This is a genomic window from Mariniradius saccharolyticus AK6 (assembly GCF_000330725.2).
GTDB classification, from domain to species: Bacteria; Bacteroidota; Bacteroidia; order Cytophagales; family Cyclobacteriaceae; genus Mariniradius; species Mariniradius saccharolyticus.
In genome coordinates this window covers 287466-331933 of the sequence record NZ_AMZY02000009.1, presented here as the reverse complement: position 1 = coordinate 331933, position 44468 = coordinate 287466, and the positions used below count along the sequence as shown (strand labels likewise).

General features: G+C 46.3%; 45 protein-coding genes (1 of these 45 only partly in view). 32 read left to right on the top strand and 13 right to left on the bottom strand.

The genetic code is table 11. From position 1 onward, the window contains the following. The first annotated feature begins 246 nt into the window (after positions 1–246). Together C943_RS09265 and C943_RS09260 are read left to right on the top strand one after the other, a co-directional pair. The gene (locus C943_RS09265) at positions 247–843 is read left to right on the top strand and encodes a hypothetical protein (RefSeq protein ID WP_040479811.1); all 597 of its coding nucleotides are present in this window, start codon (positions 247–249) and stop codon (positions 841–843) included. A gap of 98 nt (positions 844–941) precedes the next feature. Beyond that, positions 942–1478 (top strand): GNAT family N-acetyltransferase, encoded by a 537-nt coding sequence (locus tag C943_RS09260; RefSeq protein ID WP_040479904.1) that lies wholly within the window; start codon positions 942–944, stop codon positions 1476–1478. A gap of 140 nt (positions 1479–1618) precedes the next feature. Here the strand turns inward: C943_RS09260 and C943_RS22025 are convergent, their stop codons facing one another. Continuing rightward, the gene (locus C943_RS22025; protein WP_157198496.1) at positions 1619–1819 is read right to left on the bottom strand and encodes a hypothetical protein; all 201 of its coding nucleotides are present in this window, start codon (positions 1817–1819) and stop codon (positions 1619–1621) included. Positions 1820–2150: 331 nt separating this feature from the next. On the opposite strand from C943_RS22025, the gene C943_RS09255 reads away from it, so the two are divergent. The 4 genes from C943_RS09255 (at position 2151) to C943_RS09235 (ending at position 4620) form a co-directional block, all read left to right on the top strand. Continuing rightward, positions 2151–2606 carry a GNAT family N-acetyltransferase gene (locus tag C943_RS09255; RefSeq protein ID WP_051069557.1) on the top strand — a complete coding sequence of 152 codons (456 nt, stop codon included), beginning with the start codon at positions 2151–2153 and terminating at the stop codon, positions 2604–2606. A gap of 66 nt (positions 2607–2672) precedes the next feature. Beyond that, positions 2673–3527 carry a DinB family protein gene (locus C943_RS22350; protein ID WP_008626959.1) on the top strand — a complete coding sequence of 285 codons (855 nt, stop codon included), beginning with the start codon at positions 2673–2675 and terminating at the stop codon, positions 3525–3527. Between the two features lie 203 nt (positions 3528–3730). Next, positions 3731–4177, top strand: a complete 447-nt coding sequence (gene arr / locus C943_RS09240) for an NAD(+)--rifampin ADP-ribosyltransferase (protein ID WP_008626958.1) — start codon at positions 3731–3733, stop codon at positions 4175–4177. Positions 4178–4206: 29 nt separating this feature from the next. Next, complete coding sequence (locus C943_RS09235; RefSeq protein WP_040479809.1) at positions 4207–4620, top strand: ester cyclase; 414 nt, start codon at positions 4207–4209, stop codon at positions 4618–4620. Between the two features lie 145 nt (positions 4621–4765). On the opposite strand, the gene C943_RS09230 is transcribed toward C943_RS09235, so the two are convergent. Then, positions 4766–5767, bottom strand: coding sequence for an IS110 family RNA-guided transposase (locus C943_RS09230; RefSeq protein ID WP_008626957.1), 1002 nt, complete (start codon positions 5765–5767; stop codon positions 4766–4768). Between the two features lie 289 nt (positions 5768–6056). On the opposite strand from C943_RS09230, the gene C943_RS09225 reads away from it, so the two are divergent. The 3 genes from C943_RS09225 to C943_RS09215 all read left to right on the top strand — a co-directional run bounded on the left by C943_RS09225 (position 6057) and on the right by C943_RS09215 (position 8259). Then, positions 6057–6599 (top strand): acyl-CoA thioesterase, encoded by a 543-nt coding sequence (locus C943_RS09225; RefSeq protein ID WP_040479807.1) that lies wholly within the window; start codon positions 6057–6059, stop codon positions 6597–6599. A gap of 391 nt (positions 6600–6990) precedes the next feature. Beyond that, positions 6991–7278: a hypothetical protein gene (locus tag C943_RS09220; RefSeq protein WP_157198495.1), complete on the top strand. Its 288-nt coding sequence runs from the start codon at positions 6991–6993 to the stop codon at positions 7276–7278. Between the two features lie 279 nt (positions 7279–7557). Further along, positions 7558–8259, top strand: a complete 702-nt coding sequence (locus C943_RS09215) for a DUF6843 domain-containing protein (protein ID WP_008626955.1) — start codon at positions 7558–7560, stop codon at positions 8257–8259. Between the two features lie 171 nt (positions 8260–8430). Here C943_RS09215 and C943_RS09210 read toward each other — a convergent pair whose 3' ends face one another. The 3 genes from C943_RS09210 to C943_RS09200 all read right to left on the bottom strand — a co-directional run bounded on the left by C943_RS09210 (position 8431) and on the right by C943_RS09200 (position 11591). Beyond that, positions 8431–9024, bottom strand: coding sequence for a gluconate 2-dehydrogenase subunit 3 family protein (locus tag C943_RS09210; RefSeq protein ID WP_008626954.1), 594 nt, complete (start codon positions 9022–9024; stop codon positions 8431–8433). Positions 9025–9027: 3 nt separating this feature from the next. Next, the gene (locus tag C943_RS09205) at positions 9028–10734 is read right to left on the bottom strand and encodes a GMC oxidoreductase (protein WP_008626953.1); all 1707 of its coding nucleotides are present in this window, start codon (positions 10732–10734) and stop codon (positions 9028–9030) included. Positions 10735–10805: 71 nt separating this feature from the next. Next, positions 10806–11591 (bottom strand): polysaccharide deacetylase family protein, encoded by a 786-nt coding sequence (locus C943_RS09200; RefSeq protein ID WP_040479805.1) that lies wholly within the window; start codon positions 11589–11591, stop codon positions 10806–10808. 163 nt (positions 11592–11754) lie between these two features. Between C943_RS09200 and C943_RS09195 the strand changes: the two genes are divergently transcribed. From C943_RS09195 to C943_RS09145, 10 genes are all read left to right on the top strand, one after another. Next, on the top strand, positions 11755–12879 hold the full coding sequence (locus C943_RS09195) for an NAD(P) transhydrogenase subunit alpha (RefSeq protein ID WP_008626944.1): 1125 nt from the start codon (positions 11755–11757) through the stop codon (positions 12877–12879). 2 nt (positions 12880–12881) lie between these two features. Then, positions 12882–13199, top strand: coding sequence for an NAD(P) transhydrogenase subunit alpha part 2 (locus tag C943_RS09190; RefSeq protein ID WP_008626943.1), 318 nt, complete (start codon positions 12882–12884; stop codon positions 13197–13199). Further along, on the top strand, positions 13196–14596 hold the full coding sequence (locus C943_RS09185) for an NAD(P)(+) transhydrogenase (Re/Si-specific) subunit beta (protein ID WP_008626942.1): 1401 nt from the start codon (positions 13196–13198) through the stop codon (positions 14594–14596). Before C943_RS09190 ends, C943_RS09185 begins: the two co-directional genes overlap by 4 nt. A gap of 182 nt (positions 14597–14778) precedes the next feature. Next, on the top strand, positions 14779–15672 hold the full coding sequence (locus tag C943_RS09180; RefSeq protein ID WP_008626941.1) for a bile acid:sodium symporter family protein: 894 nt from the start codon (positions 14779–14781) through the stop codon (positions 15670–15672). A gap of 32 nt (positions 15673–15704) precedes the next feature. Continuing rightward, positions 15705–16715, top strand: coding sequence for a lysophospholipid acyltransferase family protein (locus C943_RS09175; RefSeq protein ID WP_008626939.1), 1011 nt, complete (start codon positions 15705–15707; stop codon positions 16713–16715). Positions 16716–16877: 162 nt separating this feature from the next. Continuing rightward, positions 16878–17972: a 4-hydroxyphenylpyruvate dioxygenase gene (gene hppD / locus C943_RS09170; RefSeq protein ID WP_008626937.1), complete on the top strand. Its 1095-nt coding sequence runs from the start codon at positions 16878–16880 to the stop codon at positions 17970–17972. A gap of 65 nt (positions 17973–18037) precedes the next feature. After that, positions 18038–18775: a hypothetical protein gene (locus C943_RS09165; RefSeq protein WP_157198494.1), complete on the top strand. Its 738-nt coding sequence runs from the start codon at positions 18038–18040 to the stop codon at positions 18773–18775. Positions 18776–18887: 112 nt separating this feature from the next. Beyond that, positions 18888–20621 carry a phospho-sugar mutase gene (locus C943_RS09160; protein WP_008626929.1) on the top strand — a complete coding sequence of 578 codons (1734 nt, stop codon included), beginning with the start codon at positions 18888–18890 and terminating at the stop codon, positions 20619–20621. Positions 20622–20884: 263 nt separating this feature from the next. Further along, a complete protein-coding gene (locus tag C943_RS09150; protein WP_008626910.1) occupies positions 20885–21457 on the top strand; it encodes a hypothetical protein in 573 nt (190 codons plus the stop codon). Between the two features lie 419 nt (positions 21458–21876). Then, on the top strand, positions 21877–22662 hold the full coding sequence (locus tag C943_RS09145; RefSeq protein ID WP_008626908.1) for a sterol desaturase family protein: 786 nt from the start codon (positions 21877–21879) through the stop codon (positions 22660–22662). A 50-nt stretch (positions 22663–22712) separates the two neighbouring features. On the opposite strand, the gene C943_RS09140 is transcribed toward C943_RS09145, so the two are convergent. Beyond that, complete coding sequence (locus C943_RS09140; protein ID WP_008626888.1) at positions 22713–23654, bottom strand: succinylglutamate desuccinylase/aspartoacylase family protein; 942 nt, start codon at positions 23652–23654, stop codon at positions 22713–22715. Positions 23655–23698: 44 nt separating this feature from the next. Here C943_RS09140 and murB point away from each other — a divergent pair, with 44 nt between their 5' ends. After that, on the top strand, positions 23699–24748 hold the full coding sequence (murB, locus tag C943_RS09135; RefSeq protein ID WP_281166944.1) for a UDP-N-acetylmuramate dehydrogenase: 1050 nt from the start codon (positions 23699–23701) through the stop codon (positions 24746–24748). Here murB and C943_RS09130 read toward each other — a convergent pair. Then, a complete protein-coding gene (locus C943_RS09130; protein ID WP_051069563.1) occupies positions 24745–25236 on the bottom strand; it encodes a deoxycytidylate deaminase in 492 nt (163 codons plus the stop codon). The two genes, murB and C943_RS09130, sit on opposite strands and share 4 nt — an antisense overlap. A 221-nt stretch (positions 25237–25457) precedes the next feature. Here C943_RS09130 and C943_RS09125 point away from each other — a divergent pair, with 221 nt between their 5' ends. Both C943_RS09125 and C943_RS09120 read left to right on the top strand, forming a co-directional pair. Continuing rightward, entirely contained in the window at positions 25458–25997 is a 540-nt protein-coding gene (locus C943_RS09125) for a Crp/Fnr family transcriptional regulator (RefSeq protein WP_234862231.1), read from the top strand. Between the two features lie 73 nt (positions 25998–26070). Then, a complete protein-coding gene (locus C943_RS09120; RefSeq protein WP_008626881.1) occupies positions 26071–26634 on the top strand; it encodes an SRPBCC domain-containing protein in 564 nt (187 codons plus the stop codon). 28 nt (positions 26635–26662) lie between these two features. On the opposite strand, the gene C943_RS09115 is transcribed toward C943_RS09120, so the two are convergent. Both C943_RS09115 and C943_RS09110 read right to left on the bottom strand, forming a co-directional pair. After that, positions 26663–27868 carry a succinylglutamate desuccinylase/aspartoacylase family protein gene (locus tag C943_RS09115; RefSeq protein ID WP_008626880.1) on the bottom strand — a complete coding sequence of 402 codons (1206 nt, stop codon included), beginning with the start codon at positions 27866–27868 and terminating at the stop codon, positions 26663–26665. Then, the gene (locus C943_RS09110; RefSeq protein WP_008626879.1) at positions 27865–29709 is read right to left on the bottom strand and encodes a glutamate-cysteine ligase family protein; all 1845 of its coding nucleotides are present in this window, start codon (positions 29707–29709) and stop codon (positions 27865–27867) included. The genes C943_RS09115 and C943_RS09110 overlap by 4 nt, the downstream gene beginning before the upstream one ends. A 329-nt stretch (positions 29710–30038) precedes the next feature. Here C943_RS09110 and C943_RS09105 point away from each other — a divergent pair, with 329 nt between their 5' ends. Further along, positions 30039–30410: a hypothetical protein gene (locus C943_RS09105; RefSeq protein WP_008626878.1), complete on the top strand. Its 372-nt coding sequence runs from the start codon at positions 30039–30041 to the stop codon at positions 30408–30410. 7 nt (positions 30411–30417) lie between these two features. Here the strand turns inward: C943_RS09105 and C943_RS09100 are convergent, their stop codons facing one another. Beyond that, the gene (locus tag C943_RS09100; protein ID WP_008626877.1) at positions 30418–31104 is read right to left on the bottom strand and encodes a dioxygenase family protein; all 687 of its coding nucleotides are present in this window, start codon (positions 31102–31104) and stop codon (positions 30418–30420) included. Between the two features lie 80 nt (positions 31105–31184). After that, complete coding sequence (locus tag C943_RS09095; protein ID WP_008626876.1) at positions 31185–32312, bottom strand: aldose epimerase family protein; 1128 nt, start codon at positions 32310–32312, stop codon at positions 31185–31187. 129 nt (positions 32313–32441) lie between these two features. Here C943_RS09095 and C943_RS09090 point away from each other — a divergent pair, with 129 nt between their 5' ends. After that, positions 32442–33290, top strand: a complete 849-nt coding sequence (locus C943_RS09090; protein WP_040479799.1) for an OmpA/MotB family protein — start codon at positions 32442–32444, stop codon at positions 33288–33290. A 100-nt stretch (positions 33291–33390) separates the two neighbouring features. Here the strand turns inward: C943_RS09090 and C943_RS09085 are convergent, their stop codons facing one another. Next, positions 33391–34845 (bottom strand): PhoPQ-activated pathogenicity-related family protein, encoded by a 1455-nt coding sequence (locus tag C943_RS09085; RefSeq protein WP_008626874.1) that lies wholly within the window; start codon positions 34843–34845, stop codon positions 33391–33393. Positions 34846–35067: 222 nt separating this feature from the next. Here C943_RS09085 and C943_RS09080 point away from each other — a divergent pair, with 222 nt between their 5' ends. After that, positions 35068–35481 carry a GxxExxY protein gene (locus C943_RS09080; protein WP_040479797.1) on the top strand — a complete coding sequence of 138 codons (414 nt, stop codon included), beginning with the start codon at positions 35068–35070 and terminating at the stop codon, positions 35479–35481. 775 nt (positions 35482–36256) lie between these two features. Here the strand turns inward: C943_RS09080 and C943_RS09070 are convergent. Then, entirely contained in the window at positions 36257–38971 is a 2715-nt protein-coding gene (locus tag C943_RS09070) for a M14 family metallopeptidase (protein WP_008626861.1), read from the bottom strand. A 199-nt stretch (positions 38972–39170) separates the two neighbouring features. Between C943_RS09070 and C943_RS09065 the strand changes: the two genes are divergently transcribed. The 7 genes from C943_RS09065 to C943_RS21405 all read left to right on the top strand — a co-directional run. Continuing rightward, the gene (locus C943_RS09065) at positions 39171–40034 is read left to right on the top strand and encodes a dienelactone hydrolase family protein (RefSeq protein WP_008626847.1); all 864 of its coding nucleotides are present in this window, start codon (positions 39171–39173) and stop codon (positions 40032–40034) included. 245 nt (positions 40035–40279) lie between these two features. Continuing rightward, entirely contained in the window at positions 40280–40555 is a 276-nt protein-coding gene (locus C943_RS09060; RefSeq protein WP_008626843.1) for a type II toxin-antitoxin system RelE/ParE family toxin, read from the top strand. 15 nt (positions 40556–40570) lie between these two features. Continuing rightward, the gene (locus C943_RS09055) at positions 40571–40870 is read left to right on the top strand and encodes a HigA family addiction module antitoxin (RefSeq protein WP_008626842.1); all 300 of its coding nucleotides are present in this window, start codon (positions 40571–40573) and stop codon (positions 40868–40870) included. Between the two features lie 261 nt (positions 40871–41131). Continuing rightward, a complete protein-coding gene (locus C943_RS09050; RefSeq protein WP_040479787.1) occupies positions 41132–41572 on the top strand; it encodes a hypothetical protein in 441 nt (146 codons plus the stop codon). Between the two features lie 224 nt (positions 41573–41796). Continuing rightward, the gene (locus tag C943_RS09045; protein ID WP_040479784.1) at positions 41797–42294 is read left to right on the top strand and encodes a hypothetical protein; all 498 of its coding nucleotides are present in this window, start codon (positions 41797–41799) and stop codon (positions 42292–42294) included. A 298-nt stretch (positions 42295–42592) separates the two neighbouring features. Further along, positions 42593–43690: a DUF6544 family protein gene (locus tag C943_RS09040; protein ID WP_008626839.1), complete on the top strand. Its 1098-nt coding sequence runs from the start codon at positions 42593–42595 to the stop codon at positions 43688–43690. Positions 43691–43820: 130 nt separating this feature from the next. Continuing rightward, on the top strand, positions 43821–44468 hold the 5' portion of the coding sequence (locus C943_RS21405; RefSeq protein WP_081610467.1) for an NAD-dependent epimerase/dehydratase family protein. Its footprint extends 336 nt past the window's final position; only the first 648 of its 984 coding nucleotides appear in the window; the start codon lies at positions 43821–43823; its stop codon lies off the right edge, out of view.

The window sequence follows — 44468 nt, the reverse complement described above, 5'->3', positions numbered from 1 at the left end:
AAACCGTCAACCTATTTTAGGCACACACATCAGTAGTTGATTTATGTCCCGACAGGTCGGGATATACACTTGTGGCTCACGCCAACATAACAAAAAAACAAAGTAACCATTTGACGATTTGTAATAATTCTATAGTTTTAATAAACCATGATAAATACAGGCAGGAAATCAGGCTTAGCAGCCTGAATTCGGTGTGCTAAGCCTGAAAGTCGTCAGGGGTATATACAAGTTAGTTGCAATTGTAATATGACAGTAAACGAAATATCAGACATACAAAAAGAGCAGCTTCTCAAGGTGATGCCATCAAAAGACTGGACGATGGAATATCGACCTTGCCAAGTGACCTTAAAAAATGGCGACACGCTTGACAACGTTTACGTTCAGGAACAACAAAGCTATTTAAAGACTTGGGGTGTTATGCCAGACGTAGATGCAGGAAAAAGATATGTTTTAATTGAAGACGTGACCGAAATTAAAGAAAGTCCAAATCGACTACGACCAGACTTGGCAAACAAAATTTATGAAGTTGGAGAATCTGGAATGGGGTATTGTCTTTACAAGTTAGTTCTAGACAACGGACAGACAGTAGACGTTTGCACAGGAAACGCTGTTGATTTTGTTCCATTACCGAACGGACTGACAACTAAAGATATTAAAGACGTTTTACCGCATCAAGCATCGAGAGAGAATTTTGTTAAAGGGCCTGAATACTATTGGTGTTTATTCAAGGGAGATATTCCGAAAACTTATAAAGACAACAAGGACGAAAAATCAAATGCAACTAACAGCAGCTTGCCAAAAGCGGGGCGGACGTGGTTACAGAAACTTTTCGGCTCCGAATAAACATTAGTGGTAGCTTGACAGGTTGGTGCTCCGAAAGCCCCGCCTTCGGCAAGCTACAAAACGTTAGCGATCAGGCAAAAACAACGAGCAACCAAATTATGTACAAAAGAATTTACATAGAAACACAAAGAACTATTCTACGAAATTTGGAAACGGACGATGCAGAACGTTTTTATGCTCTTAATCTTGATAAAGAAGTATTGAAATTTACAGGAGACAAACCATTTGAAAACATTCAAACCGCAAAAGACTTTATAACGAACTACGACCAGTATGAAAAATATGGAGTTGGACGACTTGCTGTTATGGAAAAAATCACTTCAAAATTTATTGGCTGGTGCGGACTTAAATACAGCCATGATAAAGATGAATACGATATTGGATTTAGGTTTTTTAGACAGTATTGGAATAAAGGTTTTGCAACGGAGACAGCTAAAGTATGTCTTGAATTCGGTTTTAATGAATTAGGACTCTGCAGAATTGTTGGACGAGCAATGAAAGAAAACATTGCATCAATCAAAGTTCTTGAGAAGATTGGAATGACATTTAAAGAGTCGTTTGATTTTGACGGACAGGAAGGCGAAATTTTCGAAATAACAAACAAGGAATATGAAGAAAGAAGCCCGAACCGCTAATCGAGTAGACGGCCTCGCCAGATTTCTCTGACGAGGTGCGCCCCCGCCTTCGGACGGGCAGGCCTCACACCACTGCCCCCGAAAATTATCGGGGCTATCTGCATACGGGTCTCGTACCTACTCCGCATCCCGTCTCCTCGCTAAAAATTTCCTGAGGGACATTTTCTCCACGCTCGGCCCCAGTTACACTGGATTGTAGGTCCGATCGCTATCGGACGCGATTGTAAGTAATCGGAAAGCATGGATTCGTAGCCTTTCCGTTGCAGTCTTGACAGGGTGATCTCGGTACTTAGAATAGGACGCAGTTCCGGCCCTACCCTTTTTCCTTCGTCTTGGCTCATACTATCCTCGATTCGGAAAAGTGACACTCTCTTGGCTTCGGGACGTTATCCCCGCGCCTTGTTCACGCAGTGTTTGTATGCTTTGGTGTTTATGAATGCTGCGCATTTCACCCGTTGGAACGGCAAACTTTTTGACCTATATTCACCATTCAAGGCACACAAACGTTTGGTGCAATGTAGGGTGAAGTGCAAAATTGGAGTTTTGTACTTCTATCAAGCATAGTGCTATGTTGACAGTTCAGTTTTTCTAATTCTCCCACTGCGCCAAGGGTGGGAAGGTTTAGCGCTCAGGCTAAGACGACAGCTACTCTATAAAAAATATAGCAACTTTATGCAAATAGACAATTTTGAAATAAGTCCATATACCGACTCATATCGAAAACAGGTTTTGATAATTTGGGAGAAATCAGTTCTTGCCACACACGACTTTTTGAGCCCAGGCGACTTTGTAAAAATTAAGAATTTAGTAAAAGACATAGATTTTAATGAATTTCAAGTTTTTTGTCTGACAAAGGAAAACTTAGTAATGGGTTTTATTGGAGTTGCAGACAAAAAGATTGAAATGCTGTTTTTAGACCCCCAATATTTTGGACAAGGACTTGGACAGAAATTGTTAAATTTTGCAGTAAAAGAATTGAAAGCAGACAAACTTGACGTGAATGAGCAGAACACAAAAGCTCTTAAATTCTATCAAAATTTTGGATTTGAAACGTTCGAGAGAACTGAAAAAGACGACCAAGGAAGAAACTATCCTCTTTTGAGAATGAAATTGAAATATCCTAAATAAGCAAAGCCCGAATCCGTCAGCGGACAGCATATAGAGGACAGAATCAAAAAGAATTCAAATCAAAATATGGACAACAAACTAATCAAAAATATTGTCGGTCAATTCAGGGACATACAAGAGCAAGAATTGTGGCTTGACGAAAATTTCAAAAAAAAGATTGGTAATCTTCCGGAGAAACTTGCTTTTGAGAGACCATTACCAGAATTACACAGTGTTGCCGAGTTAATTTCACACATTTTAGTTTGGAGAAAAGAAAGCATATTAAAACTTAAAGGACTTAGTTCAATGTTGACGATGGAAAGTCCGGAAAACTGGCTTACAAATGAGGTGCTACAAAAAAAAGGTTGGGAAAAACTAAAATCTGAATTCTATCAAAGCCAGGAAGACATAATTGAACTTATTGAAAATGAAACAGACGAGTATCTTGAAAGAGAATATACAGACGGTTTTAAGTTCAAGTATCTTCTTGAAGGACTAATCCACCACGACCTATACCACCTGGGACAAATTGGAATAGTGATAAAGTTTCTAAACAAGAACGTGATGAAAAAAAGGGAACTAGCCATTCAGAACTATGTTGACGGCTACAATACTTTTGATGTTTCTAGGATGATTAGAGACTTTTCAGAGAATGTAATTTTTGAAAATCTACAAGATGGAAAGGTTACAATGACACTAAGTGGAATACAAGAATTTAAAAACCAAGCCGAAAAAGCAAAACAGTTTTTTTCACAGAGAAGACAAAAAATATTAAGCTTTAAACACTCAACGGATAAAACTGAAATTGATATAGATTATCAAGGAATTTTAGCATCAGATTTTGCGAACGGAATGAAAAAGGGGCAAGAGATAAAGTTAAGAGGGACGTCACTTTTTGAATTCAAAGAAGACAAAATCATAAAACTGACTGATGAGAGCTGAAATAGAACACGGAACCGCTAACAGCAGCTACCCAGAAGTGGCGGTTTAGTTATTTATTCAAGCTTTGTGCTTCTATCAACATTTGTGCTTGGTTGACAGTAAAGTGCTTCGAAATCGCCGGATTCGGGTAGCTGCAAATCGTTAGCGGGCATTGTAAAGACCGAAACCCGAAGAGAAACAAATAGTAAAAAATAAATTTGACAATGGAGCAAAACAACAACAGACAGAAATCAAACAGACAAGGAGCAACAGCATTCGCTCAGACATACTTTCACGGAACAAAGGCAGACCTGAAAGTTGGAGACTTAATTGAAGTTGGTTTCAACTCTAACTACGGGCAACAAAAAAACGCAAAATACATTTTTTTGACAGGGACATTGGACGCTGCAATTTGGGGAGCGGAACTTGCATTTGGTGACGGACGAGAAAGAATTTATTTGGTAGAACCAACAGGAGAAATCGAAAACGACCCCGACTTGACCGACAAAAAATTTCCTGGAAATCCAACGCAGTCTTTCCGCTCAACTCAACCTTTCAAAGTTGTTGGAGAAGTAACCGTTTGGCAAGGTCACCCAGCCGAACAAGTAAAGACAATGAAAGAACACCTAGAAAAGCTAAATGAACAAGGCATTAATTCACTCAATGACTAATAGCAAAAGATTAATAATGTTCTCTGAAAATGAAAAGTAACAAAGAAATAGTTTCGGACTTTATCAGCGCTACAAATCAAAAAGACTGGGATACGGTTTTGAAACTTGTCGACAACGATTTCATTAGACACAGTTCCTCTGAACCCAAGGAGATAAAAACAAATACTGGATTAGTTAAATTTCATCAGGAAGAATTAGAAACTTTCCCCGATTTACAAGAAACAATAATTTTTGCAATTGAAGAAGGTGACTTGGTTGCTGCCAGAATAAATTTTTCGGGAACACAATTAGGACAACTCATAAGCTTTCCACCAACTGGTAAAAAACTAACTGCAGACTTCAATTGCTTCTTTCGTGTGACAGATGGAAAAATTAAAGAAAGCTGGGTTGAGTATGACAACTTAAATGGACTAATTCAACTTGGACACTACAAGATAAATTGAGGTGAATGACGAGAAAAAAGAACAACAACCCGCCAACTCGGGTTTTGCGTCAGGCGGGGTGACGTGCAAACTTGGAGCTTTGTGCTTCTATTCAAGTTCAGTGCTGGTTGACAGTTTTATGCTCCGATTCCGATATTCTTATGGATTAAACAACGGGTTTGATATAGGATTTTTCATATTTTCGGTCTTCCCTTATCAGAGCGAATATCCGGTTGATTATTTTGGCTCTGACTGCATTTAGGACCGTCATTTTGTTCTTGCCCTCCGCTACTTTCCTTTCAAAATAGTCCCTGAGTTCCCCCTTCATCCTGATCGCGGATAGTGCCGCCATATGGAAGAGTGTCTTTAGGTCCTTGTTGGCCCGGTTCGAGACCTTGCGCCTGGATCTTTGGCTGGTTCCCGATTCGAAGGAAAACGGGGCAACGCCCACATGGCATGAAAACTGTCTACCCGATCCGAACTTGGTAAAGCCCTGTGTCGCTATGATGGTCTCCGTGGCCACTTTGTCTCCAACGCCGCCAACTGAAACCAATATCTCCTTTTGCCTTGCGAGCTTCTCGCTGCCCATGAGCTGTTCCTCTATCTGCTGGTCCAGAAGGTCAATGAGTTTGGTCAGGGACTCCACCTGCCTTTTAAGCCTCTTTGCTTTGGCCTTGTAGACATCCGAATCAATGTATCCCTCAAAATCATTGATCTGGGACTTGTACTTAGCCCTGTCCCTGATATACATATCCCGCTCACTGCCAAGCAGTTTTACGGTTTCGATCACCTTGTCGTCCAGGGTCTGCAGCCTTGCCTTGTCGACATACTGCATCGCATAGTCGGCAATCCGTTCTGAATCGATCTTGTCGTCCTTCCTCCTCTGTACCCCCGACCTCAGCCTGATCTCGGCTCCGCTCTCCAGCCACAAAGCGATCCCGTTGCCCATGCAGAACACCTTCAAAGGATTGGAATAATGGCCGGTATGCTCTGCACAGACCAGCACTTCCCCCCAGGCACGGCTCTTCTCCAACCTCCTGAAAAATCTCCCAATGGAGAGATCCTTGTTCTCGATCTTGAAGTTCTCGATTTCCCCATAAAGGGTAACCAGGCAAATGTCAAGTGTCAATTTACTCACATCGATTCCGATAAATGTCTTGAATTTCATACTTTAGCATTTAGATAAATTGATTGAAAAGAACCGTTACCTAATAACCTTAACAGATGTAAGACTAATATCTTATACAGGTCTTGGTTCTTTAAACCTGTCAGCTCCAAATATCGGGATAGTGCTCTACTAAGGCTATCGATGGATCGCTGGCAGGTTTTCAATTATACCACCCTTCTTGGTTAAATACAATCGATCAAATCTAAGGTAGCTATCGGAACCGCCCGAACGCAAAGCCCGAAAACGTTGTGCGTCATACTATTTCGACAGTTCTAAACCATAACAATACATGTTCTACTATTGGTATCGAATCATCAGGATTTTAATTGCAAAAAATTTTCAGAAACAAATAGACATTGAGGCGGAACTAAGCAGAAAATTTACAGTTCGCCTGTTTGACTGTGATGGTTTGCGTGTGATGACTGCATTCAAATATGCGGCGTATATGGACTTTATTCGTTGGGAGATGATTGCTCGTTCAAAACTTTACAGTGAAATTGTGTTAAAGGGTTTAGCCCCGACACTTGGCTCGCAAAAAATCATTTACCGAAAACCACTTAAACGTTGGACGCAATTTACTCTTAAAGTAAATACTGCGGGTTGGGATGAAAAATGGGTTTACCACATCCACACATTTGAACAGAAGGGAGAAATAAAAGCTGTGGGAATTACAAGAGCTCTAATATGGAAAAAAGACAAACCTCAAATTTTGCAACAAATACTAGAAAATGCCGGCGTAAAAGATATAAATAAAAAACCACCAGATTGGGTTATTAACTTATTTCAAAGTGATACCGATATTATAGCGGGCAACTTTGAACCAATAAAATAGTAATCATTTGACCTAAGAAGTACGAACGCACAACAGGTGTAACCGTTGCACAACCTCCCCTTGAATCAAAGAAATTGAAGGCTTTTAAAGGACGTAGTAGATTTCTGGGATTTTTGATTGGCTGGCGAAAATGGGATCTTTTTTTGGTAAGACGGGGCTGGGCGCCGGAATAGCACATTCTATCCTCGATTCGGAAAAGTGCTACTTGCATGGCTTTGGGGCCTTACCCCCGCACTACAACTAGCTTTATTACCTTTTAGTGCATACATTTCAGAATGGTAGATCAGAGGCTTTCGGAACTGTAATTTTGAGAGAAGATTAAGCTAAAGAAATAAGAGAACTATTGGATGAATTGATTTTGATGACCATTTTAAACAAGCAACACATCACTATGAAAGATACACAGAAGCTTATCTATATTTTACTTGGGTTACCAATGATCATTTATCCGTTTGTCTTGTTAGCCAATATGATGAGTGCCTCAGGCTTTGCGAGTAAAGCCTCTGACCTGAAGTTATTTGTGGTTAATGGATTTCTGTGGTCTAGTTTATTATATCCGATTTCCTATTTATTGGCTTTGATTCCTTCTATCAAAAAGAGAAAATATGGCTTTACAGTGCCATTGATTCACCTGGTAATTGTACTTGTGTTTTTTGGGCTATGGGCGTATTTAGACTAGAAACTGCACTGGAGCAATTCGCCATACCCCTCCTTAGTGTAGATTGACCTTTTAATCAATGAAGTTCGGATTAGGACTGGGTGGGATTTGTAATTCCACCCTACTATTCTACAGCATTTGCAAAGCTGCCTCATCTTATGCACAACAGTCGGTTCAGAGGAAGTAAGAAAATTTAGTATCTTCAAGTAGGCTGGAAGAGAACCGCTACGAAAGGCCGCCGTCTCCAAGCTGAATCACGTGATGGCTCATTTTAAATTACCGTAAAAAGGAAATACTTAATTGAAAGATATAAAATACATCGTTGGACTTACGATAATTGTCCTCACCTTTTTGGTATCAATTATTCCGTTTTTGATAACACAGGTTTTTCCTTTCTTTTTTATGGGTGTTGGGTTTGTCTGGTTTAGTAGGGTAAAGGTTTTAACCAAGGTGATTTGCACAGTTTTACCAGTTATACTTTGGGTTCCTTTTTTTAATTTGTTTATTTTTAGTACAGGCTTATTTTATAGAGAAACTGCTCAAAAAGTTGACTTTAATTTTCCAGAGAATTTTGAGGGTAAAGCAATCGTTGTTCAGCAAATTTCTTGTGGACAAGAAGTCACAAAGAAAAATGGCAGATATCAGTTAAATTTCCCTGAAAACGGAATTTTATTATACCAAGGTAGCATAGAGAAAACAGGCTATAGAAACCACCATTTTTATTATCTGTCGAAAGCCGGAATCAGAACAAAAATTGATGAAGTAGATTACTATTCTATTTTATTTCAAGACGATTCAACTAAAATTGCGGGAAGTTCTGATCTAGGTATTTGGTATAGGGGTACAATGATGGAAACAGACTCTCTACCCTATGAAATGACAGAGTATGAACTGGCGGAAATGTTCGTTTATACCTTAAGCAATATTGAGAATTTCCTAAGCGTTGAATATAACAAAAAGGTCGACAGTCTTATATATGAAGCAATTAGCAGATGTAAATGAAACAAACGAGCCATAATCGAGTAGACGGCCTCGCCAGATTTCTCTGACGAGGTGCGCCCCCGCCTTCGGACGGGCAGGTCTCACAACACCTATCAAGCAAGCTTTCGAGATTCGAGGAGCAAAATGGAACAAAAAAACCGGGCTTAAATGGGCCCGGTTTTTTTGTTTTGTCTACAAACTCCAACTGTTACCGACATCAGCCAGCGGAATACAACCTTTGTATTCGCCCGGTATCGGGTCGTAGCTGAGGACGTTTTTGCCGATTTCCTCGGAGCTGAAATAGGCCCAAAGCGTCATGGACTTCAAGCCTCGGTAGAAGCCCACAGGCTCCTGTTTGCCAACCGCGGTACCCCAAACCCGTGGATTGAATTTTGGGGAATTGGCTTCCTGCTCCTTGAGAAAAGCTGTCTTGTCTTCCAAACTCAGGTCTGCGAACACGTTGCCGAATTTATCCTTGGCTGTAGCATTGAACTTCTCGATTTCGGCGACTACATTTTCTTGGGCTTTTTGGTCATAAGTGCGGGCATACACCAAATCGATGAAAACGTCTGCCTTCACGTCCAATGCCCCGGGCGTATCGGTCTTGGGCAAGATGGTATCCACAAAAGCGGAAATAAATCGAGCCTGGTCTTCGGACAAAAACTCGGGCACCCAAGTCAGGCGCTCCTGCTTGGAACAGGCCTGCAGGAGTGACAAAAAGCTTGGAACCCCGGCGGCTGTCCCGGCCATCAAGGCTGTTTTTCGGATTGCGTCTCTTCTATTCATGGCTTACAGGTTCATTTTTTTGAGTTCGGAAACGGCGTGGTCGGCGGCCCTAGCTGTCAAAGCCATATAGGTCAGGGATGGGTTGACACAGGAAGATGAAGTCATACAGGCACCGTCGGTGACAAAGACGTTTTTGCAGGCATGGACTTGGTTGAATCCGTTGAGCACGGAAGTCTTGGGGTCACGACCCATGCGGGCTGTACCCATTTCATGGATACCGTAGCCCATTTCATGTTTGTTGTCAAAGTCGATCACCTCCTTCAATCCTGCACGATCCAACATTTCCTTGGCATCGATGCGGATTTGCTCATTGAGGGCGAGTTCGTTGGCACCCCACTCTGCATCTATCGACAAGGTCGGCTGACCCCATTTGTCCAAAACGTCCTTGTTTAGGTAAACTTTGTTTTCATGGTAGGGAAGGCACTCTGCAAAACCGGTAATGAAAAACTCCCAAGGCCCGGGCTTCATCATGCGGTCTTTGAAATCTGCGCCAAAATCCGGTTCGTTGGCGCCTGCACCCCAGTTGCTGCGACCACCGCCGCCTTGGTATCCAAATCCCCTGACGAACTTGTCGGATTGCGGGCCTCCCTGCAGGTTGACATAGCGCGGGATGTAGATGCCGTTGGGCCGTCTGCCTTTGTAATATTGGTCCTCAAAACCTTCCACTTTGCCCATGGCACCTACCCGATAAGTATGGTCCATCAGGTTGTGCCCGAGTTCCCCGGAATCATTACCGAGACCATTCGGGAATCTATTGGAAGTGGAATTGAGGAGAATTTGGGTGGTACTCAAGGTAGAGGCATTCACGAAAATGATCTTGGCATTATAGACGATATCTGCGTTGGTCTCGGCATCGATGATGCGGACGCCTGAGGCTTTGCCTGTTTGTTCATCGTACACGATCGATTGGACGATGGAAAAAGGCCGAATGGTCAAATTGCCCGTGGCATTGGCCGCGGGGAGCGTCACGGCATTGCTGCTGAAATAAGCACCATAAGGACAACCCCGATCGCATCGATTGCGGAATTGGCATTTGCCACGCCCATTGATTGGCTCGGTCAGGTGGGCCACACGGCCGATGATCATGTTGCGCCCGGGGAAATCCTTCTCGATCCGACTCTTGACGTGCTTTTCCACACAGTTCAATTCCATCGGAGGCAAAAAATGGCTGTCTGGTAATTGCGGCAAGCCCAATGCTTCACCGCTGATTCCTGCAAATTTCTCCACATAAGTGTACCACGGAGCCAAATCCTTGTAGCGGATCGGCCAATCCACCCCGTGGCCGTCTTTCGCGTTTGCTTCGAAATCCAAATCAGACCAGCGGTAGGTCTGTTTGCCCCAAAGTAGCGAGCGCCCGCCCATCTGGTGCGCGCGAACCCACAGAAAAGGTTTGACTTCGGTGTAGGGATTTTCCACATCGTTGGCGTGGAAGTGTTCGTTCATTTCTCCGATAAACCCAACCCTTCCGCCTTGGGGATGCCGGGCTTTTTGTTCGGGAGTCAAGCCTCCCCTGAGTTCAGTATCCCAAGGATCCAAAGTCATGGTGGGATAATCCTTGACATGTTCCACGAGTCTGCCGCGCTCTAGAACGAGGGTTTTCAGTCCTTTTTCGCAGAGTTCCTTGGCGGCCCAGCCACCACTGATACCCGACCCGATGACGATAGCGTCATAGGTCATGTCTTGTTTTGCGTCGATGTTAAAATTGGCCATTCAATAGGTTATTTTGAGAGCTAAAAGATAGGGATTTTTCGGGAAAAGACCTTTCTGGATCTGCATTCCAATCATTTCGAAGGCTCCCGGACTTCAATCGGGAACAGCTCCGATAAGGAAACAAATTCATAGCCCCTTGACCTTAGGGTTTGAAGCAGTACGGGAATTTGAGCGTGGAATTTATCTACACGCTTCGGGCCGACACCGATATGCATGAGCAGGATGAATCCGTTCAGGCCCTGAGGCTGGGAGCTTTCATAGTCCAAAATAGAATGCAGGATTTTCTGCGAATCCACATAATTGGGCATTGATGGATCCGTGTAATCCGCGTGGGAACGGGTACCGCTGCTGAAATTGATCAAATGCAATCCAGCCTCCCGCGTCCAGGCGCTGATGCTGTCATTGTACCATTCGTAGGGAGGGAGAAAAAAAGGCGCCTCGGATTTGTCGACACCAAACCGCCTCATTTCATCATAATTCCGTTCCAAATCCTCCAAAAACGCTACCTTGGTTACAAGTAGACTATCCCTTTTTCCCCAATCACAATACAACAAATGTTTGTCGGAATGGGCACTCAGATAATGGCCCTTCCCCTTGATTTGGATAATGAGATTCTCAAAATCGGGATTGCGGTAAAAATCCCCTGTGAAGAAAAAGGCCGCCTTTGCCCGGTGTTGGCCCAATGTCTTCAAAATCTCTTCTCCAGCTTCCGCAAACTCATGCCCCGTGAATACCAATGCAATCTTCTTTTCACCGAGATCGCCGCGTACCATGCCGCCAAATACATTTTGGACCTGTCCCCGTGCCAGTACGGGGGATACAAGAAGCAGGATCAAGACGCTGAACGTTATTCTCATGATTTCGGAACCGCAATTCGCTTTTTTATTTCTTCTGCGAAAGCCTAGGCAAAATAAATTCGCCCGATTGACCAATATCAGTTTCTTTTTTCAGACTTTTTAATAGTTTCAAGCCTTCAACAAGAATTTCACCAATACAGGTGAATGCTTAATCCAAATCCGCATGATTATAGGGATATTGAAAGAACCCCAAGACGAGGCCCGGGTAGCGCTTTTGCCGGAGGCGGTCAAGACGCTCATCAGTTGGAAGACCTCCGTTTGGGTGGAATCCAGCGCTGGCGCGAGTGCCTATGCTTCAGACCAATGGTATCAGGAATCGGGAGGGGAAATCCATACCCGAAAGGAAATACTCGAAAAGGCAGATCTGATCTGCGGCATCCAACCACTCGCCGAAGCCGAAATCGGCCAAATGAAACCGGGTGCGGTCCTCATGGGGCAACTCAGTGCACTTTTCAACCCCAAGCTGACGGACTATTTGATCCAATCCGGCAGGACGGCATTCAGCATGGAGTTGGTGCCAAGGACTACCCGCGCCCAAGCGATGGACGTACTTTCATCCATGGCAACGGTCACCGGATACAAGGCTGTACTGATGGCCGCCAACCTGTTGCCACGGTTTTTCCCGATGTTTATGACGGCCGCCGGAAGCATCACCCCTGCAAGGGTATTGATATTGGGCGCAGGCGTGGCTGGTCTTCAAGCGATCGCAACGGCCAAGCGCTTGGGCGCAACGGTCTATGCCTTTGACGTTCGTCAAGCCGCCAAAGAGGAAGTTCTCTCCCTCGGTGCCAAATTTGTGGATGTGGAAGGCGCCAAAGAAGACAAATCCGCCGGCGGGTATGCCGTTGAGCAAAGCGCGGAATACCTGCGAAAACAAAAAGACACCATCCACGAACATGCCACCAAAGCGGATGTCATCATTACCACGGCACAGATTCCGGGAAGAAAAGCGCCTTTGTTGGTGGAAGAAAGAACCGTCCGGGCAATGAAAGCGGGTGCTGTAATCATCGACTTGGCGGCCTCATCCGGTGGCAACTGTGCCCTTTCCCAACCTGATCAAACGGTCGAAGTAAACGGTGTCCGCATCGTGGGGGTAGGCAATCTCGCAGCCGAAATGCCCCAGGATGCCAGCAAGATGTATGGCAAAAACTACCTCAATTTCCTCAAACTCATCATCCACAACGGTGAACTCAAACTCAACTTTGAGGATGATATTGTGACGGGTACTTGTGTGTGCCACGAAGGAAAGCCAGTGAGTCCGAGAATTGTACAAATGAAATCCGCATAAGCATGGAAGCGATATTGAATTTTATTGGGGACAATATGGAAATGGTCTATTTCCTTGTCCTCGCGATACTTTTGGGCATCGAGGTCATCTCCAACGTGCCGGCGATTTTACATACTCCGCTGATGTCAGGGGCCAATGCGGTCCATGGCGTCGTGGTCGTCGGGGCTATCATCGTGATGTTGCAGGCCTCACCGGACAATTACCTTGCCCTCACCGTTGGGTTTCTGGCAGTGATTGTGGGAACCCTTAATGTCGTCGGGGGATTTGTGGTGACTGACAGGATGCTTGAAATGTTTAAGAAAAAACCGAAGAAATCATGAGCATCCATATACTAGAAATAAGCTACCTCATTGCCTCGCTGACCTTTATCATCGGTCTGAAAATGCTGAGCCATCCGGATTCTGCCCGCAAGGGAAACCTGATAGCTGCGGCGGGGATGCTTTTGGCGATCATCGTTACGCTGACTTTGTACCAAGAATTTGATTCCGGCAAAGCGCTCAATTACGGTCTTATCTTCCTAGGCTTGGTCATCGGGACGATCATCGGGACGATCATGGCCAAAAGGGTGCAAATGACCGCAATGCCCCAAATGGTCTCCTTCTTCAACGGAATGGGGGGTGCCTGCGCAGCCTTGATCGCGATCATCGAATTCCAGCACCATCAGCATGCCACGGTGACCGGATTTGATGGCGAACTTTTGGTGATGCTCTTGGGACTTTTGATCGGCTCGGTTTCATTCTCAGGTTCTTTGATTGCATATGGAAAGTTGGAGGGCAAAATCAAAGACAAAGTGCTTCCTTTCAATCAAGCCGTCAACATGATTTTGCTCGGGACGATCGTTGTGTTGATTTTGATTCAAATGGTCAGCGGTTCAAGTCCAGTTTTGTTCTATGTATTGTTGGGATTGGCCTTGGTGTATGGAATCCTGTTTGTCATGCCTATTGGCGGTGCCGATATGCCCGTCGTGATCTCTTTACTGAACTCATTTACAGGAATGGCGGCAGCTTTCGGTGGCTTTTTGTATGGCAACAAAGCCATGCTGACGGGAGGTATCCTCGTAGGTTCGGCCGGCACGATCCTTACGATCCTGATGTGCAACGCCATGAACAGGTCACTGACCAACGTGCTTTTGGGAGCCTTTGGCGGAAGTGCAGGTGGTAGTGCCAAAACAGGCCCCGGCGACCAAACCGTCCGCGAGATTTCAATTTCCGATACTGCTGTATTGCTTTCCTATTCCCAAAGCGTCGTCATCGTTCCAGGGTATGGTTTGGCTGTTGCCCAAGCCCAGCATGTGTGCCACGAACTTGAAAAACTCCTCTCAGAAAAAGGTGTGGAGGTAAATTATGCCATCCACCCCGTGGCAGGAAGGATGCCGGGCCATATGAACGTGCTGCTCGCAGAGGCTGATGTCCCCTATGAAAGGCTTCAGGAAATGGAAGAAATCAATGACAAATTTGCCAATACAGACGTGGTTATCGTCATCGGTGCCAATGACGTCGTCAACCCCGCGGCGAAAAATGACCCCTCCTCTCCTATCTATGGCATGCCGATCCTGGACGTGGACCAAGCCAAAAATGTCATCGTGATGAAGCGGGGCATGGCGGCAGGATACGCGGGTATCGAAAACGAGCTGTTCTTCTACCCCAAAACCAGGATGCTTTTCGGTGACGCCAAAGCGACGCTACAGAAACTGACCGCAGAAGTGAAGGAGGTGTAGGGATGTAGGGATGTAGGGGTTAGGGATGTAGTGAAGTCTGGGGAATTTCGAATGATGAATGTCGAATCATGAATTACGAGTAAGGCGGGCGGACGAAAAGGCGAAAAATCAAATCCACCTGAATAATTGAATTGTTCTTTTCAGTACATTTCGATTTATCCCAATACCAACCACACCCACACATGCTCGAAGATTTGGACAACAGCGTCCTGAATTTCAACCAAGATTCCCTTCTTCTTCTCAACATCACGTTGGCAATTATCATGTTTGGCGTGGCGCTCGAACTCAAGGTTGCTGACTTCAAATATATTCTCAAAGAGCCAAAAGCCTTTTGGTTGGGAATCGTAGCGCAATTCATTGTGTTGCCTTTTTTGACTTGGATTCTGGTGTTAACGATCAACCCGCCGGCGTCTGTAGCTTTGGGGATGTTTTTGGTGGCAGCCTGCCCGGGAGGAAACGTCTCCAATTTTCTCAGCCATCTATCTCGGGGAAACACGGCCCTTTCCGTGTCGCTGACGGCCTTTTCCACCGGTGGATCGATTTTCTTCACCCCTTTCAACTTTGCGCTTTGGGCAAGCTTCTACGAGCCCACGGCCAACATGCTCAAAAGCATTTCCCTTTCCTATTTCGAAGTCTTCCAAACCGTTGCCTTGATATTGGGCATTCCCTTGATATTGGGCATGTTGGTCAATAGCAAATGGCCCAAATGGTCCGAAAAAGCCACAAAAATCCTCAAACCGCTCAGCATTCTCATCTTCGCGGGCTTTGTGGTCATCGCCTTTCTGGGCAATTATGACCTTTTCCTGAAATTCATTTCCCTGATTTTCCTGTGGGTATTGGCACATAACTTCGCTGCGTTGGCTTCGGGTTTTGTTGTCGCCAAAATTGGGAGATTGGGAATTGCTGAGACGAAAACACTCACCATCGAGACCGGCATCCAAAACTCCGGATTGGCTTTGGTGCTCATTTTTACCTATTTTGACGGTTTGGGCGGCATGGCCATCATAGCGGCATGGTGGGGAATCTGGCATATTATTTCAGGATTTGCCGTTACTGCCTATTTCAGGAGGATTTGATCCTGGGTGTTTTCCCAAATGAAGATTCCAATATGAAAAACGGTTTCAACGCGATACTTAGACTTTTGGTGAAGATAGCCCTACATGGCTACTATCACAGAATTCTCGTCGAAGGCAAACAAAATCTCCCCAAAAAAAAGGCCGTCATCATACTCGCAAACCATCAGAACGCCTTGGTGGACCCACTATTGATTGCCACGCAGACCAAGCTCAAGCCCCACTTTCTGACCCGGGCCTCGGTCTTCAAAAAGCCCCTTTTTGCCAAACTCCTTGATTTCATCCGCATGATTCCCGTCTACCGAGTCCGGGACGGCGTCGAAAACATGGAAAAAAATAAAGAAACTTTCGACCGCAGCGTGCAGATTCTGAGGGAAAAGGGCTCCGTACTGATTTTTGTGGAGGGCGGACATTCCCATCAGCGCAACCTGCGACCGCTGCGCAAAGGGTTCGCTCGGATCGCATTTCAGGCCCTGGAGTCTGACCCGAATCTCGATTTGCAAATCCTCCCGATAGGCATCAACTACAGCAACCACAAATCGTCGGGAAGCAAAGTCCGCATCATCGTCGGAAAAGCTTTTGCCGCCAAGGACCACTATCCCAACTTTGACAGCTTGATCAAAGCGGGCAAAGAAGCCCTTCAACCCCTTATCGCCCATATTCCGGATGGGGATCATTATGAGGAACATCTTCAGCAATTGATTGCCCAAAATGTGGATCTAACATCCCCGGAAGCGGTCTCAACAGCCTTAAATTCAAAAGAAAAACAAGAACCGAAGCGGGTTTCCAAGCCCTATCTGGCCAACAAACTGATGAAAATCTGCCATTTCCCGCTTTACGGCTTATGGCTGTATGCCGGGCCAAAAATCAAAGACAACGTATTTGTGGCCACATTTAAGTTTTTGATTGGATTTGTGTTTGGGCCGATTTGGTATCTACTGCTGATGGTTGTTTCTTCCAACACGGATTTCTTTGGGACATGGCTGGTGTCGCTGCTTTATTTGGCTTGGATCAGTCTTTTTTTCAATAAAAACCCGCAGGAATAATTCCTGGCCAGTATTCCGATTTCTACAAATGCCAATTCTTGCCGCCCAAAAAAGGAGCGCTACAATGACTTTGGCTTTGTAAAATATTGAAAGCTGTCCACCGAATAATATTTGGCTAGAATTCCTACCTTTACACCGCCAAATAAACCCAAGTATAACACCATGAAAAAGGACTTTCTCCCCATCAACGGGACCGACTATGTCGAACTCTATGTCGGCAACGCCAAGCAATCCGCCCTTTACTACCAATATGCTTTTGGCTACGAACTCGTAGCCTACGCGGGTCCCGAAACGGGGCTCCGTGACCGTGCTTCCTACGTATTGAAACAGGATAAAATCAGGCTAGTCCTCACCAGTCCGCTGCAGGAAAACCACCCCATCGCCGACCATATCAAAAAGCACGGTGACGGCGTGAAAGTACTCGCGCTGTGGGTGGATGACGCTGCCCAATCCTTTACAGAGACCGTGACGCGAGGCGCCGTACCCTACGCCGAACCAAAAGTCATGAGTGACGAACATGGCGAAGTCGTCACCGCTTCCATCAGGACCTATGGTGAGACCATCCATACTTTTGTGGAAAGAAAAAACTACAATGGCGTCTTCCTTCCGGGCTACAAACCCCGAAAGAGCGGATACAAATCCACCCCAATAGGCCTCAAGTACATCGATCACTGTGTGGGTAACGTAGGCTGGGGCGAGATGAATAAGTGGGTCGATTTTTATGAAAAAGTCATGGGTTTCAGCCTGTTGGTGACATTTGATGACAAGGATATTTCCACGGAATACTCCGCCCTCATGTCCAAAGTCGTTTCCAACGGGAACGGCTACATCAAGTTCCCAATCAATGAACCGGCGGAGGGAAAGAAGAAATCCCAAATCGAGGAATACCTCGACTTCTACAACGGACCCGGCGTTCAACATATGGCGATCGCAACCGACGACATCGTGCATACCGTTTCGGAATTGAGAAGACGGGGAGTTGAGTTTCTGGAAGTGCCCGCCGTTTACTACGATGACCTGTTGCAACGGGTCGGGAAGATCGAAGAGGACCTGCAGCCGCTCAAGGACCTCAATATCCTTGTTGACAGAGATGAGGAGGGGTACCTGCTTCAGATATTTACCAAACCAGTGCAGGACAGACCTACCCTATTCTATGAAATCATCCAACGCAAAGGCGCCAAATCCTTCGGTAAAGGAAACTTCAAGGCACTGTTTGAATCGATAGAAAGGGAACAGGCGCTAAGGGGAAATCTTTAAGGAATCTTCAGCCGGGTTTGAATAGCCCGGCTGTTTTTTTATCTTACTTTTTTAATTCAAACAAAGTGGAGGAAAAGCTCAAATTACTAATCACGCATTTTGAAGAAGAGAAAGCCTTTCTTCAACAACATATCGACGAAGCGGTATCCGAATCCGAGTTTTTGACAGCCCATCGAATTCAAAAAGGCTTGCGCATTGCCGATGAGAAATTGCGGATTCTCAAGTCGATACAGGATCCAAACTCTGAAAAAAAGGATGGCTTGTGCAAGATGCGTGACAGATTCCAGGCATTTCTTTCAAAGATTTCAAATGAGTTTGAAGCGGGGTTGATCTCCAGGGAAATCCAACATATAGACCAAAAATTGGAAGTCCTCAACATAGAACCCCTTCCGGTGCTGCGGGAAGGGAATGGTTTTCTGAAAAAACACTTCCTTGGATTAATCGAAGGCGAATTAGAAAAACTTGAACTGTACCTTCAATACCAAGAAGAGATCATCATTGGTCTCGAAAAATCAGAAAGTTACCTGCAAATATCAGTAAGGATTGATCCTCTAGAAAAATCGCAGGAAAAATTCAGAATTGAATACTGGAAAAAGGATCTTAAACGATTGGGCTTCGAACCCTTGGAAAACGGATCATTGCACATTCTACTTCCCTTAGGTGCTTATGAAGATGATTCTTGGTCGGCTGTAGAATACCTGCTCACAAGGATTTACTTTGAAGTCTTCCGGTTGCAAGGAATCAACGGGAACGCCTTCTTGAAGATTATTCAAAAACATCCTGGACAAGACCAAAATACCTAATTGCCCTTTTCTTGGTTTTTCGCCTGTTTATAAATGAAAATACCTGTATCGGTTCTCTGTTATTTACCCGAATTCCATAAATTAGAACGTCCAATTACAAAATTTTTAACAAATGACAACAATAGATCCAAGTATCTTGGCGAAAGCCGAAAGCTGGCTGCACAGCAACATTGACGAGAAAAGCAAAGCGGAAATTCGTTCACTTTTGGAAGCCGCTGACAAGACCGAGCTGATTGATTCCTTTTACCGGGATTTGGAATTTGGCACCGGCGGCCTGCGCGGCATCATGGGCGTGGGTTCCAACAGGATGAACGTCTATACCGTCGCCATGGCAACCCAAGGCCTGGCCAATTACCTGCTCAAATGCTTTCCCAACGAGGAAGTCAAAGTGGCCATCACCCACGACTGCCGCATCAACAATACACTATTTGCCGATACCACCGCCAATATTTTCACCGCCAACGGGATCAAGGTGAAATACTTCCGCGAACTCAGGCCCACGCCGATGTTGTCCTTTGCGATTCGGCATTTTGGGTGCAAGAGTGGCGTCATGGTTACCGCTTCCCACAACCCAAAAGAGTACAATGGCTACAAGGCCTATTGGGACGATGGCGGTCAAGTAGTCGCCCCTCACGACAAAAACATCATCGACGAAGTACAAAAAATCACCTCTTTCGATGACGTGAATTGGAACAAAAACGATGCTTTGATTGAGTACATCGAGGAGGATTTTGACAAGATTTACCTCGACTTGGTCAAAACACTCAGCCTTTCGGGCGATGCAATCCAAAAGCAGAAAAACATGCCGATCGTGTTTTCGCCGATCCATGGTGCTTCGGGCAAAATGGTCCCTGCCGCACTCAGGGCCTTTGGTTTTGAAAACGTGCATGTCGTTAAGGAGCAGGAAAAACCGGATGGCACTTTCCCCACCGTTATTTATCCCAATCCCGAGGAAGCCGAAGCACTTACGATGGCGATCGAATTAGGGAAAAAGACGGGGGCCGAATTGGTGCTTGCCTGTGACCCGGACGGCGACCGCTACGCTGCCTGTGTGCCTGATGGCAAAGGAGGCTACGAGTTGCTCAACGGCAACCAAACAGGCTCACTCCTCACCTACTACCTGCTGAGCAAATGGAAGGAAAAGGGCAAGCTTGACGGAAAACAATTTATGGTCAATACCATCGTAACGACCGAACTGATTGACGAAATCTGCAAAGGCTTTGGTGTGACCTGCTATTCTGTCTTGACAGGGTTCAAGAATATTGCTGAGGTCATCCGTAATCTGGAAGGAAAAGACCAATTTATCGGCGGCGGCGAAGAAAGCTACGGCTACTTGGTCGGTGATTTTGTCCGCGACAAGGATGGCGTCTCCGCCTGTGCCATGGTTTCCGAAATCGTGGCTTATTACAAGACCCAAGGGAAAACCGTGCAGGATGTTTTGGCCGAAATCTACATGCAGTTTGGCTTCTACAAGGAGTCATTGATCTCTGTGACCAAAAAAGGAAAAGACGGTGCCGAGCAGATCCAGGCCCTGATGGCAGGATTCCGCACCAACCGGCCGACGGAAATGAACGGCGTAAAGGTGGTGAAGGTCGTGGACGTGAAGGAAAGCAAAGTCTACGACGTTAAAAACGGTACCGAAAGCCCACTCAAGATGGACAAATCCAACGTCATCCAGTTTTACCTGGAAGACGGCAGCAAGATTTCCGCCCGTCCATCAGGCACGGAACCCAAGATCAAATATTACTTCTCTGTCAACCAGCCTTTGCCCGACAAAGGCTCCTACAAAAAAGTTGAGGCAGCATTGGAAGCCAGACTCGAAGGGTTGAAAGCCTACTTCAGTTGATCCAGAGGAAATAAAAAACCAAAATCCCGGCCCAATCCGCCGGGATTTTTCTTTTCAAGCAAGCAAGAGGATTCCAAAAAATGGGCTTGTAAATGGGAGCCACTGGGAAAGAGTCGACATTTGGCCGAAGTATTTCAGCATTTGTCCCACGAAGTAACCTTTCATAAAAAAATCCAATACTTGAAAAAATTCCTATTTTTGTGCCGTTCTTTGCAACCCCCACTCATCCGCTGCGTCTTTTAGATGCACCTCAATACTCCACTATGAAAAGAATTACCCAAATCATTTCCCTCCTCTTGGTCCTTTTTGCCGCTTCTTCCTGCGAAAAAGAACCCGAGAGGCCGGATTACAATTACAGCTTCAAGATCAATGGCGTGGAGAAGCGCTTCAGTGCCTCCAATGATGCCAATATTGTGTACATTGACGATGTGGCCTCAGGTTTACGTTTGGCCATTTGGACGATGGTCACAGGAAGCGACCCAGAAAAAAACTCGGTGATCATTTCCCTTCGCACTTTAGAACGCTTGGAAATGGGCCTCACTTATCAAATGCAAGAGGAGCTTGTGGTACAGGGAAGGGTATCACCCAGAATGACCATGATCTATTTTGACGAAAACGGGAAGGCTTGGGGCGCGACTTTGCTTCGTTCGCAAAATCCCGGAGCTCGAGACAACTGTAACCTTAGCTTGACCGATTTCACCTCCGAAGGCACCACCGGTACTTTCGAAGGCGTATTGTTTGATCTTTCTGACACCACGACGCCACTTGCCGACAGGACGGCTATGTTGCTGACCGAAGGCAAATTCTTTTTGCCAAACTTCGTGGAGAACAGATAGGTATCACACAGATATGACATTTACAAAAGGCCGACAGGAAAACCTGCCGGCTTTTTTGTTTTGGCGGATGGGAGGACTTGAAGTTTGGATGTGAGGAAGTTTTGGGGATTTGAGGCTGCGTGGGATTCGTGAACATCCCCTGGGGATTCCTGAAACCTCCATTCCGAGAAACAGCTTTAGACCATGTAGTAAGGTCTACTTATCCCCTACTTTGGTACTGCTTTGATACTGCTTTGCACCTAGACTGGTACTACTTTGCTACCAGGTTGGTGGTAGTTTGGTACTGGACTGGTGCTGGGGAATGAAATTTTGAACGAGCCAAAAATGAAGATAATCCATATCAACACTTGAACTCAGAAATTAGAAACCGAGGATAAACTGGTTTTGCTTAACTTAGGGCTTGTTAACAAATGCGAGATATGTGGCAGGATTTTGTTACCCGATGGTTTTTTGTCGCTGAAAAAGTGGGGCTGCGGTATTTCCTCGTAGCGGGGATTGCCTTTTTTGTGTTCTATTTCTTGTTGCACAGGGTCATGCAGCAGCGCAAGATGCAAGTCAAGTTCCCAAAATTGGGGGATTATGGGCGTGATATTATTTACTCTGGGATCACGATCCTGATATTCGCGACGATGGCAGCCTTTGTGTTTGTGGTACTCGATCCTTACACCTTTTATTACAGGGATGTGGAAAAATATGGTTGGTTTTACTTCTTCCTGAGTTTTCCGCTGATGGTCCTGGTGCACGATGCCTATTTCTATTGGATGCACCGACTGATGCACCACCCCAAATTGTTCAAGGCGGTACACAGGGTCCACCACCAAAGCACCAACCCTTCCCCATGGACCGCCTACGCCTTCCACCCTCTAGAGGCGGTCATCGAAGCAGGTATCATCCTGGTTCTGGGCTTCGTGATGCCGGTGCATGTCGGGGCCTTTGCCTTATTCATGCTGTTCCAAATCACCTACAATGTATACGGGCATTTGGGCTATGAGCTTTATCCGAAAAACTTCCACCGCAGCGCCATCGGCAAATGGATCAATACCAGTACCGCCCACAATCAGCACCATCAGTTTTTTCACGGCAACTATGGCCTGTATACGCTGATTTGGGACCGGCTTTTTGGCACCCTACGCAGCGATTACAATGAAAAATATGAACGGGTGACTGATTCGAGAAAGGAAGCTGAGCTGATGCATAAGGCATGAAATCACCCTGTGGTTTGTTGGAAAAAAACGTTTTTCGGTTCAGTTTTTTGCTACGAGCTCCTTCCCACATGGATCAGCGCATCCCCTGCATTGACCACGGGATTGTTGTTGAGACCGATCACGTGGCCGTTGTGGGTTGCTTTTACCGGGATTTTGACTTGTCCATAGGGATCTGAAATTTTCGCGAGGATTTGTCCTTTTTTGACCTCTTGGCCCAACCTCACATTGGAGGTAAAAATCCCCGAAACCTTTGCCCGGATCCATGAACTTTCCGGAAGGATGATCCCTGGTTTTGGTTGCGGAGCCTTTTCGACCATCTCCAGAAATTGCAACATGCGCAGCGTACCTGCCACGGCTTCCTCCACGGCGTAATCGTCCAGCCGCATGGATTCCCCCCCTTCATAGACGAGGATATGCTTCCGCTGCTTGTAGGCTTCCTTGCGAAAGGACTTGTCGATATGCGGAGAATCCAAAATAAAGTGCGTACCAAAAGCCTTTGCCAGTTCAAAACCCTTTTTATCCTTGAAATCGACCCGCACTTGCGGATAGTTGGACAGCATCCTGCCACCGGTATGGAAATCGATACCATAGTCGATCTGTGGGATGATCTGGCTGGACATCATGTAGGCGATTTGGGAAGCAAGCGAGCCCTTTTTGCTCCCCGGGAAACTCCGGTTCAAATCCCTGCCGTCCGGGAAAGTCCGTGAATTGCTTAGGAAGCCATAGACATTCACCAAAGGCATCAAAATAACAGTACCCCGCAATGGCTGGATCAGGTTATCTTCCAACATCCGCCTGACAGCTACGATGCCATTGATTTCGTCGCCATGCACGCCACCGGAAATCAGCACCACGGGTCCATCTTCCTTTCCCCTGCGGATGAAAACCGGAAGGTCAATCAGCGTATGGGTAGGCAAGCGTGCGATGGCAATGTCGATATTGAGGGATTGGCCGGGCCGTACTTTGATGCCGTTGACAATGATTTCTCTCATAGTGTGTAGGTGGTTTGCCGCTGAGGCTTTCGGATTTGGGCAAAATATGCTTTACTTCGCAGCACCGCTTTTTTGCAGCTATGAATATACAAGAAAACATTTCCCTCCTGCCCTACAACACCTTCGGAATGGACAAAAAGGCCCGTTTTTTTGTCAGGGCCCAAAGCGACAAAGACGTGATCGATGCGCTTCTCTTTGCCCGGGAAAAGGGGATTCCCCTGTTGGTCCTCGGCGGAGGCTCCAATATATTGTTGACAAAGGATTGGGAAGGCTTGGTGCTGAAAATGGAAATCAAGGGAATCCAAGTGGAAGATTGTTCTGAGGATGAGGTCTTGGTAAAAGTCGGCGCGGGCGAGAATTGGCATGAGTTTGTCCTATTCTGCATCGAAAACGGTTATGCTGGCGTGGAGAATCTTTCCCTTATTCCCGGTACCGTCGGGGCCTCTCCCATGCAAAATATTGGAGCCTATGGCGTGGAAATCAAGGAAGTATTTGACAGCTTATGGGCCATTGAGCGAAGTGAGCTCGCAAATAGAAGATTCTCCTGGGAAGAATGCGCGTTTGGCTACAGGGAAAGTGTATTCAAAAGCGCACTCAAAGACCAATACATCATCACGCAAGTTTGGTTTAGGCTTTCCAAAAAACCGCAGATCAAAACCTCCTATGGAGCGATTCAGGACACCTTAAAGGAATTAGGCATTCGACAGCCTAGCATCAGAGATGTCAGTGAAGCAGTCATCCAAATACGCCGCAGCAAACTCCCCGACCCTGCCGAAATCGGCAATGCAGGCAGTTTTTTTAAAAACCCTACCATCCCAGCCGATCATTTTGAAAGATTAAAAAGCGAGTATCCGAATATTCCCGGATTCCCTGCGGAAGAGGGTACGAAAGTCCCTGCGGCTTGGCTCATCGAACAGGCGGGTTGGAAAGGGAAACGCTTTGGAAGTATCGGCGTGCACGCCAAGCAACCTTTGGTACTGGTCAACTACGGTGGCGGAGAGGGAAAAGATATTGTCAAGCTAAGCCAAGATATCCAGGCCTCAGTAAAGGAGCGGTTCGGAATTGCGCTCCATCCCGAGGTGAACTTTATCTAGATCAGGGGATCTTCAAAGAGAATGTCTTTTGGGTATTTAGCCACTTCCACCCCAAATTTCCTTAGAAAATCCAATCCCTCATCGGATGGCAAACCCTTGTATTCGGCATATGAATACATGTACACCACTTTGACAATCCCCATCGAAAATATGATCCGCGCACAGGCGAGGCAAGGCGCCAACGTCACATACAAGGTCGAACCCTCCACGGACGTATTGTTCTTCACGGCATAGAGAATCGCATTTTGCTCGGCATGGAGGGCCAAGGTACAGCTTCCCTTGCTATCCCGCGCACAGCCCGTGTCGGGAAATTCCTCGTCGCAATTGTGGGTTCCGGCAGGAGGACCGTTATAGCCGATAGAAATGATGCGGGTTTCTTTGGTGAGCACCGCTCCGACGTGCTTTTTGATGCAATGGGAACGCTTGGCCAAGTTGACCGCCAATTCCATAAAAATATCGTCAAAGTGGGGTCTTCCGGTGTTTGTCATCTGCAGGCCAATACCAATGGGGTGTTTTTCTCCAAAGTCCAAAAGTAATCAAATCTGTTTTTCCGCAAACAGGAAAAGCACGAATTGATCGATGTCGACAAACCAGCTTAGCGGCCTGCTTCTTGATTTTGGTAACTTAAGTTCCAAAACTCATCCAATCTGCTTATTTTCCAGCTTGAAGATTAAGTCAAATGGAAGCATTCAGGGATGCAATTTTACAAATGATCAAGGCTTCGAAAGAAGAGCTCGCCGTTTTTTTGGATTTGTGCCATCTCAAGACTTTTTCAAAAAACGAAATAGCCCTACAGCCAGGGACCATTCCGCAGGAAGTACTATTCATCAAGAGCGGTCTTATTCGCGTCATCATAACCGACCGCGATGGAAATGAGCACACCATTCATTTTGCCATGGAGAACCAATTTATAACAGACTATTCGAGTTTTATCCTGCAGCAACCGGCATTGTATTCAATGCAGGCCTTGGAAACCACGGAAGTAGTGGTATTGCCGCGAAAAGCTATCGAATGGGGATATAAAAACCTCCATGAAGGCGAAAAAATGGGCCGACTCGTCGCTGAGTTCTATTTCATCTACCAGGACAACCGGATCAAAAATATCTACTCCCGCAGCCCAAAGGAAAGATATGAGGCCATCACAGAGGTTTTTCCAAACATCCATCAGCGGGTCCCCCAACACATGATTGCATCCTACCTAGGCATCACGCCCGTCCATCTAAGCCGACTGAAAAAATCCGAGCGCTGAGCGAGTCTAAACATTTGTTAACGCCCCCTGCCCTGCATTTCAAATAGCTTTGGATCAAACATATCCAAATCTTATGAAAGCTACCTTCATCTCCATCATCGCCGGATTGGTCGGATTCCTGACTGGACCGCTTACTACGAATCCCAGTGCTAGGAATTATAACCAAGCAATCATTTGGCCGGAAGGATTTCATCCAACCGAGAGTAAGTTTTATGTAGAAAACGAAATCGAAATCGATGCCTCCCCCGAGATCGTCTGGTCTATCCTGATCGAAGCGGAATCATGGCCCAATTGGTACGAGGGGGCAAAGGATGTCAAAGTCACAGGAAAAAATTCCCCAAACCTGTCTCAGGAAGCGAGATTATCTTGGAAAACCATGGGGCTAAAATTTGACTCCGAAGTTAGGGAGTTTGAAATCAATCAGAGACTTGCCTGGCTTTCAGACAAAAAAAGTATCCAAGGCTACCATGTTTGGATCATCACGCCCACGGAAACCGGCTGTCGTGTCCTCACCGCAGAGACACAAAACGGCTGGTTGACTTTCTTTGAGAAAATCTTCCAACCCAAAAAGCTCCATCGGCTGCATGACATTTGGCTGGCTGCATTGAAGCAAAAAGCTGAAAGTGCGCAACCATAGATTGAAGTTGATCGGAATTGATCGAAACCTACCACCAAGCAGCTTCTTTGTAGGTCTGCTTTTTGGTAGCGCGTTCCCGGTTGTACAGTCGAATGAACCGCCCGTCAAGGACTTTCAACCTATATCCCAACAAGTGGAAAAGCTGTTTGGCGAGGTACTTAGCGACTTTTCTGTCCACCCGGAGTATTTCCTTTTTCTTGTTTCCCCAAGAAACACCGGGAAGCAAGACAAGCAGATTGTCAAATTTGAATTTCCTCAAGAAGGCGGACAGGTTGAGAAAGAAGCTCGGGACCTTCCGGATGACGAAGAATCCCTCTTTCCCTTGGCTTTGATAAAGGGGCATAAAAATATGGGCATCTTGGGGAAACAATATTTCGTGACCTTGGTGCAGTGCCACCGGAGTGCCTTTTTGGACTTTCTGAAAACTCTCAAATCCCGGCCGCATCCTGAATACCTCAAATTCCGCCACCTTGTACACTTCGATGATTTCAAAAAACGAACCCTTGTCAAAAGCCGGATGCTGAAGTGTCCGATATGCTTCCTGCGAGGAAGCAGGTCCATCAACCTGAAATATCCCGGCAAACTCCAAACACAATTGGGAAAATGCCTTGCAACGCTCGATGGACTGTGGATCCTGGTGCTGTCCCCCCTCAAATCCCAAGGCGACATATCCCAGTTCATTGACATAGCTCAGCAGTGGTCCCGTCAGGTATTCCTCGATCCCAAGGATGATAGGAACTGGAAAGAGCGCCGCAAATTTCCGATTTGCAAGCGCGTCATTGATCGTCATAAACGGGGCGGATTTGCCTGAAGTCGTATGCAGGTCAAAGAAATAGAAAGGACCCTCCGAGGCATCAAGTACCTCCTCTAGAAAATCCAAAATCTCAAGCATTTCGTGCTCCTCTTCCAGTAGGACCGGTTTGATGCGGATACGTTGAATCGCCTCTTTTGTCCAAAGTCGATTCAGGTCCTCATCCAAATACCTGCTTTGCTTTTCCAGCGCCCTGATGTTTCCGCGGATCCCGATCACGCGTCCCTTCAAATCGTTTTCTCTCGGGGATAACGCTGCGAATAACCGCTCCAGGGCTGTTACACCTGCGGGTTCGTTTCCATGAATGCCCGCGAAAAATATGGCCACAGGTCCTTGCTTTCGGCTTCCGATATCCCCGATAATCCTCAGCGGACTTCTCGGAGGAAGTTTATCTTTTACCAAACGATGGAGTGCCTTTTTCATAGGTCTTTGGAGGTGATGATACCTATCAGTTTGCCATCCTCCACGACAGGAAGGGAATGAATCCCAAACTCATCCATGAGCCTTTTCGCCTCCTCCGCGGATTTGTCGGCTTCAATGGATACCAAAACCCGCTTCATGATTTCCCTCACCGGACGGACAAGATTGTCGGGCGTTTCGGAAATCTTAGCCAAATCAGTCGAAGAGATCATCCCCAACAACAGCCTGTCGCCATGCACGATGGGCAAATGATTGATATTTTTCCATTTCATGATATGCACCGCCATCTCGATCGGATCGTACTCATCCAAAGTGAAGGTATCGGTATTCATTACATGCCTTACCCTCAAAAATGGCACAGAGGAACTTTTGCTCTCCGGAAGCCCCCATTCCCCGATCGGGCTCCCTTTTTCCTGATTCGAAAACATCAATTCCGTGAGCAATTGGTTGGCCTCGTGCCGCTTTTTGGTCTTCAGTAAGTGTCTGTAGCTTTTGGTGGTCCATTCGGCACCGTTGTGGGACTCGATTCTTTTTTGGATAATGGCCAAATATAAATCTGCCTCTTGGACAGCCACTCCTAGACTTAACAATCCCTTCTTGGCCCAGGGCAGCATTACTTCGGAGACCAAATTCCTTGCAGTCCAGACTTTCCCATCCCATTTCATGGGAGCGCTCAGGCCGTATCTGGCGGCGGCGAGAAAATTGGTTTTGACATCTTTGAAATCCATCATTTCATGGATGTTTTGCATGTCAGCAGGCATTCCTTTCATCAGTCCGATCCAAAAAGCCAAGTTTGCGACTTCATCCACAATGGTCGGCCCCGAGGGAATGTACCTGCATTCGATGCGCAAGTGAGGTTTTCCATCGCCGACGCCAAAACAAGGCCGATTCCATTTGTAGACTGTGCCGTTGTGGAGACACAGCGCCTTCAGCTTTGGAATTTGACCTTCTTCCAATAAACCAAAGCTGCTTATCCCAAGATCAGCGGTGAGAATTGCCTTGAATCTTGCGATCTGATCCTTAAACACGTCAGCGACAGACCCGGTGTGCCAACCGTTATCGAAACTGACCCGGGCTTGACTATCGTTCAGCAAATGGGAACTCGCCCTTACGTCTACACTCTGGGTAAACAATGCGAGGCGGGTTTCCTGCCACAATTCTTTGCCGAAAAGCAGGGGAGAATTCACGGAGACAGCCAAAACCGGTGCTGAGATGGCATTTGCCCAATTCAACATGGAGACAAACTCGGCAGGGGTGGTTTGGAGGTGGATTTGAAAACTCGTGTTACAGGCTTCCAGCAAGACAGAATCGTGTGAAATGGTGACTTCATCCAAGCCTTGGATATGGATTTGAAAATCCGAACCGCGGGCATTCCTTGCTGCTTTGTTGAGGATGCCATAACGTTCTACCGGAGTCAGGTATTCAGAACGGGTATGGGCTTGTGTCAAAGTCGGCAAAATCCCCGTCAGGATGAGCTTTGAACCCAACTCGGATGCCGCTTGCTGTGCCTTTCTGATATGGGCCTCCAAATCCTCCTTTACCTTGCCTAGGCAATTCTTACCCAATTCAACAGGATCTAGGTTGATTTCGAGATTGAACTTTCCTATTTCCGTGGTGAAATGGACGTCGTCCAACTTGGCGAGCAATTCCTGGGCACGCGGGTCAGGCATATATTCCCCATCGACCAGAAAAAGCTCCTGCTCTGCGCCGATTCGAAGCGGTGCAGTTTCAAACAAACCTTGATCGAGCATATATTCCAAAGCCCGCACATCCTGCATCAGGCGATGTAGAAACTCGGCACGGTCTTCGGGACCCTCCAGTGCCCTCACATTGTGTACACCCATAATTGCTCCTTCCTGAACAATGGAAAATTATGGATAAAGGAAACCAATAATTATGAGCAAAGTCACTTAACTGCTTGATAAATACCATGAATCCACCGACTTGAAAAGGCAGATTTCATTTAGGAAAAAGATTGCATAATGTAATCCAGACTCGATCGAAGCCTTTCGGTCGCTTTTGACAACTGACTTGTTCCTTTCGACGTATTAAAACCATCAGAAAGGATACATGAAGCAATTCTAGCCTTAGAATTTTTGTTCAGAATACCCTTACTCAAACAGAAACCATACTGTTTAGTTGATGAATCTCAAAACATAAAAAAACCAAGCCTATGAAAATCATACCGCTTTTTACAATGCTCTTTATCACTGCCATTGGCACTCATGCACAAAGCGAAATAAATGGAACAGCTAATTCCGCACTTTTCCAAAATAATAAATTGAAGCTTGCTTTTTCGGATACCAAACAGACCCAAAACGTGGTGCTATTCGAAAGCATCCAACCACTTACCAATGCCGATTCGCTTGTTAACAAAATCATCCCCCCGAGCACCGTTCGGGCCGAAGAAATCGTTTATATCATGCCCACCAAAGAACTCGAATCAGACTCCCGCATGCCCGTGTACGTTCCAAATCCAGAAATCCATTATACCATACTAGACAAAAAATTGGGCGGGCTTGTCATTGATCCGCGTAAGGATTGAATCGCGCCTAAGCGACGGTAATCGTCTTTTTTAAGGTAAAACCATCCTTTAGGTTGCCAGTGACAGCGTCTGCCATGTTGCCTGCGAGGCTGTTGCGAAAAAGTCCGTCGTCCGCATTGGTAGTATCTTCCTTTCCTTTGTACCCCTGACTGGCATAAACTACCGAAGTACTTGATTCGGGAAACGCGACTTGGGTAGCAAGAAGGGATTTTCCATCCTTGATCACCTCGACATGGATATGCGGCGCCCGGCCCGGATACCAACCCGGGAAAATGCTGATGAAGGAAACCTCACCGTTTTGGTCGGTCGTCTGCCTTCCGCGGAGAAAGGAGACGTTTCGGTAATCGGCCTCCTGCAGGCGGTTTGCACCGTATTCCGAATAGTTGCCGTCCGCATCACAATGCCAGACATCCACTTGGGCGCCCGCAATGGGCTTACAGTCTTCACTTTGATCTTGGATTTTTAGATTGATCAGCAGAGCGACGCCCTTTCTGTCGGTTACGATATTTGCCCGCATCAATTCCGTAGGCGTTTTGATCGGAAACGGGCCTCTCATTTCCGAAGGCGTTTTCTCGCAGGCGGCCAGATCATCCAACTGCTGGTTGGCAGGACCCTGTCCCACGATCGCATGGGGCAGCGCCACAACGCCACCAAAACCAGCCAATGTTTTCTTGATGAAATCCCGCTTTCTCATGGTCTTCTGGGTTGGGAATAGTGGAGTAAGTTAATGATTTTCAATTACTTTTTACCGGTACCCAGAATAAATGAAATGTCCTACTTCTTCATCCCAAACTCATACACGATCTCATGTCGGTAAGTCTCTCCAGGATTAAGTCTCGGAGATGGGAAATTCGGCTGATTGGGTGAATCAGGGAAAAACTGCGGCTCTAGGCACATGCCAAAATTCTTCCCATAGGTCACACCCCCCGTGGTTTGCTTTCCATCCAGAAAATTGCCGGAGTAAAATTGGACACCAGGCATACTGGAATAAACCGTCATCGTACGCCCCGTTCCTTCATGGACCAATTCAGCCATTTTGGTGAGTTTTCCATCGTGTTCCTTCTTGATTACAAAATTATGGTCATATCCGGCTCCCGTTTCAGCAATTCGCTCTCCAATCAAATGCGGAATGCGAAAATCAAACGGGGTTCCTTCCACGGGAGCGATTTCGCCGGTCGGAATCAAGCCCGCATCGACAGGCGTGTAATGCTCTGCGAAAATGGTCAATTGATGTCCCAGGATGTCTTCCTTCATTCCCGAAAGGTTGAAATAGCCATGATGGGTCAAGTTGACGATGGTCGGCTTGTCGGTGGTGGACTCCATTGTGATGGAGAGTTTGTTTTCCTTGTCGAGTATGAAGGTCATCGTCGTGTTCAAATTGCCCGGATAGCCTTCCTCTCCATCTACACTGAGGTATTCCATCTTCACACCGACAGCATTTTCCAAGCTATCGATAACCGAAGCCTTCCAAAATTTCTTGTTGAATCCCTGTAAACCCCCATGCAGGTGGTTGGGGCCGTTATTCGTGGCCAATTGGTATTCGGTCCCGTCGATGCTGAATTTGCCTTTGGCAATCCGGTTGGCATAGCGGCCGGCAGTCGCACCAAAAAAATAGCGGTCGTTGATAAAATCCTCCACTTGGTTGTAAGTAAGCATGATATTTTCGGAATTTCCGTCTTTATCCGGCACCAGGATGCGGGAAAGAATGCCACCGTAATTGGTGAGCTCGACCTCCATTCCGTTGCTGTTTTTCAAGTTAAATACCTGGGCGTCTTGGTCTCCCATTTTGATGTTGCGAACATTGATTTCAAAGTTGATCGTCTCGGTCACGGCTTTTTTTGGTTTGGGTTGGCAGGCAATAACAGCCAAAATGATGAAAATCAGAATGCTAGTTTTGAACATGGTTTGACTGGGTTTATCAGGTAAAATAAAACTAAATACTCGAATTTCATCCCATTTTTAGGATCAAATCACCCTGCTCGATTTGGATGGCTTCATTTTTGAATTTTAGTGCCAAAATCGAAATTCAATATGAAAAAAATTATTCTATTATCCCTTACTGCAGTCGTATTTACTGCTTCCTGCGTATCGAAAAAGAAATACGTGCAACTCCAAAATGACCTCATGAAATCCGAAACAGCGTTGGCGGAGACGAGGTCCGAGAAGGAAACCTTAGAAGCTGAAAATAAGGTTCTTGAAGAAAAAATGGGTCGTATCGAAGCTCGGGTCAATGAGTACAATGCACGAATCAATTCTCTAAAGGCTGACAATGATGCGAAATTCAGCTTGGAAGGAAAAACCCCTATGTCCAACATCACTAGGGAAAAACTTAAAGCCACTTTGGCTAACGTCGATGCTGCGGAATTGGCCAATGCAAAGACCTTGGAGGACTCCATCAACCTGGCTATCGCGCACAACATGAAGAAATCCATCACAGACGGCAGTGCCGAACAGGATGAAGATATCCAAATCGATATCGACAAGACCGTCGTGATGATCAATGTATCCGACAGGCTACTTTTCAACACCGGTAGCTACCAAGTTTCCAGAAATGCAGATGGGCTTTTGAAGAGATTGGCAGAGGTAATCAACGCCGAGCCTTCCCTGGAAGTGATGATCGAAGGACATACAGACCCAAGGACGATCCAAACCGGCGTATTGCAGGACAACTGGGATCTGAGCGTGAAGCGTGCAACTTCCATCGTCCGCATTTTGCAAGACAAGTACAAAGTTGCCCCAGAAAAATTGATCGCTGCGGGCCGTGCAAGTTACATTCCGCTGGTCGAAAACGACTCAAAGGAGAATATGGCCAAAAACAGAAGAACAAGGATCGTCTTGATTCCTGATTTGGATAAATTCTTCGCGATGATTGAACAATAAATTGATCGGAAAAAGCCCTAGTACTTATTTATCTCTAACACAGATCTAAACACTAAAAAAGCCGGTTTTGCCGGCTTTTTTGTTTTCCTAGAGTTTGGAATCATTGCTGTGTGCCCATGGGATTCTCCGATTCAAAAGATTCAAAAGGATAAGTCCGTGGCAATACTTCAACTCCCGTAGTCAGTTTGATGGGCGCCTGTCCAGGAAATGTGATTTCCACAAAATAGGCAGTGTACCCTTTTTCTGGCTGCTTCATGGCGATCTCGTAAGTACCTTTTTCATTGACCAAAATCTCGGTAGACGTCCACTTTGGCCCCAATACGTCGATTCTGAAATCCCTTGCATCAGGGTTGGTCGCGGACCAAAGCTTGATAGAAGCAGGCTTTTGATTCGGGTCTGTTTGGACGAGTATCTTGTCCCCCTCGATATTCCATGAATAGGAAGGTCTCGTGGCCTTGTTAAGGACGGAAGCGTAGAATGAGATCATGTTTGGCAGCGCGTCAGACTCCCGAAGATCATGTCCAAAGTTGGGGACGTATTGCAGGTGCTTTTCCCCGGGGAGGCTATCCCAATAGAACTTCCAGCTGTCCGGGAGAAAAAACTGGTCCCCTGCGGCATTGATCAAGAGCTTGGGTTTGTTGGCATAGGCCTCCAAAAAAGAATATGGCTCGGTAATCTCCAACAGGCGCTCGTACTCGGCACTTCCCTGCCAGTCCATGATGCCTTCCCGCACATAATCCTCCACGGCAGGTGCCCAGAATCCATAATTTCTCCAATGGTGCTGAAAGGAAGGTTGGATATTGAGCAAGTCGATCACAATCGGAACAAAAGCCACTACCCTGTCGTCGACCGCCGCCGTGGTCCACGTGGTCCAACCACGTTTGGATGCGCCAGCGACCACAAATTTGTCCAGGGTTTTACCCTTTTGCCCAGCCACTTCGGTCGCGACATCCATGGCCAACTTCACGGCTTTGGTCATCGGCAGCCTCGCCAACCAAATCGCATCTTCATCCTTGGCTCCTCCTTCCAAAAACTTCCTCCAGCCATAGGCAATAATGGCATCCTCATACCGCTCGCCGAAGGTGTCATTCGCAAATACGACCGGCTGGAAGGGCACGTTGTGGATTTCTGCCACGATCGAGTTGGTGCGTTGCGCTGTCTCTAGAACCAAAGCCGCCGGTTCGGTTGGCATCTTCGAATCCTTGCTACCACCCCCAATCCACATCAAGCCCGTTTGGTGGGGTGTATCCTTGGGAATCACAACAGAGACCCAATGCCACCACTCCGTTTCGTTGACAATATCTTTCGTAAGCCAATTTTGGGATACCATTTTGAGTACTACATAGTCATAGGTTTCCGTAGAGTTGCTGTGGACCATTTCATAGCGAAAGTCGGGGTCTGGTGCGTGGACATAATCCTTGAGCAGCGTCATGGACCTCTCGGCCAACGGCTCAGACATGTTTTCCTTTGCCTGGGGCTTGCATTGACTAAAAAGTAGTATCGCAGCAATCCAAATCAGAATGCCAAATCGGGACAGTTGAAGTTTGTGTTTCATGGGTTTACCGTTGTATGAATTGGGAAGTTAAGATAGGAAAAAAAGGTTTGCTGAGGTAAAGATCGAAATCTGCTAATCATTCCTTGGATCATCATTGCTTGAATAAGGAATCGTAGGTAGCTCAAACTATTGATTTATATAAGGTAGATTATATAAAAATTAATTTTTTATTTTTAGTTTCAAATGTCTATTTCCAGCAACAATCCTCATCCGACTACAGCCATGATATATTCCAAATCCGATCTCAGAAACCTGACCTACAAAATCAACGGTGCTGCAATCGAAGTCCACAAGCATCTCGGGCCGGGATTATTGGAATCAATATATCACGAGTGCATGAAGCACGAGCTTCGGCTTCGAGGATTGAATTTTCTTTCGGAAATGAACATTCCGATCCACTACAAAGGCATCAACATGGCGACTAATCTGCGATGCGACTTGTATGTGGAAGAATGCATCGTCGTCGAGTTGAAGTCTGTGAAGGCAGTCGATCCTTACGACGAGGCTAAACTTATGACTTACATGAAACTTCTGAATGCGCCAAAGGGAATCATGTTCAATTTCAATGTGGCACAACTTTACCCAGACGGACAAAAGACCTACGTGAATCAGCTTTTCAATGATTTGGGCGAATGAGTGGGGTTTAGAATTCGAACCACAAAAGCGACAAAAGAAAACAAAAGGCACAGGAAACTTTTGATCTCTTTTGTGGCCCAAAATTCATCTTAGTCCATTGCCCTATCTCGAAAAACCCTCCCCGCGTGTTTGAATATTTTGATGAAGGATTCCAAATAAAATCAACCAAAAAAGGGACAAAAGACAACAAAAGAATTCAAGCCCTTTTGATCTCTTTTGTGGTTAAAATCACCTTTCTCGTTCCATGCGCCATCGCCAAGTGGCATTTTCGGAATCTCCATTGACTCGGGCGAATGAGTGAGGCTTAGAATACGAACCACAAAAGCGACAAAAGAAAACAAAAGGCAAAGGAAACTTTTGATCTCTTTTGTGGCCCAAAATTCATCTTAGTCCATTGCCCAATCACGAAAAACCTTCCCCGCGTGTTTGAATATTTTGATGAAGGATTCCAAATAAAATCAACCAAAAAAGGGACAAAAGACAACAAAAGAATTCAAGCCCTTTTGATCTCTTTTGTGGTTAAAATCACCTTTCTCGTTCCATGCGCCATCGCCAAGAGGCATTTTCGGAATCTCCATTGACTCGGGCGAATGAGTGAGGCTTAGAATACGAACCACAAAAGCGACAAAAGAAAACAAAAGGCACAGGAAACTTTTGATCCCTTTTGACCTCTTTTATGGTTCAAAATCATTGGTAAAGAAAAAAGGCAAAAACCCGGCGAGTCGATCTGAACCCACAGGTTTTTGCCTTCTCCAAAGCTAAAATCGTCTAATTACTATTTCAAATACAGCTGGTTGAAAAGCATCTTGAAGGTATTGTGTGCCTGGGCGCGGAAGGTGATTTCAGGACCGAAGGCGTAGAACTTACCTTTTCCGATCGGTGCCTCAAAAGCCACCACTCCATTTTTCAGGTAACCTTCTCCCCATGCCCAACCGGACACCAAAGGAGAATCTGTCCCAAACCAAGCAATGGGTTTCACACCTTGAATCGCAGCACTTGGAGCCAAGGTGAACACCGGGCTGTTGTTAAAAACCATATTGGCTGTGCTGCCCATCCCCCAATTGGCGGAGCTGCTGCTGTCCAATTGTGCCTTCAGGATACTTCCCGGTACGTAAAACTTGTCTCCAGGAAGCGGCCTTTCACGACCGTCTTGCAGTTTTTCCACGAGGGCATTGCTGACTGGAAGCCCCAAATCGAAAGCAAAGGAGGTACTCGCGCCGACTGCAACGACATGTCCTCCGTCCTCCATAAACTTCTTCAATTGCGGCACCGACTTGTCTTTGGTCAATACACCCAGCAACTTGTGGTATTGGGCATCGATGTCTTCAGCTTTTGGCATACCGCCCCAACTTCTAATGGTGCCGGGCGCACCTGCCCCGATGAAGAGGATTACATCATATTTTGATTTCAGGTTTCCGTTGTCGATCTCCTGCGGATAGATGACCTGGAAGGGGAAATGATACTGCTCCATCATCCAGCGCACCCAACCCGATGGCATGGAGCCGCCGTAGTGGTCAAACAATGCGATCCTTGCAGGTTTGATTTTGACTGATCCAGAAGGTCTTGAAGATGCGACCATCTTCACGCCAAATTCTTTCGCAGCTTTGTCCAAAACCGCCTTTCCTCCCGAGACATGGAAACTTCCTGCGGGCATTCCAGAAGTCGCCGAGGTGGTTCTATAGACGTCCACGCCAGATTTCAGCAGGTCATTGACGGCAATGAAAGCATTGTTTGCCCGTGCGTCGATCAAGAATCCAGATCCACTTGGCAATTTGCTTGGAGTGAATGCTTGCACTTGTCCATATGGAATCGCCTCAAACGGTCCGTCGAAACCTTCCAAAATCCTGTCAAACTCCACGCCCATCTGCAGGGCCAAGGACCAGCCTGCAGCATCGTAAGGACGGATCGGAGGTCCTCCCGGATATTGGAAGTCGTTGGGGTGATCCTGCGGCTCAAACATATCCAAGACATGTGGACGGAATGCCTGGGCCGATTTGACCACATAGGAACCTGCCGGATAGTTTTTGCCATTGACTGTGAATGCGGCTGAGGCTTTGTGCACTTTGATGCCGGATTTGATCAGGGCATTGACAAATCTCGTGGCAGTGCCAAAATCCGCTTGGTCTGCAGGGAGGATATAACCTCTTGGATCACGAAGATTCGGATCGCGGAATACCGAATCGAAGAACTGCACAGGCAGACCTGAGCGCATGCCATAATAAGCCATCTCAGGGTCATCAGCGCTTTTCTTTTCCTTCGACTTTTCAAAGGCTGCCTGTACCGCAGCGGATCTTTTTGGATACTTGGTCCAATGATCCATGTTGCCGCGATCGATGCTGTTTTTACCCATTTTGTAAAAATTGTACAGCAAGGCATCGGCATTTCGCGAAGCGAAATCCAAAATGGCCATGTTGAGGGAAACCGAATAGTCGATGGACTGCTTGAAGCTCCATTTCTGCGGCTCAATCGGGAAAGGAGTAGCATGTGTCGGAATCAGGCGCTCGGGTACCAAGGGAATTTCCGAAGGAGTCGGACCACCCGTGATTTCGGTCAAAATCCCGATCATGTTGTGGAAATACGGCGTAGTGCGGAGGCCTCCATTCCACCAAGAGGAAAACACAGAACCACCCAAACGGGTATATCCGGGCCTTCCCTCGGCATTGAGTCGGTTGATCATCGCGGCGCCGACTCCATCCAAGGAAGTCATGATCAGGGGATCAAAGACATGGTTGAATGGATCCCTGTATGGTGGGCCCGCAACGACGGTACCCGCAGGGGAGGTCTGATGGTGGTTGTAGATGATCTGGGGAAGCCACTCCACATACTGCTGAAGGGAGGTATTGGTGGTTTCCTTCATATTCATCATGAAAAAGTCCCGGTTGTTGTCGTGGCCGACGTACTTTTGGTACATGTAGGGCGAATTCATGTTTCGCTTTTTCAGGTCTGTGGGACCCATGTACCAATTGGTCACGATCTCCTGACCATCGGGGTTGACTTGGACCATAAGGATAATCAGGTCATCGAGAAACCGCAGGATCTCGGGATCATTGCTGCTGACCAACTCATAATAGGTCGGGATGAGCTGGTGCGAACCTACCGTCTCCGTGGAGTGCAGACCCCCATCGATCCAAACCACAGGCTTCCCCTCGACGACAAGCTTTTTGGCCTCTGCCTCGCTGATTTCTGCCCGGCCAAGGAGTTGGGAGATTTCTTTGTAGCGGTCGAGCTTCTTGTGGTTTTCGGGGGAAGTGATAATCATCATGGGCATTTGCCTGCCCTCTTCCGTAGGCCCAATTTCCACAAATTTGACCCTATCGGAGAGTTCCGCCAGTTTCCTGAAATAGGCGTCCGTGGCCGTGTAGGTGGCCAGTTTGTAATCCTCCCCGATCTCAAATCCAAAGTGCTCTTTGGGAGTGGGGATGCGCTGCGCAAAACTCAGGGACACGGCCAATGCCCAAAGCCATGCCGTGAGGAAGTAGTTTTTTCTCATTTTAGTCCGGTTGATGCTATTTTCCACAAGTTAAGCCAAGTTGGCAAAGCACCCAAAAGTCCGACCGTGATCGGACATAATCGGGTTTGATTGGTTCTCTGTTACGCTTAGCATTTTGTAAATTTGTCAAAAGCCTCTTTTCAAATTTCCCGGCAAACAAGAAGGAAGATTTACTGTTACCATTAACAACATTTATACTATGCAAAAACTCATTCTTTACCTGAACCTAATCCTGATCGGATTATTGGGCTTACCGACGGCTATGCCTACGGAGAAGCCCTTGGACACCGATATCACGCTATGCCATACGGGTCCTTCCGAGATGCTGGCATTTGTGGATGATCCGGAATTTATGAAATTCCACCCTGCACCACTCGCCATGGACTTTGTAGGCTTGGGGGATATGACCTCCTTCCCTACCCCGGATGGCAAAACCGCCAGCGGCTACCTGATCAAAGCTTCGAAAAAATCTGACCAATGGCTCTTTGTATTCCAAGAGTGGTGGGGTCTCAACGACCAAATCAAGGCCGAAGCCGACAAATTCTACAATGACCTTGGCGGCAAAGTCAACGTGATCGCCCTTGATATGTACGACGGCAAGGTCACCAGCAATCCCCAAGAGGCGGGTGGCTACATGCGCGGCACGGACGAAAAGCGCCTCGAAAGCATCGTCCTCGGTGCCAAAAACCTGGTGGGCAAAAAGGCCCAGATCGCGAATGTCGGTTGGTGCTTTGGCGGGGCTTGGTCCCTGAAGTCCGCACTGCTGCTAGACAAACAAAACGTGGGGTCCGTCATCTACTACGGCATGCCCGTCCGCGATGTCGAGCAACTCAAAAAGCTGAATTCCGATGTATTGGGCCTTTTTGCGACAGAGGAGTATATCTCCAAAGCCGTGGTGGAGGAGTTTGCCGCGGCGATGAAAACGGCCGGAAAAGACCTCGAATACAAGATTTTCCCCGGCGTACATGGCTTTGCCAACCCGTCCAATCCCAAGCATGACCCGGCACTGACCAAGGAAGCTTATGGCATGGCCTTGGCGTATTTGAAGGGGAAGTTTGAGTGAGGGGGAGAATTGGGAAGATTAGGGAGAGGTTAAAAAGTTAAAAGGTTGGAAGGTTGAATGTTTGGAAGATAGAGGGGTTGGGACCATCTGGCTTGAGACTGAGTGAAAAAATAGACGGCGCTTCCTGCTTTTTGGCGGGGAGCGTTTTTTTTTTAGGGATGAAAGGACAAATCTGCATTTGCTTCAGTATTTGAAATAAAGAAAGAAATACCCATCTTTGATAGTACTAACGCAGAGCAGTAGTAATGATAAAATCGTTTGGCGATAAGGAAACCGAAAAAATCTGGGAAGGATTTCGCTCCAAAAAGCTGCCAAATGAAATTCAGGACATTGCGCGGCGCAAGTTGAGAATGATCAACAACGCACAGGATATCAATGATTTAAGAATTCCCCCTGCCAATCGACTGGAGAAACTAAAGGGCAATCTCAAAGATCATTACAGCATCCGTGTCAATGACCAATGGAGAATCATCTTCGAATGGGTCAATAACGACGCTTACGGGATCAAAATCCTGGACTAGCATTAATCTATTCCTATGGAAAAGCTTAAAAACATCCACCCGGGAGAAGTGCTACTTGAGGAGTTTCTGATTCCCATGGAGGTTTCCGCCTATCGATTGGCCAAGGAAACCTTTCTACCACAGACCCGCATTTCTGAAATCATCAAAGGCAAAAGACGTATCACCGCAGATACAGCGCTGCGTTTTTCCAAGTTTTTCGGTACGAGCGCCAAGTTTTGGCTTGGCCTGCAGGCCGACTATGATCTGGAGGAGGAAAAAAACCAAAAGGAAAAAGAATTTGACAGCATCAAAGCCTTGGAAGGAAACGCTGCATGAAGATGAATTTGGTTGAGCGATTTACGAAGAGAAGAGTCGTTCGAGATTCCGCACTTGGCATTCGAAATTCAAGGAAATAATGATGCTGAAACCTAATTTTGCAGACATGTGGTATGGATCGGGTGGAAACTGTTGATCGATAGAAAAAACCTGAATTAGATATACTAAATTCATCGAATTCGTGAAATGGGTGAACTACAAATGCTTGGAACTTTTTTCACGGTCTGCCGTTATGCCTAATTTTAAAACTCAAGACAACGGATGACAAAAGTGTATTCTAAATATAAAATACTCGGTGGCTTCGGACTCCTTTTGGGACTAAATATCTTAATCGGTTTCGGGACATTTAAACTTTTGACAAGTTCAAATATTAGTTATGACAAAGTTGACTTCCTAAATGACGACAATGCACTCTTTGCTTACTCCGTAATTATTGGACTTAATCTTTTGTTTTTAATATTACTCGCAACTCAAAGTAAATTTGTAATCGCAGACAATAATGGAATAACTTTTATCAATCCTATTATTCCCATTTTACGAAAAACAAAACAATGGACAGACTTTGACTACTTTATACTAGTTGAAGAAGCTTCACGTTACGACACTCACGAAGCTGTGTGGTTAATAAAGGACGAAAGAATAAAAGGACGGTTCTCGAGCTTCTATTACACAAACTATATAGACTTAAAAAAAGCAGGTTAAAACTAAAGGAAAAGGAAGGAAACATTACGGACCATTTGAACAATTGTTTGCTCTTACGGGACTTATGAAGATAAAAAACTAGGCATAACAGTACCTACCCAAAAGTGGCGGTTCAGTGGTCAAATCAAGCTTTATACTTCTATCATAGTTTCTGCTTGATTGATAGTCTTGTGCTTCGAAATCGCCACCTTCGGGTAGCTGCTAAACGTTGTCCTTAATGAAAAATGAAACTGAAATTTGACAATTGTGAGCTTTTGATTGACGACAATCTTATTGATTGCAAATACGAGTATTTATTTGGTAAAAAGATTCATTGGACAATTGAACTTGAACAAAACCTAATCTTCAAAGACAAAAGACGGATTAAATCATTTGAAACCTCAGAGATTAAAGAATTTGTTTTTGAAATCGACCAAAGAATCCAAAGAGCACACAAACTAACTCAAATTGCAAAAGCATATGTTGTTCTTAAGAACTCAATTGACTCTATTGAACTATTCGATCTTTGTGTTCGGGAAGAACTGAAGCTTATCAAAAGTTCAAAATCATATGAATTTGCTGAAGAAATTATTAAAAAACTGTCAGAACACTACAACAAACCTTATTCGTTTGTATTAGCTGTAGAAACTAAGAAAAAAAGCAGAAAACTGTGGAGTTCGATTTTATTTGGATTGCTTGCTATCATATTGGGAACTCTGCTTGCGTTATGGACAAATAAATAAAACACTAAGCACAATCGCGTAGACGCCCTCTACGGATTTCTCTGACGGGGAGCGCCCTCCTATGACCTAAGGTAGCGCTTGGAATACAGGCCTCACGTCCTTCCCTGTATCCCGGTCACCCACAAAAATGTGGTAAAGAAAGTTTATCATTCGACGATGAAGGATTTTTCCGCTTTCGGAAGCCAATTGAATTTGTTATTTTTAAGTGTGGGTCTGAAGCGTACCCGAATCCGAATTGAGGCGATTGAATTTTCTGACCTAGATCTGGTACCCCAAAAACTTAAATTCTTAAGAAACTATGGGAGTTGCATTTTTTACGATCGTCCTCCTACATGCCCTGATCCACCTGCTTGGATTTATCAAAGGTTTTGGCTTCAAGGAAGTACGTGAATTGAGTCTTCCTATTTCGAAACCGATGGGTGTGGCTTGGCTCGCCGCGGCTATTTTCTTGCTGGCCTATGCCATTCTCTTTTTGGACAAGGTCAAATACGGCTGGATCATTGGACTCATCGCAGTACTTGCATCCCAGGTTCTGATCATACTGTTTTGGAAAGATGCCAAGTTTGGCACAATTCCCAATGTCATCATCCTCGTTGTCTCCCTGGTACAAATGGGACAATATCGATTCGATCAAATGGTCCAAGAAGAGACAGGGCGGCTATTGAGCGAAAGCAAGCAAAACATTACCCAAACTCTGAGCGAAGAAGCCATCCGTGATTTACCGAAAGCGGTCAAAAATTGGCTGCAGCGGTCGGGCGCAATCGGAAAACCCTTCCAAAGCCTTGGAAAAGTGATGCAGCGAGCCGAAATGCAGATGCAACCGGGCCAGGATTGGATGAAAGCTTCCGCGCTTCAGTACACGACGATCGATATGCCCGGATTTATTTGGACGGTGGATGTTCGGATGAACCCTTTATTGGGCTTCCGCGGAAGGGACAAGTTCGAAGACGGCAAAGGCGAAATGCTCATCAAGCTGAATTCCCTGGTAAATGTGGTAAATGCACAAGGCGACAAGTTGGACGAAGGCTCTCTTCAGCGCTATCTCGGCGAAATGGTTTGGTTTCCTTCCTCGGCCCTCAGTCCCCATGTACGCTGGGAAGCGATCGATGACACTTCGGCCAAGGCGACGATGTCGTTTAATGGAACCGAAGGAAGCGGGACTTTCTATTTCGATGAAAATGGATACGTGAAAAGGTTTGTGGCGCTGCGATTCCAAGGCAATGAGGACGATGCACCACGGCGTGAATGGATCATGGAAATTGAGGATTATGGAGTTTTTGAGGGGATCCGGGTGCCTACGAAAATGACCGCAACCTGGAAACTCGATGCGGATGACTGGACCTGGCTCAAGTTGGAAGTCACTGAGATTCGGTACAACGAGCGGGCCAAGGAATGAGCTTTGGCTTGCGGAGCGTACCGACTGGTCGTAGTAGTGGTCTTTTGGACGTGTAAGATTTTGAATGGAGAGACCGACCAAGTTATCGAGCCATCCGATTTGAATACACCAATAAACAAACCTTTTTGCTATGAACGTATTTGTCACTGGAGGAACTGGCTACATTGGTTGCCGTCTTGTTCAGCGCCTACTCGATAAAGGGCAAACCGTAGTCGCCCTCTATCGGCAGGATCACCCCCCTATTGAGCATCCCTCCCTGCGCTGGGTAAAGGGCACTTTGGACGATGAGGATAGGATTGTCGAATTGCTTCAAGGCTGCACGCAGGTTTACCATATGGCTGCCTTGGCGCGCATGTGGCATCCGGATAAAAACGCATTTTTTACCACCAATGTAACTGCGACGGAACACCTCCTGCGGGCAGCACAGCGGGCCGGGGTAAAGCGACTGGTATTTACCTCCACCGCATCGGTGATCAGCGGATCCATCAAAAACCCGATCAGGGAAAACGATCCCCTCTTGGAACCTTTGGACGATGATTATGCCGCCTCGAAATTTATGGCAGAGCAAATGGTACTAAAAGCATCCCGACCGGGGTTTGAAACGGTGGCCGTCAACCCGCCCCGTGTCTATGGACCGAGCTTGGTGGGTAACAACCCGGTGAACAACCTCGTCAAGGGCTACCTGAAGCGCCGGTTTTACTTTGTGCCCGGCGATGGTTCCTACTCGGCCAATTATGCTTTTGTCGACGATGTGGCGGATGGGCATATCCTGGCTATG

Coding starts and splice junctions, on each gene's coding strand:
- hppD (WP_008626937.1), top strand. CDS start 16,878: ATGAAAAAGGACTTTCTCCCCATCAACGGGACCGACTATGTCGAACTC.
- C943_RS09060 (WP_008626843.1), top strand. CDS start 40,280: ATGATAAAATCGTTTGGCGATAAGGAAACCGAAAAAATCTGGGAAGGA.
- C943_RS09045 (WP_040479784.1), top strand. CDS start 41,797: ATGAAACTGAAATTTGACAATTGTGAGCTTTTGATTGACGACAATCTT.
- C943_RS09140 (WP_008626888.1), bottom strand. CDS start 23,654: ATGAGAGAAATCATTGTCAACGGCATCAAAGTACGGCCCGGCCAATCC.
- C943_RS09260 (WP_040479904.1), top strand. CDS start 942: ATGTACAAAAGAATTTACATAGAAACACAAAGAACTATTCTACGAAAT.
- C943_RS09235 (WP_040479809.1), top strand. CDS start 4,207: ATGAAAAGTAACAAAGAAATAGTTTCGGACTTTATCAGCGCTACAAAT.
- C943_RS09095 (WP_008626876.1), bottom strand. CDS start 32,312: ATGTTCAAAACTAGCATTCTGATTTTCATCATTTTGGCTGTTATTGCC.
- C943_RS09200 (WP_040479805.1), bottom strand. CDS start 11,591: ATGAGAATAACGTTCAGCGTCTTGATCCTGCTTCTTGTATCCCCCGTA.
- C943_RS09050 (WP_040479787.1), top strand. CDS start 41,132: ATGACAAAAGTGTATTCTAAATATAAAATACTCGGTGGCTTCGGACTC.
- C943_RS09185 (WP_008626942.1), top strand. CDS start 13,196: ATGAGCATCCATATACTAGAAATAAGCTACCTCATTGCCTCGCTGACC.
- C943_RS09080 (WP_040479797.1), top strand. CDS start 35,068: ATGATATATTCCAAATCCGATCTCAGAAACCTGACCTACAAAATCAAC.
- C943_RS09085 (WP_008626874.1), bottom strand. CDS start 34,845: ATGAAACACAAACTTCAACTGTCCCGATTTGGCATTCTGATTTGGATT.
- arr (WP_008626958.1), top strand. CDS start 3,731: ATGGAGCAAAACAACAACAGACAGAAATCAAACAGACAAGGAGCAACA.
- C943_RS09150 (WP_008626910.1), top strand. CDS start 20,885: ATGAAAAGAATTACCCAAATCATTTCCCTCCTCTTGGTCCTTTTTGCC.
- C943_RS09195 (WP_008626944.1), top strand. CDS start 11,755: ATGATTATAGGGATATTGAAAGAACCCCAAGACGAGGCCCGGGTAGCG.
- C943_RS09105 (WP_008626878.1), top strand. CDS start 30,039: ATGAAAATCATACCGCTTTTTACAATGCTCTTTATCACTGCCATTGGC.
- C943_RS09175 (WP_008626939.1), top strand. CDS start 15,705: ATGAAAAACGGTTTCAACGCGATACTTAGACTTTTGGTGAAGATAGCC.
- C943_RS09055 (WP_008626842.1), top strand. CDS start 40,571: ATGGAAAAGCTTAAAAACATCCACCCGGGAGAAGTGCTACTTGAGGAG.
- C943_RS22025 (WP_157198496.1), bottom strand. CDS start 1,819: ATGAGCCAAGACGAAGGAAAAAGGGTAGGGCCGGAACTGCGTCCTATT.
- C943_RS09125 (WP_234862231.1), top strand. CDS start 25,458: ATGATCAAGGCTTCGAAAGAAGAGCTCGCCGTTTTTTTGGATTTGTGC.
- C943_RS22350 (WP_008626959.1), top strand. CDS start 2,673: ATGGACAACAAACTAATCAAAAATATTGTCGGTCAATTCAGGGACATA.
- C943_RS09040 (WP_008626839.1), top strand. CDS start 42,593: ATGGGAGTTGCATTTTTTACGATCGTCCTCCTACATGCCCTGATCCAC.
- C943_RS09110 (WP_008626879.1), bottom strand. CDS start 29,709: ATGGGTGTACACAATGTGAGGGCACTGGAGGGTCCCGAAGACCGTGCC.
- C943_RS09190 (WP_008626943.1), top strand. CDS start 12,882: ATGGAAGCGATATTGAATTTTATTGGGGACAATATGGAAATGGTCTAT.
- C943_RS09220 (WP_157198495.1), top strand. CDS start 6,991: ATGAAAGATACACAGAAGCTTATCTATATTTTACTTGGGTTACCAATG.
- C943_RS09115 (WP_008626880.1), bottom strand. CDS start 27,868: ATGAAAAAGGCACTCCATCGTTTGGTAAAAGATAAACTTCCTCCGAGA.
- C943_RS09255 (WP_051069557.1), top strand. CDS start 2,151: ATGCAAATAGACAATTTTGAAATAAGTCCATATACCGACTCATATCGA.
- C943_RS09180 (WP_008626941.1), top strand. CDS start 14,779: ATGCTCGAAGATTTGGACAACAGCGTCCTGAATTTCAACCAAGATTCC.
- C943_RS09225 (WP_040479807.1), top strand. CDS start 6,057: ATGTTCTACTATTGGTATCGAATCATCAGGATTTTAATTGCAAAAAAT.
- C943_RS09120 (WP_008626881.1), top strand. CDS start 26,071: ATGAAAGCTACCTTCATCTCCATCATCGCCGGATTGGTCGGATTCCTG.
- C943_RS09100 (WP_008626877.1), bottom strand. CDS start 31,104: ATGAGAAAGCGGGATTTCATCAAGAAAACATTGGCTGGTTTTGGTGGC.
- C943_RS09160 (WP_008626929.1), top strand. CDS start 18,888: ATGACAACAATAGATCCAAGTATCTTGGCGAAAGCCGAAAGCTGGCTG.
- C943_RS09230 (WP_008626957.1), bottom strand. CDS start 5,767: ATGAAATTCAAGACATTTATCGGAATCGATGTGAGTAAATTGACACTT.
- C943_RS09205 (WP_008626953.1), bottom strand. CDS start 10,734: ATGGCCAATTTTAACATCGACGCAAAACAAGACATGACCTATGACGCT.
- C943_RS09210 (WP_008626954.1), bottom strand. CDS start 9,024: ATGAATAGAAGAGACGCAATCCGAAAAACAGCCTTGATGGCCGGGACA.
- C943_RS09065 (WP_008626847.1), top strand. CDS start 39,171: ATGCAAAAACTCATTCTTTACCTGAACCTAATCCTGATCGGATTATTG.
- C943_RS09090 (WP_040479799.1), top strand. CDS start 32,442: ATGAAAAAAATTATTCTATTATCCCTTACTGCAGTCGTATTTACTGCT.
- C943_RS09070 (WP_008626861.1), bottom strand. CDS start 38,971: ATGAGAAAAAACTACTTCCTCACGGCATGGCTTTGGGCATTGGCCGTG.
- C943_RS09265 (WP_040479811.1), top strand. CDS start 247: ATGACAGTAAACGAAATATCAGACATACAAAAAGAGCAGCTTCTCAAG.
- C943_RS09145 (WP_008626908.1), top strand. CDS start 21,877: ATGTGGCAGGATTTTGTTACCCGATGGTTTTTTGTCGCTGAAAAAGTG.
- C943_RS09130 (WP_051069563.1), bottom strand. CDS start 25,236: ATGACAAACACCGGAAGACCCCACTTTGACGATATTTTTATGGAATTG.